Origin of the sequence: Klebsiella sp. CN_Kp088, from assembly GCF_040064335.1 — a bacterium.
Taxonomy (GTDB): Bacteria; Pseudomonadota; Gammaproteobacteria; order Enterobacterales; family Enterobacteriaceae; genus Klebsiella; species Klebsiella aerogenes.
Genome location: NZ_JBEAIQ010000031.1, coordinates 1 through 57,671 on the forward strand (window position 1 = coordinate 1; position 57,671 = coordinate 57,671).

48 protein-coding genes (1 of these 48 running past the window's edge) are annotated in these 57,671 nt (G+C 56.2%); 22 read left to right on the plus strand and 26 right to left on the minus strand.

Annotated elements, in window-relative coordinates; genetic code table 11:
* From aceF to ABLV08_RS19900, 3 genes are all read left to right on the plus strand, one after another.
* A partial coding sequence (aceF, locus tag ABLV08_RS19890; protein WP_348796423.1) for a dihydrolipoyllysine-residue acetyltransferase occupies positions 1-1,161 on the plus strand: 1,161 nt, incomplete at its 5' end.
* 206 nt (positions 1,162-1,367) lie between these two features.
* A complete protein-coding gene (gene lpdA / locus ABLV08_RS19895) occupies positions 1,368-2,792 on the plus strand; it encodes a dihydrolipoyl dehydrogenase (RefSeq protein ID WP_015368220.1) in 1,425 nt (474 codons plus the stop codon).
* Positions 2,793-2,956: 164 nt separating this feature from the next.
* A complete protein-coding gene (locus tag ABLV08_RS19900) occupies positions 2,957-3,241 on the plus strand; it encodes a hypothetical protein (protein ID WP_015704416.1) in 285 nt (94 codons plus the stop codon).
* 44 nt (positions 3,242-3,285) lie between these two features.
* On the opposite strand, the gene ABLV08_RS19905 is transcribed toward ABLV08_RS19900, so the two are convergent.
* Positions 3,286-4,092 (minus strand): DUF2950 family protein, encoded by an 807-nt coding sequence (locus tag ABLV08_RS19905; protein WP_015368218.1) that lies wholly within the window; start codon positions 4,090-4,092, stop codon positions 3,286-3,288.
* A gap of 10 nt (positions 4,093-4,102) precedes the next feature.
* Complete coding sequence (locus ABLV08_RS19910; RefSeq protein ID WP_063421008.1) at positions 4,103-5,737, minus strand: DUF3300 domain-containing protein; 1,635 nt, start codon at positions 5,735-5,737, stop codon at positions 4,103-4,105.
* A gap of 355 nt (positions 5,738-6,092) precedes the next feature.
* Here ABLV08_RS19910 and acnB point away from each other — a divergent pair, with 355 nt between their 5' ends.
* Together acnB and yacL are read left to right on the plus strand one after the other, a co-directional pair.
* Positions 6,093-8,690, plus strand: coding sequence for a bifunctional aconitate hydratase 2/2-methylisocitrate dehydratase (acnB, locus tag ABLV08_RS19915; RefSeq protein WP_015704419.1), 2,598 nt, complete (start codon positions 6,093-6,095; stop codon positions 8,688-8,690).
* A gap of 186 nt (positions 8,691-8,876) precedes the next feature.
* Positions 8,877-9,239 carry a protein YacL gene (yacL, locus tag ABLV08_RS19920; RefSeq protein WP_336186361.1) on the plus strand — a complete coding sequence of 121 codons (363 nt, stop codon included), beginning with the start codon at positions 8,877-8,879 and terminating at the stop codon, positions 9,237-9,239.
* A gap of 74 nt (positions 9,240-9,313) precedes the next feature.
* On the opposite strand, the gene speD is transcribed toward yacL, so the two are convergent.
* The 5 genes from speD to ABLV08_RS19945 all read right to left on the minus strand — a co-directional run bounded on the left by speD (position 9,314) and on the right by ABLV08_RS19945 (position 13,438).
* Entirely contained in the window at positions 9,314-10,108 is a 795-nt protein-coding gene (gene speD, locus ABLV08_RS19925; protein WP_015368213.1) for an adenosylmethionine decarboxylase, read from the minus strand.
* Between the two features lie 24 nt (positions 10,109-10,132).
* Positions 10,133-10,993, minus strand: a complete 861-nt coding sequence (speE, locus tag ABLV08_RS19930; protein ID WP_015704420.1) for a polyamine aminopropyltransferase — start codon at positions 10,991-10,993, stop codon at positions 10,133-10,135.
* Between the two features lie 121 nt (positions 10,994-11,114).
* A complete protein-coding gene (locus ABLV08_RS19935; RefSeq protein WP_348856199.1) occupies positions 11,115-12,404 on the minus strand; it encodes an FKBP-type peptidyl-prolyl cis-trans isomerase N-terminal domain-containing protein in 1,290 nt (429 codons plus the stop codon).
* An 8-nt stretch (positions 12,405-12,412) separates the two neighbouring features.
* A complete protein-coding gene (locus ABLV08_RS19940) occupies positions 12,413-12,826 on the minus strand; it encodes a hypothetical protein (RefSeq protein WP_020079597.1) in 414 nt (137 codons plus the stop codon).
* A gap of 264 nt (positions 12,827-13,090) precedes the next feature.
* Positions 13,091-13,438, minus strand: coding sequence for a YacC family pilotin-like protein (locus ABLV08_RS19945; protein ID WP_015704423.1), 348 nt, complete (start codon positions 13,436-13,438; stop codon positions 13,091-13,093).
* Between the two features lie 145 nt (positions 13,439-13,583).
* Between ABLV08_RS19945 and cueO the strand changes: the two genes are divergently transcribed.
* Positions 13,584-15,179, plus strand: a complete 1,596-nt coding sequence (gene cueO / locus ABLV08_RS19950; RefSeq protein ID WP_348856200.1) for a multicopper oxidase CueO — start codon at positions 13,584-13,586, stop codon at positions 15,177-15,179.
* A gap of 77 nt (positions 15,180-15,256) precedes the next feature.
* On the opposite strand, the gene ABLV08_RS19955 is transcribed toward cueO, so the two are convergent.
* Entirely contained in the window at positions 15,257-17,647 is a 2,391-nt protein-coding gene (locus tag ABLV08_RS19955; protein WP_348856201.1) for a glucose/quinate/shikimate family membrane-bound PQQ-dependent dehydrogenase, read from the minus strand.
* A gap of 202 nt (positions 17,648-17,849) precedes the next feature.
* Here ABLV08_RS19955 and hpt point away from each other — a divergent pair, with 202 nt between their 5' ends.
* Positions 17,850-18,386 (plus strand): hypoxanthine phosphoribosyltransferase, encoded by a 537-nt coding sequence (gene hpt / locus ABLV08_RS19960; RefSeq protein WP_015368206.1) that lies wholly within the window; start codon positions 17,850-17,852, stop codon positions 18,384-18,386.
* A 57-nt stretch (positions 18,387-18,443) separates the two neighbouring features.
* Here hpt and can read toward each other — a convergent pair whose 3' ends face one another.
* Positions 18,444-19,106: a carbonate dehydratase gene (gene can / locus ABLV08_RS19965; RefSeq protein WP_015368205.1), complete on the minus strand. Its 663-nt coding sequence runs from the start codon at positions 19,104-19,106 to the stop codon at positions 18,444-18,446.
* A 106-nt stretch (positions 19,107-19,212) separates the two neighbouring features.
* On the opposite strand from can, the gene ABLV08_RS19970 reads away from it, so the two are divergent.
* The 4 genes from ABLV08_RS19970 (at position 19,213) to ABLV08_RS19985 (ending at position 22,779) form a co-directional block, all read left to right on the plus strand.
* Positions 19,213-20,139, plus strand: a complete 927-nt coding sequence (locus tag ABLV08_RS19970; RefSeq protein WP_015368204.1) for an ABC transporter ATP-binding protein — start codon at positions 19,213-19,215, stop codon at positions 20,137-20,139.
* Entirely contained in the window at positions 20,136-20,906 is a 771-nt protein-coding gene (locus ABLV08_RS19975) for an ABC transporter permease (protein WP_015368203.1), read from the plus strand. The genes ABLV08_RS19970 and ABLV08_RS19975 overlap by 4 nt, the downstream gene beginning before the upstream one ends.
* Before the next feature lie 122 nt (positions 20,907-21,028).
* A complete protein-coding gene (locus tag ABLV08_RS19980; protein ID WP_015368202.1) occupies positions 21,029-21,469 on the plus strand; it encodes a PTS sugar transporter subunit IIA in 441 nt (146 codons plus the stop codon).
* Positions 21,470-21,525: 56 nt separating this feature from the next.
* Complete coding sequence (locus tag ABLV08_RS19985; protein ID WP_015368201.1) at positions 21,526-22,779, plus strand: polysaccharide deacetylase family protein; 1,254 nt, start codon at positions 21,526-21,528, stop codon at positions 22,777-22,779.
* A 34-nt stretch (positions 22,780-22,813) separates the two neighbouring features.
* Here ABLV08_RS19985 and panD read toward each other — a convergent pair whose 3' ends face one another.
* The 9 genes from panD to thpR all read right to left on the minus strand — a co-directional run bounded on the left by panD (position 22,814) and on the right by thpR (position 29,859).
* Entirely contained in the window at positions 22,814-23,194 is a 381-nt protein-coding gene (gene panD, locus ABLV08_RS19990) for an aspartate 1-decarboxylase (protein ID WP_015368200.1), read from the minus strand.
* Positions 23,195-23,274: 80 nt separating this feature from the next.
* Entirely contained in the window at positions 23,275-24,129 is an 855-nt protein-coding gene (panC, locus tag ABLV08_RS19995; protein ID WP_015368199.1) for a pantoate--beta-alanine ligase, read from the minus strand.
* A gap of 11 nt (positions 24,130-24,140) precedes the next feature.
* A complete protein-coding gene (gene panB / locus ABLV08_RS20000; protein ID WP_015368198.1) occupies positions 24,141-24,932 on the minus strand; it encodes a 3-methyl-2-oxobutanoate hydroxymethyltransferase in 792 nt (263 codons plus the stop codon).
* Positions 24,933-25,052: 120 nt separating this feature from the next.
* Positions 25,053-25,532 carry a 2-amino-4-hydroxy-6-hydroxymethyldihydropteridine diphosphokinase gene (folK, locus tag ABLV08_RS20005; RefSeq protein WP_015704426.1) on the minus strand — a complete coding sequence of 160 codons (480 nt, stop codon included), beginning with the start codon at positions 25,530-25,532 and terminating at the stop codon, positions 25,053-25,055.
* Positions 25,529-26,926: a polynucleotide adenylyltransferase PcnB gene (pcnB, locus tag ABLV08_RS20010; protein ID WP_026612395.1), complete on the minus strand. Its 1,398-nt coding sequence runs from the start codon at positions 26,924-26,926 to the stop codon at positions 25,529-25,531. Before pcnB ends, folK begins: the two co-directional genes overlap by 4 nt.
* A 119-nt stretch (positions 26,927-27,045) precedes the next feature.
* Entirely contained in the window at positions 27,046-27,927 is an 882-nt protein-coding gene (gluQRS, locus tag ABLV08_RS20015) for a tRNA glutamyl-Q(34) synthetase GluQRS (protein WP_348856202.1), read from the minus strand.
* Between the two features lie 60 nt (positions 27,928-27,987).
* Positions 27,988-28,443: an RNA polymerase-binding protein DksA gene (gene dksA / locus ABLV08_RS20020; protein WP_007373199.1), complete on the minus strand. Its 456-nt coding sequence runs from the start codon at positions 28,441-28,443 to the stop codon at positions 27,988-27,990.
* Between the two features lie 163 nt (positions 28,444-28,606).
* Positions 28,607-29,323 carry a DNA/RNA nuclease SfsA gene (sfsA, locus tag ABLV08_RS20025; protein ID WP_032713377.1) on the minus strand — a complete coding sequence of 239 codons (717 nt, stop codon included), beginning with the start codon at positions 29,321-29,323 and terminating at the stop codon, positions 28,607-28,609.
* The gene (gene thpR / locus ABLV08_RS20030; protein WP_045386052.1) at positions 29,323-29,859 is read right to left on the minus strand and encodes an RNA 2',3'-cyclic phosphodiesterase; all 537 of its coding nucleotides are present in this window, start codon (positions 29,857-29,859) and stop codon (positions 29,323-29,325) included. The genes sfsA and thpR overlap by 1 nt, the downstream gene beginning before the upstream one ends.
* A 72-nt stretch (positions 29,860-29,931) precedes the next feature.
* Here thpR and hrpB point away from each other — a divergent pair, with 72 nt between their 5' ends.
* From hrpB to fhuB, 6 genes are all read left to right on the plus strand, one after another.
* Positions 29,932-32,361 carry an ATP-dependent helicase HrpB gene (hrpB, locus tag ABLV08_RS20035; RefSeq protein ID WP_234276307.1) on the plus strand — a complete coding sequence of 810 codons (2,430 nt, stop codon included), beginning with the start codon at positions 29,932-29,934 and terminating at the stop codon, positions 32,359-32,361.
* A gap of 370 nt (positions 32,362-32,731) precedes the next feature.
* Complete coding sequence (gene mrcB, locus ABLV08_RS20040) at positions 32,732-35,284, plus strand: bifunctional glycosyl transferase/transpeptidase (RefSeq protein ID WP_015368189.1); 2,553 nt, start codon at positions 32,732-32,734, stop codon at positions 35,282-35,284.
* A gap of 242 nt (positions 35,285-35,526) precedes the next feature.
* Positions 35,527-37,737, plus strand: coding sequence for a ferrichrome porin FhuA (gene fhuA / locus ABLV08_RS20045; protein ID WP_032713384.1), 2,211 nt, complete (start codon positions 35,527-35,529; stop codon positions 37,735-37,737).
* A gap of 45 nt (positions 37,738-37,782) precedes the next feature.
* Positions 37,783-38,580: a Fe3+-hydroxamate ABC transporter ATP-binding protein FhuC gene (gene fhuC / locus ABLV08_RS20050; protein ID WP_020079587.1), complete on the plus strand. Its 798-nt coding sequence runs from the start codon at positions 37,783-37,785 to the stop codon at positions 38,578-38,580.
* A complete protein-coding gene (fhuD, locus tag ABLV08_RS20055; protein ID WP_348856203.1) occupies positions 38,580-39,470 on the plus strand; it encodes a Fe(3+)-hydroxamate ABC transporter substrate-binding protein FhuD in 891 nt (296 codons plus the stop codon). Before fhuC ends, fhuD begins: the two co-directional genes overlap by 1 nt.
* Entirely contained in the window at positions 39,467-41,449 is a 1,983-nt protein-coding gene (fhuB, locus tag ABLV08_RS20060) for a Fe(3+)-hydroxamate ABC transporter permease FhuB (protein WP_048230148.1), read from the plus strand. Before fhuD ends, fhuB begins: the two co-directional genes overlap by 4 nt.
* A gap of 222 nt (positions 41,450-41,671) precedes the next feature.
* On the opposite strand, the gene hemL is transcribed toward fhuB, so the two are convergent.
* Positions 41,672-42,952 (minus strand): glutamate-1-semialdehyde 2,1-aminomutase, encoded by a 1,281-nt coding sequence (gene hemL / locus ABLV08_RS20065; protein ID WP_045376565.1) that lies wholly within the window; start codon positions 42,950-42,952, stop codon positions 41,672-41,674.
* 179 nt (positions 42,953-43,131) lie between these two features.
* On the opposite strand from hemL, the gene clcA reads away from it, so the two are divergent.
* Together clcA and erpA are read left to right on the plus strand one after the other, a co-directional pair.
* On the plus strand, positions 43,132-44,550 hold the full coding sequence (gene clcA / locus ABLV08_RS20070) for a H(+)/Cl(-) exchange transporter ClcA (RefSeq protein ID WP_348856204.1): 1,419 nt from the start codon (positions 43,132-43,134) through the stop codon (positions 44,548-44,550).
* Between the two features lie 81 nt (positions 44,551-44,631).
* On the plus strand, positions 44,632-44,976 hold the full coding sequence (erpA, locus tag ABLV08_RS20075; protein WP_015368181.1) for an iron-sulfur cluster insertion protein ErpA: 345 nt from the start codon (positions 44,632-44,634) through the stop codon (positions 44,974-44,976).
* Positions 44,977-45,054: 78 nt separating this feature from the next.
* Here the strand turns inward: erpA and ABLV08_RS20080 are convergent, their stop codons facing one another.
* The 3 genes from ABLV08_RS20080 to mtnN are packed head-to-tail and all read right to left on the minus strand — an operon-like array spanning position 45,055 to position 47,207.
* Positions 45,055-45,681 carry a TRIC cation channel family protein gene (locus tag ABLV08_RS20080; RefSeq protein ID WP_348856205.1) on the minus strand — a complete coding sequence of 209 codons (627 nt, stop codon included), beginning with the start codon at positions 45,679-45,681 and terminating at the stop codon, positions 45,055-45,057.
* A 34-nt stretch (positions 45,682-45,715) separates the two neighbouring features.
* A complete protein-coding gene (gene btuF / locus ABLV08_RS20085) occupies positions 45,716-46,516 on the minus strand; it encodes a vitamin B12 ABC transporter substrate-binding protein BtuF (protein WP_015704438.1) in 801 nt (266 codons plus the stop codon).
* Positions 46,509-47,207 carry a 5'-methylthioadenosine/S-adenosylhomocysteine nucleosidase gene (mtnN, locus tag ABLV08_RS20090; protein WP_015704439.1) on the minus strand — a complete coding sequence of 233 codons (699 nt, stop codon included), beginning with the start codon at positions 47,205-47,207 and terminating at the stop codon, positions 46,509-46,511. Before mtnN ends, btuF begins: the two co-directional genes overlap by 8 nt.
* A gap of 83 nt (positions 47,208-47,290) precedes the next feature.
* On the opposite strand from mtnN, the gene dgt reads away from it, so the two are divergent.
* The 3 genes from dgt to ABLV08_RS20105 all read left to right on the plus strand — a co-directional run bounded on the left by dgt (position 47,291) and on the right by ABLV08_RS20105 (position 51,714).
* Complete coding sequence (dgt, locus tag ABLV08_RS20095) at positions 47,291-48,805, plus strand: dGTPase (RefSeq protein ID WP_047057284.1); 1,515 nt, start codon at positions 47,291-47,293, stop codon at positions 48,803-48,805.
* A 141-nt stretch (positions 48,806-48,946) separates the two neighbouring features.
* Entirely contained in the window at positions 48,947-50,380 is a 1,434-nt protein-coding gene (gene degP, locus ABLV08_RS20100) for a serine endoprotease DegP (RefSeq protein ID WP_348856207.1), read from the plus strand.
* A gap of 176 nt (positions 50,381-50,556) precedes the next feature.
* Positions 50,557-51,714 carry a CdaR family transcriptional regulator gene (locus ABLV08_RS20105; RefSeq protein ID WP_015368175.1) on the plus strand — a complete coding sequence of 386 codons (1,158 nt, stop codon included), beginning with the start codon at positions 50,557-50,559 and terminating at the stop codon, positions 51,712-51,714.
* A 36-nt stretch (positions 51,715-51,750) separates the two neighbouring features.
* Here the strand turns inward: ABLV08_RS20105 and ABLV08_RS20110 are convergent, their stop codons facing one another.
* From ABLV08_RS20110 to glnD, 4 genes are all read right to left on the minus strand, one after another.
* The gene (locus ABLV08_RS20110; RefSeq protein ID WP_063411255.1) at positions 51,751-54,738 is read right to left on the minus strand and encodes a putative mucin/carbohydrate-binding domain-containing protein; all 2,988 of its coding nucleotides are present in this window, start codon (positions 54,736-54,738) and stop codon (positions 51,751-51,753) included.
* Positions 54,739-54,935: 197 nt separating this feature from the next.
* The gene (locus tag ABLV08_RS20115) at positions 54,936-55,322 is read right to left on the minus strand and encodes a DUF3461 family protein (RefSeq protein WP_015368173.1); all 387 of its coding nucleotides are present in this window, start codon (positions 55,320-55,322) and stop codon (positions 54,936-54,938) included.
* 107 nt (positions 55,323-55,429) lie between these two features.
* On the minus strand, positions 55,430-56,254 hold the full coding sequence (gene dapD, locus ABLV08_RS20120) for a 2,3,4,5-tetrahydropyridine-2,6-dicarboxylate N-succinyltransferase (protein WP_015368172.1): 825 nt from the start codon (positions 56,252-56,254) through the stop codon (positions 55,430-55,432).
* A gap of 31 nt (positions 56,255-56,285) precedes the next feature.
* On the minus strand, positions 56,286-57,671 hold the 3' portion of the coding sequence (gene glnD, locus ABLV08_RS20125; protein WP_020079581.1) for a bifunctional uridylyltransferase/uridylyl-removing protein GlnD. It continues 1,278 nt past the right edge of the window; only the last 1,386 of its 2,664 coding nucleotides appear in the window; its start codon lies off the right edge, out of view; the stop codon is at positions 56,286-56,288.

Here is a 57,671-nt window from a genome sequence, read left to right on the forward strand (position 1 = left end):
GCTTCTATGGAAGTTCCGGCGCCGTTCGCGGGTACCGTTAAAGAGATCAAAATCAGCACCGGCGACAAAGTATCCACCGGCTCTCTGATCATGGTCTTCGAAGTGGAAGGCGCCGCGCCTGCTGCTGCTCCGGCTCAGGCCGCGGCACCGGCACCGGCTGCTGCACCTGCACCGGCTCAGAAAGCTGCCGCGCCGGCTGCGAAAGCAGAAGGTAAAACCGAATTCGCTGAAAACGAAGCTTACGTTCACGCGACTCCGCTGATTCGCCGCCTGGCGCGCGAGTTCGGCGTAAACCTGGCGAAAGTGAAAGGGACCGGCCGTAAAGGTCGTATCCTGCGCGAAGACGTTCAGGCTTACGTGAAAGAAGCGGTTAAACGCGCTGAATCCGCACCGGCTGCTGCCGCAGGCGGCGGTCTGCCGGGCATGCTGCCATGGCCGAAAGTTGACTTCAGCAAGTTTGGCGAAATCGAAGAAGTGGAACTGGGTCGTATCCAGAAAATCTCTGGCGCTAACCTGAGCCGTAACTGGGTGATGATCCCGCACGTTACGCACTTCGACAAAACCGATATCACCGATCTGGAAGCGTTCCGCAAGCAGCAGAATGCCGAAGCTGAGAAGCGCAAACTGGACGTGAAATTCACCCCAGTGGTCTTCATCATGAAAGCCGTTGCCGCTGCGCTTGAGCAGATGCCGCGCTTCAACAGCTCGCTGTCCGAAGACGGTCAGCGCCTGACGCTGAAGAAATACATCAACATCGGTGTGGCGGTTGATACTCCGAACGGTCTGGTGGTTCCGGTCTTTAAAGACGTGAACAAGAAGAGCATCACCGAGCTGTCTCGCGAGCTGACCACCATCTCGAAGAAAGCGCGCGATGGCAAGCTGACTGCTGGCGAAATGCAGGGCGGTTGCTTCACCATCTCCAGCATCGGCGGCCTGGGTACTACCCACTTCGCGCCGATTGTTAACGCGCCGGAAGTGGCCATCCTGGGCGTGTCTAAGTCCGCGATGGAGCCGGTATGGAATGGTAAAGAGTTCGTTCCGCGTCTGATGCTGCCGATCTCTCTGTCCTTCGACCACCGCGTCATCGACGGTGCTGATGGTGCCCGCTTCATTACCATCATTAACAACACCTTGAGCGACATTCGCCGCCTGGTGATGTAAGCGAAAAAGCCGGCCTGACGGCCGGCTTTTTTCTGATAACCTCAGGCTGTTGAGGATTATCAGCAACAAAGGACAAAATCGTTTGCCGTTTGTTGTTTAAAAATTGTTAACAATTTTGTAAAATACACGCGGATAGAACGTCCCGGTGGACTTGGGCGTAATAATAAAAGCGTCAGACCCGCCGGATATAAATTACAGAGGTCATGATGAGTACTGAAATCAAAACTCAGGTCGTGGTACTTGGGGCAGGTCCTGCAGGCTACTCTGCAGCCTTCCGTTGCGCTGATTTAGGTCTGGAAACCGTCATCGTAGAACGTTACAGCTCCCTGGGCGGTGTTTGCCTGAACGTGGGTTGTATCCCTTCTAAAGCACTGCTGCACGTTGCTAAAGTTATCGAAGAAGCGAAAGCGCTGGCCGAACACGGCATCGTTTTCGGCGAACCGAAAACCGACATTGACAAGATCCGCACCTGGAAAGAAAAAGTTATCACTCAGCTGACCGGTGGTCTGGCTGGCATGGCCAAAGGTCGTAAAGTGAAGGTGGTTAACGGTCTGGGTAAATTCACCGGCGCTAACACCCTGGAAGTTGAAGGCGAAAACGGCAAAACCGTGATTAACTTCGACAACGCGATCATCGCGGCGGGCTCCCGTCCGATTCAACTGCCGTTTATCCCGCATGAAGATCCGCGCGTTTGGGATTCCACCGACGCTCTGGAACTGAAATCTGTACCGAAACGCATGCTGGTTATGGGCGGCGGTATCATCGGTCTGGAAATGGGTACCGTATACCATGCGCTGGGTTCAGAGATTGACGTGGTTGAAATGTTCGACCAGGTTATCCCGGCTGCCGACAAAGACGTGGTTAAAGTCTTCACCAAGCGTATCAGCAAGAAATTCAACCTGATGCTGGAAACCAAAGTGACTGCCGTTGAAGCAAAAGAAGACGGTATTTACGTTTCCATGGAAGGCAAAAAAGCCCCGGCGGAAGCGCAGCGTTACGACGCGGTGCTGGTAGCTATCGGCCGCGTGCCGAATGGTAAAAACCTCGACGCAGGCAAAGCCGGCGTGGAAGTTGACGATCGCGGCTTCATTCGCGTTGACAAACAAATGCGCACCAACGTGCCGCACATCTTTGCTATCGGCGATATCGTCGGTCAGCCGATGCTGGCGCACAAAGGCGTACACGAAGGTCACGTTGCCGCAGAAGTTATCTCCGGCCTGAAACACTACTTCGATCCGAAAGTGATCCCGTCCATCGCCTACACCGAGCCAGAAGTGGCATGGGTTGGCCTGACTGAGAAAGAAGCGAAAGAGAAAGGCATCAGCTACGAAACTGCCACCTTCCCGTGGGCTGCTTCCGGCCGTGCTATCGCTTCCGACTGCGCAGACGGTATGACCAAACTGATCTTCGACAAAGAGACCCACCGTGTTATCGGCGGCGCGATTGTCGGCACCAACGGCGGCGAGCTGCTGGGTGAAATCGGTCTGGCTATCGAAATGGGCTGCGACGCTGAAGACATCGCGCTGACTATCCACGCTCACCCGACTCTGCATGAGTCCGTTGGCCTGGCGGCAGAAGTCTTCGAAGGTAGCATTACCGACCTGCCAAACGCGAAAGCGAAGAAAAAGTAACTTTTTCTTTCAGCTAAAATGCATAAGCGGCTCTAAGAGCCGCTTTTTTTATCGCTAATGTTTAGAACTATGTCCCTGTTCACAAACCGCTACACCTCATACATACTTTGAAAATAGTCACCCAGTAAACTAATAGGTAGTTAATTATGTATCTGAGGTGTGAGATGAAACGCTTATTGACCACGGCACTGTTAGCCACGATGTTCGTATCCGGTATGGCCTGCGCGGCTGATGCAACCATTCCATGGGCGGCGAACAGCGGCGGTACCGAAAGTACCCATATTGCGGCGATGGGCCAGGATCTGAATGCGCAGCATCAGTTGGTGACGAAGACGAATGAAGGGGTGTGGGCGGCAAATTCCGGGAGCATCAGCTCGGATGAAGCGGCGCTGACCAGTCAGAAACCTGCTTTTGCCGGTTATCCGGAGCTGATGCCGCACCAGGGCTAAACATAAGAGAGTGCCCGGTTGCTATCGCGCAACCGGGCATTTTTTTATTGATTGATCGGCTGCCATCCCGCTGCTGAATCGGGGGCAAAATGCGTAATTGCCTGCGCTTTCGTCGCGCTCTCTTCGCCCAGGTTCGCCTGCCAGACTTGATCATTCTGATCGATCATGAAGCTCATCACCCCGGTTTCTCCCCATTCCACCGGCCAGGCCAGTAAGGCGACGCCTTGGTTATCGTTATCGGCGATAATGCGGAAGCGGTAGCCATGATAACCGGCGCCGGGCTCAGCCGGGCTAAAGGCCGGCCCCAGCGGGCTGGGCGTTTCGCCCGGTGAGGTTGGCCAGTACAGGCCATCTTTTTTGCCTTCGCTGCTGATGATTTTTTGCGCCCAGCGATGATTCATTTGATAGTAATCCTGCTGGGCATCAACGTAGGCGTGCATGGCGGCAATTGCCGACAATTCATTGCGGCCGATGGCGCGTGTGAGAATTTCATCTTCTCCGGCCGCCATATCAAAACGCCAGCCCTGTTCATCTTTGACAATGGGAATCGGCAACCGCCACGCTTCACTACCGACATCAAGCCAGGCGCTATTACCCTGCTGGACAATGACGTGTTTCACCTGCCAGTCGCGCTGAAAGCGGTCGACGGCATTGGGATCAATACCATCGGTGGGTAAAAACTGCTGCCAGTTATCGCCGAGCAGATTATTGAGCGCGGCTTTATCACGATGATTGAGCGCATCGGCCAGCGCGCTTGCGGCTTTCTCCGGCGTGGGGAACGGTTGCTGGGCGAAGGCGGCGAGCGGCGACAGCATTAGCGATAATAGGGCGATCTGTAATGGTTTTCTCATCTGCTCATCCTCAGCGACGACGCAATTCATGATGTTCGGAAAGACGCTCTCTGGCGGCGCCGCGCTGTTCGCTGCTCAAGCCGGAAATATTACGGCTTTGCAGCCCGCGCGCCTGCTGTGATTGCCAGGAGGGGGAGCGACTTTCGTTGCCGCTTAAGGCATTGGCGCGTACCGTGCTCACAGCTTGCTGACGTTGGGCCGGCGTCGCGGAGTGAATCTGCTGACGGCGCTGTTGTTGCTGAGGCGTTGGATTCTGCACGTGGCTCTTCACGGCCTCGCGATGCTGTTGCTGCTGTGGCGTTGGTTGTTGCAGCTGCGTTTTCGCCGCTTCGCGACGCTGCTGTTTGGCAGGCGTCGGCGTGCTGTCGTAGCCACGGTAGCTGCTGCGCTGGGTGGCCTGCTTCAATTGCTGAGAGGCTGCCTGACGCTGCGCATCGCGCGAGGCGCTAGTGGCCGCCAGTTTGCCTGCGCTGGCGGCAGGGGCGTTGGGATGCTGGAGCTGCGTCATCGCCGCTTGCCGTTGAGCATTGCGATCGACCGGCGCATGCTGGGTTGCGCTGAGTCCGCCGGGCACATTGGTCTGATGATAGCGCTGGGCGACATTATTATTCGGATAAGGCACGTTGCCGCGATAGGCGGGGTTGTGCTGCCAGTTAACATGGTTACCCGGCAGATTCTGCCCGGTAATGCGGTTGAAATTATTCACATTAATATTGATGTTATCGCCATTGTGCTGGTAACCGCCGTGATGGTAATCGTCGTCATGATGATGGTAATCATCGTCATCATCCCAGTCGATGCTGCTGAAGAGCGCCCAGGTGGTGGCGACGCCAAGGCTGTAACCAAAACCTTTGACGAAGCTATCGGTGAACTGCTCTCCTGGAGGTGGCGGCAGATAGACCGGGGGATAGGCGCTATTCGGCCAACTGCCGTAGACGGTCGAAGGATTATAGCTTGGAACGTATACCACCTGCGGATTGGTCGGTTCAATTTTGATGATCTGCGAAGGCGATGGCGTTGAGGTTGTTGAGGTTGATACCGTGCTGCTATTCGATGACCTCGAAGAGGCCGGCGCGGCGGCCGTGACGGTCACCTTTTGTTGCGGTGTGGATTTTAATGTTCCGGTTTGTTGGGCAATAGCGCGCAGGCGCTGTACGGAATCCATCACGTCGTGCGGCTGGGCTAAAAATGCATCGCCAAGGTTTTCTACCCACGGCGGGTTTTCGCCCATCATTGCCAGCAGGGCGGGAAAAGCGACGAGGGATTTGACGCTCGGATCCCACGGCTGGTTGGCAACGGCCTGCACGGCCGCGTCGCCTTTCATCGACGGGTTATCCTGCGACCACTGCACCGCCTGCATGACGTTGTCCGGATAGGTGGAGGCCATCAGTACCTGCGAGAGTAAACTGTCCGGGTAGAGCGCGATTGGCGCGACCCATTGGTCGATTTGCGCCTGGGTATAGGTGGCGGCGACAGGTTGCGCTGGCGCAGTCGCTGGTGCTGACGTTGGCACAGGCTGCGCCGTCACCGGCGCTTCAGCGATAGTCTCTGGGGTACGACTTTTAACATATAGCGTTCCCGCCGCCGCGAGTAAGCCGGCGCTGCAGAGCAGGGCGATAATATGGGGTTTGAACGGTAGTGACATGGAAGCTCCTGACACAGAAATGTTACCCATCTCGCTCAAGTATCGGCGAAAACGGTACGTTACGGGAGTATATGAAGACGATATTGTTTTTTTTGATTTTTGTTGGGATCCTGACATTAAATCTGTAACAGAAATAAATTTATCTACCAGCATTTGAACAGAAAGCCTGCAATATCCTGCCCTTAACGATTCAGCTAAATTTTAATGTTGCTTTTTTGTAAACAGATTAACACCCTTCAAAAATCCTGCTATGCTGCCCTCGCGGTATCGGGCATTTACCCTACAAACTGCTGTCTCACAGGAGCGTGAAGAAAATCGCCTACCGCATTTTACAATGAGAGCGAGGAGAACCGTCGTGCTAGAAGAATACCGTAAGCACGTAGCTGAGCGTGCCGCCATGGGGATTGTTGCCAAACCCTTAGACGCAACCCAAATGGCCGCGCTGGTAGAACTGCTGAAAAACCCGCCAGCGGGTGAAGATGAATTCCTGTTAGATCTGCTTACCAACCGTGTACCGCCGGGCGTCGATGAAGCCGCCTATGTTAAAGCCGGATTCCTTGCCGCTATCGCTAAAGGCGAAGCGACCTCCCCACTGGTTACCCCTGAAAAAGCCGTTGAACTGCTGGGCACCATGCAGGGCGGTTACAATATTCATCCCCTGATTGAAGCGCTGGAAGATGCCAAACTGGCACCGATTGCGGCGAAAGCGCTGTCCCATACCCTGCTGATGTTCGATAACTTCTATGACGTAGAAGAGAAAGCCAAAGCGGGTAATGAATACGCTAAACAGGTTATGCAATCCTGGGCTGACGCCGAGTGGTTCCTGAACCGTCCGCAACTGGCGGAAAAAATTACCGTTACCGTCTTCAAAGTTACCGGCGAAACCAATACCGATGACTTGTCTCCGGCGCCTGATGCCTGGTCCCGTCCGGATATCCCACTGCACGCTCTGGCGATGCTGAAAAACGCTCGTGAAGGTATTGAGCCGGATCAGCCGGGCGCAGTCGGTCCGATTAAACAAATTGAAGCGCTGCAGCAGAAAGGCTTCCCGCTGGCCTACGTTGGCGACGTTGTCGGTACCGGTTCTTCGCGTAAATCCGCCACCAACTCGGTGCTGTGGTTCATGGGCGACGATATCCCGAACGTACCGAACAAGCGCGGCGGCGGCCTGTGCCTGGGCGGCAAAATTGCGCCTATCTTCTTCAATACCATGGAAGATGCGGGAGCGCTGCCTATTGAAGTGGACGTGAGCAACCTGAACATGGGCGACGTCATTGACGTTTACCCGTTCAAAGGCGAAGTGCGTAACCACGAAACCAACGAGCTGTTGGCAAGCTTCGAACTGAAAACCGATGTACTGATCGACGAAGTGCGCGCCGGTGGCCGTATTCCGCTGATCATTGGTCGCGGCCTGACGACCAAAGCGCGCGAAGCGCTGGGTCTGCCGCATAGCGACGTCTTCCGTCATGCGAAAGATGTGGCGGAAAGCAACCGCGGCTTCTCTCTGGCGCAGAAAATGGTTGGCCGCGCCTGCGGCGTTGCCGGTATCCGTCCGGGCGCTTATTGCGAGCCGAAAATGACCTCCGTCGGTTCTCAGGACACCACCGGTCCAATGACCCGCGATGAGCTGAAAGACCTGGCGTGCCTGGGCTTCTCCGCTGACCTGGTGATGCAGTCCTTCTGTCACACTGCAGCCTATCCGAAGCCGGTTGACGTCACCACGCACCACACTCTGCCGGACTTCATCATGAACCGCGGCGGTGTTTCACTGCGTCCGGGCGATGGCGTTATCCACTCCTGGCTGAACCGTATGCTGCTGCCTGATACCGTAGGTACCGGCGGCGACTCCCATACCCGTTTCCCGATTGGTATCTCCTTCCCGGCGGGCTCAGGTCTGGTGGCCTTCGCCGCCGCGACCGGCGTGATGCCGCTGGATATGCCGGAATCAGTACTGGTGCGCTTCAAAGGTAAAATGCAGCCGGGCATTACCCTGCGCGACCTGGTTCACGCCATCCCGCTGTATGCTATCAAGCAGGGCCTGCTGACCGTTGAGAAGAAAGGGAAGAAAAACATCTTCTCTGGCCGCATCCTTGAAATCGAAGGTCTGCCGGATCTGAAAGTCGAGCAGGCATTTGAACTGACCGATGCTTCTGCCGAGCGTTCTGCTGCTGGTTGTACCATTAAGCTGAACAAAGAGCCGATCGTCGAGTATCTGAACTCCAACATCGTCCTGCTGAAGTGGATGATCGCGGAAGGTTACGGCGATCGTCGTACGCTGGAGCGCCGTATCCAGGGCATGGAAAAATGGCTGGCGGATCCGCAGCTGCTGGAAGCCGACGCTGATGCGGAATACGCGGCAGTGATCGACATCGATCTGGCGGATATCAAAGAGCCAATCCTGTGCGCACCGAACGATCCGGACGATGCGCGTCTGCTGTCAGATGTGCAGGGCGAGAAGATCGACGAAGTGTTTATCGGTTCCTGCATGACCAACATTGGCCACTTCCGTGCTGCCGGTAAACTGCTGGACAGCCACAAAGGCCAACTGCCGACTCGCCTGTGGGTGGCGCCGCCAACCCGTATGGATGCCGCGCAGTTGACAGAAGAAGGCTACTACAGCGTGTTTGGTAAGAGCGGCGCGCGTATCGAAATCCCTGGCTGTTCCCTGTGTATGGGCAACCAGGCGCGCGTGGCTGACGGCGCGACGGTCGTGTCGACCTCTACCCGTAACTTCCCGAACCGTTTAGGTACCGGCGCCAACGTCTATCTGGCCTCTGCCGAACTGGCGGCGGTCGCTTCTCTGCTGGGCAAACTGCCGACGCCGGAAGAGTATCAGACCTTCGTCGCTCAGGTTGATAAGACGGCGGAAGATACCTATCGCTACCTGAACTTTAACCAGCTGGATCAGTACACTGAAAAAGCTGACGGCGTGATCTTCCAGACCGCCGTGTAATCCGTTCGGTCAGCCCGGCTGACCGTTTGGCTACAAACTCTCCAATGCCCGCTGAACATTGCATCAGCGGGCATTTTTATTTTTAAACCTCCCACCCGTTGCGCTTTTTTTCTTCCTGTCTGCTGCGATAATTAGGTTATGGGTACAGTGCAGCGGTGACGCATTGCCCTTGCAGAGGAAAAGATTATGGATTACGAATTTCTGCGCGATATTACCGGTGTGGTAAAGGTGCGAATGTCGATGGACCACGAGGCGATTGGTCACTGGTTCAACGAAGAGGTGAAAGATAACCTGGCCCTTCTGGATGAAGTGGAACAGGCAGCGCGCACCGTGAAAGGCAGTGAACGTTCCTGGCAGCGGGCCGGCCATGAATATACGTTGTGGCTGGATGGCGAAGAAGTGATGATCCGCGCCAACCAACTGGAATTTTCCGGCGATGAAATGGAAGAGGGGATGAATTACTACGACGAAGAGAGCCTCTCTCTTTGCGGCGTGGAGGATTTCCTGAAGGTGGTTGCCGCATACCGTGAATTTATGCAGCAGCGTTAATCATTCGTTCGGTGCCGGGCGGCGCGGAACCCCGTAGGCCCGGCAAGCAAAAGCGCCGCCGGGCATTTCAGTCATTACACCGCAGGGATATTGCGGGCGTAATAAATTTCCCGCATCTCTTTCCACAGCAGGTCGGTAATCACCTTGCGCTCTTGTTCGCTTAACTCTTCCGGTTTGGTGTGGAACATGTAGTGTTTCAGATCGAACTCTTTCAGCATCATTTTGGTATGGAACATATTTTCCTGATAGACGTTCACGTCCACCATGTCATAGAGCGACTTCATATCTTCTGACATGAAGTTCTGAATAGAGTTGATTTCATGATCGATAAAATGCTTCATGCCGTTGATATCACGGGTGAAACCACGCACGCGATAATCAATGGTTACGATATCGGATTCCAGCTGGTGAATCAGGTAGTTCAGCGCCTTCAGCGGTGAAATCACTCCACAGGTGGAGACTTCAATATCGGCGCGGAAGGTGCACAGACCGCCTTCCGGATGGCTTTCCGGATAGGTATGCACGCAGATGTGGCTTTTATCGAGATGTGCGACCACGGTCTCAGGCAGCGGGCCCGGATGCTCGCTCTGATCGATAAGCTGCGGATCGATAGGCTCTTCGCTAACCAAAATGGTGACGCTTGCGCCCTGCGGTTCATAATCCTGGCGTGCGATGTTGAGTATGTTGGCGCCAATGATTGAACAGGTCTCGGAGAGGATTTCCGTCAGGCGGTTGGCATTATAGAGTTCATCGATATAGGCGATATAGCCATCGCGCTCTTCGGCGGTTTTAGCGTAGCAGATATCGTAAATACAAAAACTCAGGCTTTTAGTCAGGTTGTTGAAGCCGTGCAGCTTAAGCTTTTTCAATTTGGTTCACCTCCTCGTTTCAGGTTAGCTGGCGGTCAGCGCATCCAGCAGGTATTGCGGTAGCGCGAAAGCCGCGGTATGAATTGCCGGATTGTAATAACGGCATTGCAGCCCGGCGCTATGGAAGCGGGCCTGAATAATTTCCGTCGACAAATGACGCAGGGCTTCATTATCGGTCGCCCAGGCAAAGGTCATGATACCGCCATAGTAGGTCGGGATCGCCGCCTGGTAGAAGCTGACATCGGTGAAATAGTGGCTGAGTTTGCGATGGCTGCCTACCGCTTCATCCTGCTGCAGGAAGCTTACGCCGTTCTGGGCAACGAAAATTCCGCCGGGGTTCAGGCAACGTTTACAGCCAGCATAAAACGCCGAGGTAAAGAGGCTCTCACCGGGGCCGATCGGGTCAGTACAGTCGGAGATAATGACATCAAAAGTTTGTGACGTTTGGTTGACGAAGTTCACGCCGTCATCAATCACCAGCGTAAAGCGCGGGTCGTCATAGGCGCCGGCGTTATGGTTTGGAAGGTACTGACGGCAGAACGATACCACTCCGGCGTCGATTTCCACCATGGTAATGGTTTCGATATGTTGGTGGCGGGAGACTTCACGCAGCATCGCGCCATCGCCGCCGCCGATGATCAGCACGTGCTTTGCGTGACCATGGGCCAGCAGCGGAACGTGGGTCATCATTTCATGGTAAATAAACTCATCGCGCTCGGTGGTTTGCACCACGCCATCAAGCGCCATCACGCGGCCAAATGCCGCATTTTCGAAGATGATTAAATCCTGATGATCGGTCTTCTCATGGTACAGCACGTTATCAACGGTAAAATATTGACCAAAATGGTCGTGCAGCGTCTCATGCCACTGATTACTCTCGGCCATGGCTTACTCCTCCTTTGTTAACTTCTGTGGTGCCCACAAAGCGGGCACCCCATCATAGCCAACTATAGATAGAGATTGATATGGCGAATAGTGAACCTTCTACTGTTTGGCTGAACTCTCGCTAGCGTGAGGTTTTCGGCGCAGGTGTTTTGGGTTGTTGATCGCTATTGGGCCTGACGTCAACAATTCGGACGGTATACACCATCGTCGCGCCCGGCGGAATTTTTCCAGGGATCCCTTTGCTGCCGTAAGCCCGCTCCGGTGGAACCACGATAGTGATGGCGCCATGGTTATTCAGGCGTTTAAGCGGTTCACGGAAGGTCGGGGGATACTGACTTAGCGCCTGTGACCAGACCTTATCTTCGGCTTCCATATCGTTTATCACGGTACCGTCGATCAAGCTTTCTTTGATAACGACGGTGACGATATCGTTTTCACCGACCTTACCTTTGCCGGGGTAATCTATGCGGCTGTAAATACCCTCTTTAAGCGCTACGCCTTTCTGCGCGGCAAATTTCTGCTGATACGTTTTGCCTTCGCGGCGAGTTTGTTGCTCAAGCTTATCAATGTTTTTGTATAACCGCTGTGAGAGGTCGAAAAGCGCCTTATTGCGCGCTTGTTCATCCAGCGCCGGCTTACCGGCAAAAACATCGTTAATGCCCTTAATAACGGTCTCCTGTTGCAGATTTAACCCTTTCGCTGCCTGGCTGGACAGCGTTTTAAGCGCATCTTGCCCTATTGATACACCGACGGAGTATGCCTGCTGCTGTGGGGCATTACTGAGGTTTAGCGCGGATGATTTGGTTGCCGCGGTGGTGGTTTTTACTGCGGCGAGTTCGGCGCTCAGTTTCTGTTTCTCCGCCATTGCCGCAGCCAGCTTGTCGCTCAGGGCCTGCTTGTCTCTCTCCAGCGCGTTGAGCTTTACCGTTTGCGCCTGCAGAGAGGCGGCAGAGCGTTTGAGATTATCTGCGCCCTCGGCTTTTTCCTGCTGGAAGGTGCGGGCTTGCTGGACAAGCCGCTTGTTTTCCGTGTCCAGCGCGGTTATCCGGCCCTGAAGCTGTGCGATGGTTTTATTCAACGCTGAATTATCTACCGGCGCTGGCGTGACGGCGGGAGGTTGTGATTTTAGCTGTGCCTGCAGCTGGCGGATGGTCTTATCTTTGTCGGCGATGAGACTTTTTTGCGCGGCCAGTTTTTTTTGCAGTGCTGCCGTATTGTTCTCGCGGGCCCTGGCGGGTTTACTGACCTCCGATGCCGGAGGTATCTCTTTCTTCTCTTTGTTCTCTTTTTTCTCCTGCTGCTGGACATAGTTGAGAAACGCAGGCGCGCCGTCATCCGCTTGCGCATGACCAATAAAAAAGGACGCCAGCAAAATGAAGGCCAGCGTCAATATATTAAGGCGAATTATCATAGCGCCTGTCACTTCACCGCATTATCGCCGCGCATGACCAGACTATCGATCAGCGACTTTTCAATATCGGCGCAAAGCTTAATGGATTTAAATTGATACATGGAATCGATGCCCTGACGGGTGGGATCGGCGACTTTCGTTCGCACTGAATTATATTGCGACGCCGCACCTATCAGGGCGGTGAATTCACTACCCAGTCTTGAGGCTTCTTTCGGATTAACTTCTTTTAACGAATCCAACGCCTGGCGGCAGGCATTAAGCCGCTCCTGCTCAGCGGCCAGTCGCAGCTTTTCATTCTGTTGCGCATCGGTGGCGATGACGATTGGCGGCGTTATGGGAGCGTTAGCCTGACGATGTGCCTGGCAACCCGCTAACATGATAATAGCGAAGGGAAATAAGCGAAAAATAGGTGAGATATTCAAAATGTCATTCCATGGCAATAAGAGAGGTTGCCAGCGATTTTAATTGTCCTGTTGGTCTTTGCAATAAATGAGGAGTTGAATTATTTACTCTCGAATGTGATTTTTACGGATAAATTAAACTTTTGGTTAGTTAATAAAAATAAAGAAAAATAGGGGCGTGAAATAAAAAATATCGGTTAATGAATTCATATTTCGTCAATGCTGGTGGAGAGGGTGAGGCGTGAATACACAGATGCAGCCGCATCGCCGCGGCTGCAGATAGGCTTACTTCACATAGGCCAGCAGGCTGAGGGAGTCTCGGGCCAGAGCTTTGCATTTTTTGGCTGTTGGGATTTTGATACCGCTGAGATCGCGATAGCTGTCCTCACCTAATGCTTTCATATTAAAGCTGTCGTAGTTGCTGAGGTCCCATTGGTTTTGCTGGGCAAAAAAGACCAACGCGCGGCGAATTTGCGTATTTGGCAAATTTTGATAGCCGCAATCGTTTTTCAGGAATACAAATACCGCCGTTAAATCAGCCATATCTTCCGCTTCGGATTCACTTAATGCATAGCTATTGGCGGAGAGGGCGAGCAGGCTGCCAAACAGCATTGTTCTGAAAAACGTCTTCATTTTTTCTACCATTGAAACACGGACAATCAAAGTTAGCATACTTCTTTACACCACGCAGAGCTTTATTCACAAGCTTCTGCTTGACCTTCCCGTTGCGGGAGGGTTTAAGCTTAAATATTCACCAGCAGAATAAAAGGATGTGAAAATGCAACGTCGTGAGTTTATCAAATTAAGCGCCGCGCTTGGCGCGGTCAGCGCCTTACCGCTCTGGAGCCGTTCGGTATTCGCTGCTGGCCGTCCGGCTTTGCCGGTCCCGGATTTATTGACCGCCGATGCGCGCAATCGCATTACGCTGACGATTCAAGCCGGAAAGACGCAGTTTGGCCCGCATCTTGCGACGACCTGGGGTTATAACGGCAACCTCCTCGGGCCTGCGTTGAAGCTGAAGCAAGGTGAAGCGGTGACGGTAGATATTCATAACCGCCTGGCGGAGGAGACCACGGTCCACTGGCATGGGCTGGAAGTGCCTGGCGAAGTCGATGGCGGCCCGCAGGGCGTCATCGCCGCAGGAGCCTCAAGGACGGTGAGTTTTACGCCGACGCAGCGAGCGGCGACCTGCTGGTTCCATCCCCATCAGCATGGTAAAACCGGCCGTCAGGTCGCGATGGGGCTGGCGGGTTTGGTGCTGATTGAAGATGTCGAGAGCGGGCAATTACTGCTGCCGAAGCAGTGGGGAATTGATGATGTTCCGGTGATCGTGCAGGACAAAAGATTCAATGCCAATGGAGAAATAGATTACCAGCTCGATATCATGAGCGCCGCCGTTGGCTGGTTTGGCGATACCCTGTTGACTAACGGCGCGCTGTATCCCGAACACGCTCCGCCGCGCGGTTGGCTGCGCCTGCGTCTGCTTAATGGTTGTAATGCCCGCTCGCTGAATTTCGCTACCAGCGATCGCCGCCCAATGTATGTAGTAGCAAGCGACGGCGGCCTGTTGGCGGAACCGGTCAAAGTGAGCGAACTGCCGGTACTGATGGGCGAGCGCTTTGAGGTATTGATTGATACCCGCGACGGAAAGGCATTTGATCTCCTGACGCTGCCGGTGAGCCAGATGGGGATGGCGATTGCGCCATTTGATAAGCCGCAGCCGGTGCTTCGTATACAGCCGCTATTGATCCCGGCATCCGGTAAGCTACCCGATACTTTGGCGGCGATGCCCGCGCTGCCGTCACTGGAGGGAATGACGCAGCGCACGCTGCAACTGTCGATGGATCCTATGCTCGACATGATGGGAATGCAGGCGCTGATGAAGAAATATGGCGACCAGGCGATGTCCGGTATGAACCATGGGATGATGATGGATCATGGCGATATGGGCAATATGAATCACGGTCAGATGAAGAATATGAACCATGGCGGCGGAATGGGACATGGCGCTTCATCTGATAAGGGATTCGATTTCCATAACGCCAACCGTATCAACGGTAAAGCCTTTGATATGAATGTGCCGATGTTCGCCGCGGCCAGGGGGCAGTACGAGCGCTGGCTGATCTCCGGCAAGGGCGACATGATGCTGCATCCTTTCCATATTCATGGCACGCAATTCCGCATTCTGAGTGAAAATGGCCAGGCGCCAGCGGCGCATCGTCGCGGCTGGAAGGATACGGTAAGAGTGGAGGGCGGGGTGAGTGAAGTGCTGGTGAAGTTCGATCATCAGGCGCCCAGGGAGTTTGCCTATATGGCGCACTGTCATCTACTGGAGCATGAAGACACCGGGATGATGTTGGGGTTCACCGTTTAGGAGTGTGCGGCCTGCCGCCTTCTCCCTAGGGAAGGGTGCAAACAAAAAAACGGCAACTTTCGTTGCCGTTTTGCGTTTTATTTCGCGTCATCCGGTAACGCATAGGCAACGATGTAGTCGCCCATTTTAGTACCGAACGAGCCATGACCGCCGGCAGAGATGACAACGTACTGCTTGCCATTCACTTCATAGGTCATCGGCGTCGCCTGGCCACCTGCAGGCAGACGCGCCTGCCACAGTTTTTCACCATTACTCATGTTGTAAGCGCGCAGGTAGTTATCGGCGGTGGCGGCGATAAACAGCACGTTACCGGCGGTTGAGATCGGTCCGCCCAGCATCGGCATACCCATATTGAATGGCAGCGGGACAGGCAGCGGGAACGGCAGACTATCCTGCGGCGTACCTATGCGTTTTTTCCACACTACTTCGTTGGTCTTCAGATCCAGCGCCGAGATATAACCCCATGCCGGTTGTTTACACGGCAGGCCAAACGGCGACAGGAACGGGTTCAGCGTGACGCCGAACGGGACGCCATACTGCGGCTGAACGCCGGACTCGGTACCAGAGCCTTTCGCGTCTTTTGGCGGTTCCATCGGGTTGCCCGGGCCGCGTGGGATCAATTTAGAGACGAACGGCAGCGCCATCGGGTTGGCGATAGCCACCTGACGGTTTGGATCGACGGAGATACCGCCCCATTCAAACATCCCCAGGTTCCCCGGGAAGACCAGCGTGCCCTGTTCAGACGGTGGAGTGAAGATACCTTCATAGCGCATCTGATGGAAGATAACGCGGCACACCAGTTGGTCAAACATGGTGGCGCCCCACATATCTGCGCCGGTCAGGTCTTTCTTCGGACGGAAGCTCAGCTCGGAGAACGGCTGAGTTTTAGCAACATAATCGCCTTTCGCCGCACCTTGCGGAACCGGTTTTTCCGGCGCCGGGACCACCAGTTCGCCATTACGGCGATCCAGCACGAAGATGTTGCCGGTTTTGGCCGGAGCGTAAATCACCGGCACGGTTTTACCGTTCACATCAATGTCGGCCAGCGTCGGCTGCGACGGCATATCCATATCCCACAGATCGTGGTGTACGGTTTGGTAGCTCCATGCCAGTTTCCCGGTGGTTGCGTTCAGCGCTACGATAGAGCTGGCGTAACGTTCCTGTTCCGGCGTGCGATTGCCGCCCCAGATATCCGGCGTGGTAACGCCCATCGGCAGATAGACTAAATCTAGCTTCGCGTCATAGGCGGCAGGCGCCCAGGAGTTAGGTGAATTGAGTGTGAAGTGATGCTCATCGCTCGGGATCGCATTAGGGTCTTTCGCACCCGGGTCGAAGGCCCACAGCAGTTTACCGGTATTCACATCAAAGCCGCGGATTACGCCTGATGGCTCGCGGGTTGAGAAGTTATCGGTTACCGCGCCGGCAATGACGATAGTCTTATCGGTGATAATCGGCGGCGACGTCGGTTCATACATACCCGGCGTGGTTACCGGCATATTGGTTTGCAGGTTGAGAATGCCTTTGTTGGCAAAGGTTTCGCACAGCTTACCGTTGTCGGCGTTCACCGCGAACAGACGGCCATCGTTGACCGGCAGAATAATACGGCGCGGGCAGTCGGCGACGACGTCGGCAGGCGCGTTATCTGCTTTGGCTTCATGATAGGAGACGCCACGGCAGGTCACGTGCTGGAACGACGGATCGGCGTTCAGCTGCGGGTCAAAATGCCACTTCTCTTTACCGGTGGCCGCGTCAAGCGCGAACAGACGCTGGTGCGCGGTACACAGATACAGCATGTCGCCAACTTTAATCGGCGTCACTTCGTTAGTGATTTCACCCGGATCGTTCGGCTGCTTCAGGTCGCCGGTGCGGAATACCCAGGTTTCCTTCAGGTTCTTCACGTTATCGGTATTAATTTGCTTCAGCGGTGAATAACGCTGGCCTTCCTGGTTGCGGCCATAGGCCGGCCAGTCGCTATCGGCGACTGTAGAAATCGGCGCGGCCGGCGTCGCGTCAGCGCTCAGCGTACCGTTCACTTCCTGCGGGTCGTTAAAACCTGCCCAGGTCAGGATCCCGCCGCTAATCAGCAGGGCGATAACCAGACCGCCAACGGCGCCGGCGGAAGGGACCGGCAGACGACGCCAGACAAATGGCAGAATCAGCCAGATGCCGAAGAAGACCAGGATGTCGCTACGCGGCGTCAGCGCCCAGAAGTCGAAACCGACTTCCCATACCCCCCAAATCATGGTTGCCAGCAGCAGGGCGGCGTACAGCCACAGCGCAGCGCGCTTGCCGCGGAACAGCATAACGGTGACGGCCAGCATCACCAGGCCTGCGATAGGGTAGTACCAGGAACCGCCAATAGCGGCCAGCCATACCCCACCGATTAACAGATACAGGCCACAGAAGGCGGCAAACAGCGCCGTCAGCGTGACAAGTAACCGTGATTGTTGAGATTTTGTTTCTGCCATAGAAAGACACTCTTCAGTTGTTAATTTTTTAACTGCAATTAATTATAGGATTTAACAACTGTGATCGGAATCACAAATATGGCTTTATTATTCACTGCACCGAAGATTTCGTTTTGCTGGTATACTGTATCGCTTGCCGGTCAACGTCGATGTGAAAGCAACGGCTTTGAAGATTTATCCTAAGAATCAAATGGTTAGTTTAATGAAACATACTGTAGAAGTGATGATCCCGGAAGCCGAGATCAAAGCGCGTATCGCCGAACTGGGTCGTCAAATTAATGAACGCTACAAAGACAGCGGCAGTGAAATGGTGCTGGTGGGTCTGCTGCGCGGTTCATTTATGTTTATGGCTGACCTGTGCCGTGAGGTTCAGGTGCCGCATGAAGTCGACTTTATGACCGCCTCCAGCTATGGCAGCGGCATGTCCACCACCCGCGATGTCAAAATCCTTAAAGACCTGGATGAAGATATTCGCGGTAAAGACGTATTGATCGTCGAAGACATCATCGATTCCGGCAACACCCTGTCTAAAGTGCGCGAAATCCTCAGCCTGCGCGAGCCGAAATCACTGGCTATCTGTACGCTGCTGGATAAACCAAGCCGTCGTGAAGTGAACGTCCCGGTGGAGTTTGTCGGTTTTGCCATTCCGGATGAGTTCGTAGTGGGCTACGGTATCGACTACGCTCAGCGCTATCGTCATCTGCCGTATGTCGGCAAAGTGATCCTGCTGGACGAGTAATTATTGTTGCGGTCCCGGATAGGGCGAGCGCCTTATCCGGGGCGGTGAGGGCGGCGGCTATTTATGGTTGGCGTGCTTGCTCTTGAGATTGGAAATCCCGTGGCGATAGCGCTGCTCGAGGGTTTCCCGGCTGACGGCGGTGACATCAAGATCGCGCAGTAGTCCGTCGTGAATACCATAAGCCCAACCGTGGATCGTCACTTTTTGTCCACGTTTCCACGCCGACTGCATGATCGTCGAGTGTCCCAGGTTGTATACCTGCTCCATCACGTTCAGTTCGCAAAGTGTATCCAGACGCCGCTCTTCCGGCATCTCACCGAGCAGCGAACTGTGTTTAAACCAGATATCGCGAATGTGTAGCAGCCAGTTATCAATAAGCCCCAATTCCGGGTTTTCGACCGCCGCCTGTACACCGCCGCAGCCGTAGTGGCCGCAGATAATAATGTGTTCGACTTCCAGCACGTCAACGGCGTATTGCACCACCGACAGACAGTTCAGGTCGGTGTGGATCACCAGATTGGCAACGTTACGGTGCACGAACAACTCACCGGGTTCCAGGCCGGTTAAGCGCTCTGCGGGGACGCGGCTATCGGAACAGCCAATCCACAGAAAACGCGGTTTCTGCGCCTGCGACAATTTCGCAAAGAAGCCGGGGTCCTCTTCCACCAGCATTTTTGACCATAGTGCATTATTGCTGATGAGTGTATCTATATCATTCATGGACGTTTACGGCCTGTAACCAAGTAAGTGCGTTGCGCTAATATAGGGTAAGCTCACCTTTTTGAAAACATTACATCACGTGTGATGACACGAGAAGAGATATTTAATGACCATTGCTCTGGAATTAAAACAGCTCAAGAAAACCTATCCCGGCGGGGTTCAGGCGCTGAAAGGCATTGACCTGCAGGTTGAAGCCGGCGACTTTTATGCGCTGCTGGGCCCGAACGGCGCGGGGAAATCCACGACTATCGGCATCATTAGTTCGCTGGTCAATAAAACCTCCGGTCAGGTTAACGTATTTGGTTACGACCTGGAAAAAGATGTGGTGAACGCCAAACGCCAGCTCGGGCTGGTGCCGCAGGAGTTCAACTTCAACCCGTTCGAAACCGTACAGCAAATCGTGGTTAACCAGGCGGGTTACTATGGCGTTGAGCGTAAAGAAGCGATCTTGCGTAGCGAAAAGTATCTGAAACAGCTCGATCTGTGGGAAAAGCGCAATGAACGCGCGCGTATGCTCTCCGGTGGGATGAAGCGCCGCCTGATGATTGCCCGCGCGCTGATGCATGAGCCGAAGCTGCTCATCCTTGATGAACCCACCGCCGGGGTTGATATCGAACTACGTCGCTCGATGTGGGGGTTCCTCAAAGATCTCAACGATAAAGGCACCACCATTATCCTCACGACCCACTATCTGGAAGAAGCGGAAATGTTGTGCCGCAATATCGGCATTATCCAGAGCGGCGAGCTGGTGGAAAACACCTCAATGAAGGCGCTGCTGGCAAAGCTGAAATCGGAAACCTTTATCCTCGATCTGGCGCCGAAAAGCCCGCTGCCGACCCTCGATGGATATCAATACCGGCTGGTTGATACCTCGACGCTGGAAGTTGAAGTCCTGCGCGAGCAGGGGATTAACAGCGTTTTCGCCCAGCTAAGCGCCCAGGGCGTGCAGGTATTAAGTATGCGTAACAAGGCCAACCGTCTGGAAGAGCTGTTTGTCACGCTGGTGCACGACAAAAAAGGAGAATCAGCATGATGCAGCTTTACTGGGTCGCGCTGAAAAGCATCTGGACCAAAGAGATCCACCGGTTTATGCGTATCTGGGTTCAGACGCTGGTGCCGCCGGTGATCACCATGACCCTCTATTTCGTCATCTTTGGCAATCTGATCGGCTCGCGGATCGGCGAGATGCACGGTTTTACCTACATGCAGTTTATCGTGCCGGGGCTGATTATGATGGCGGTGATCACCAACGCCTACGCCAACGTCGCCTCGTCGTTCTTTAGCGCCAAGTTCCAGCGCAACATTGAGGAACTGCTGGTGGCGCCGGTGCCAACCCACGTGGTGATCGCCGGTTACGTCGGCGGCGGGGTGGCGCGCGGGCTGTGCGTCGGGATTCTGGTTACGGCTATCTCGCTGTTCTTCGTCCCGTTCCAGGTTCATTCCTGGTTGTTCGTCGCCCTGACGCTGATTTTGACGGCAATCCTGTTCTCGCTGGCAGGCCTGCTCAATGCGGTATTTGCGAAAACCTTCGACGACATCAGCCTGATCCCGACTTTCGTGCTGACACCGCTGACCTATCTTGGCGGGGTGTTCTATTCGCTGACGCTGTTGCCGCCGTTCTGGCAGGCGCTGTCGCATTTGAACCCGATCGTCTACATGATTAGCGGCTTCCGTTTTGGCTTCCTCGGCATTCATGACGTTCCGCTGGCGACCACCTTTGGCGTGCTGGTAGTGTTTATCGTGGCCTTCTATATTCTGTGCTGGTATCTGATCCAGCGCGGGCGCGGCCTGCGTAGCTAATCCTCTCTGCTAGCGCCCCGCTAATTTCACTGTGGCGGGGCGCTAAGCGGTAATTTTTGATACCCATCACCCCATCTCAACGCTTGCCCTGCTAAATTGTTTGCCTGCTAAGGAGGTAGGCGATGTTAGGTTGGGTAATTACCTGTCATGATGAGCTGGCGCAGGAGATGCTGGATCGTCTGGAGAAAAAGTTTGGCCCGCTGGCGCAATGTCGGGCGGTGAATTACTGGCGAAATCTGAGCGTCAATATGCTGAGCCGCATGATGTGCGACGCGCTGCATGCCACAGACTGCGGCGATGGGGTGATTTTTCTCACCGATAAAACCGGCGCTGCGCCGTATCGCGCCGCTGCGCTGATGAGTCACAAACACACCCACTGTGAAGTCATTTCCGGCATTCGCTATCCATTGCTGGAGGAAATGTATTTACAGCGCTATACCCTCAGCAGTGACGCCTTCCGTAATGCTATCGTTAGCGCCGGAGGCCCCACGGTGAGCAGCCTGTGGCATCAGCAGCAAAAGAACCCGCCTTTTCGTCTCCTGCATGATACGTTCGGAAATTAGGCATTAGCATTGATGCCGCTTTTGTTACAATGGCGGCATTCAGGTTTACCGGTTCGATGCGCATGTTTGCCCGAGTCATTACATTGTTCCTTTTTCTGGCATCTGCCAGCGTTTCCGCCAGTCTGCTCAGCCAGCAGGGCGTTCCCGCACGCTATATGCAAGTCACGGAAGATGCCGATATCTGGGCGCAGGTCGGCAACCATGTGGTGAGCGTCGGCAATGTTCGCGCCGGGCAGATCCTTGCCGTGGTGCCGACCACGGCAGACTATTATGAATTCAATTTCGGCTTCGGTACCGGTTTTATTGATAAAGGACATCTGGGGGCGGTGCAGGGCGCAAAACGGGTTGAGGATAGCCTGGGCGATTTACGCCAGCCATTGAGCAACCAGAACCTGCTGACCTGGAAAGATACGCCGGTATACGATGCGCCATCAGTGGGCAGCCCGCCGTTTGGTACATTAGCGAATAACCTGCGCTATCCCATTATCAGCAAGCTGAAAGATCGCCTTAATCAGACCTGGTATCAGATTCGAATCGGCAACCGGCTGGCGTGGGTGAGTAGTCTGGATGCGCAGGAGGATAACGGCATTCCGCTACTGACTTATCACCATATTCTGCGTGATGAAGAAAATAGCCGTTTTCGCCATACCTCCACCACCACTTCGGTGCGCGCTTTCAGTAACCAGATGACCTGGTTGCGTGACCAGGGTTATACCACCCTGACGATGTATCAACTGGAAGGGTATCTGCGTAACAAGGTGAATCTGCCTGCGCGCTCGGTGGTGATTACCTTTGATGATGGCCTCAAGTCGGTGAATCGCTACGCTTATCCGATCCTCAAGCAGTACGGCTTCCACGCGACGGCGTTTATTATCTCGTCGCGGATCAAACGTCATCCGCAAAAGTGGGATCCGAAATCACTGCAGTTTATGAGTATCTCTGAGCTCCGGCAGATTCAGGACGTGTTTGATGTACAGTCGCATACCCATTTTCTGCACCGGGTCGATGCCGCCCGTCACCCGATATTGCTCAGCCGGAATTATCACAACATTCTCTTTGATTTCGAGCGTTCCCGGCGGGCGCTGAGTCAGTTTAATCCGCACGTGCTGTATCTTTCGTATCCGTTCGGCGGCTATAACGCCACGGCGGTCAAGGCGGCGAACGATGCCGGCTTTCATCTGGCGGTAACGACGGTGAGAGGGAAGGTGAAACCGGGGGATAATCCGTTCCTGCTGAAGCGGTTGTATATCTTACGTACCGATTCGCTGGAGACGATGTCGCGGCTTATCAGCAATCAGCCGCAAGGGTAAACCGGCGCTGCGGCTGAGCGCAGCGCCGTAAGAATCAGGCGACCTGCACCGGAATAGCTTTCGCCTGGCGCTTCATTTCGTTATCGCCTTCGAAATAGGCGACTTTCGGCTGCCAGGTGCGGGCTTCTTCGTCAGACATGGTCACGAAGCTGGCGATAATGAGGATATCGCCGACGCTTGCGCAGTGCGCCGCAGCGCCGTTGACGGAGATAATCTTCGAACCACGCTCGGCGGCGATCGCATAAGTTGAGAAACGGTTACCGTTGGTCACGTTCCACAGATGAATGGCTTCATTTTCCAGAATACCGGCCGCTTCGAGGAAATCCTGGTCAATGGCGCAGGAACCTTCGTAATGCAGGTCAGCCTGCGTGACTTTAACGCGATGGAGCTTGCCCTGCAGCATATTACGCATCATAACTTCTACCTTCCAACCTTTATGTAGCAAAGCGGACACGGCATCCGCTTTGAGAAAATAACCCGATTTTTCGTTCCAGGCTACTGGCCCAGCTCGACGATTTTGTTATCAATCAGGCGCGCCTGGCCCAGCCATGCCGCCATCAGGATCACCGCGCGTTTGCTGGCTTCCGTTAGCTCCAGCAGAGTGTCGGCATCGCGGATCTGGATATCGTCGGCACGAAAACCTGATTCATTGAGCTCCTGCTCGGCGATGGCAATGATTTCCTCAAGGTTACGCTCGCCTGCGGCAAGTTTGCCCGCTACCGTACTCAGCACTTTGTACAGACCGGGGGCGATTTTACGCTGCTCGGCGGTCAGATAACCGTTACGTGAGCTCAGCGCCAGGCCGTCTTTCGCGCGGATAATCGGCACGCCGACGATCTCAATGTCGTAGCCCATATCGGCGACCATTTTGCGGATCAGCGCCAGCTGCTGGAAATCTTTCTCGCCGAAGCAGGCGACATCCGGCTGCACCAGGTTGAATAGTTTGCTGACAATGGTCGAGACGCCGCGGAAGTGGCCAGGGCGGCTGGCGCCTTCCAGCATGGTAGACAGGCCAGGAACGTCAACGAAAGTCTGTCCTTCAGTACCCTGCGGATAAATTTCCGCCGGCGCCGGAGCAAAGACAAAGTCGACCTTGCGCTTGTTCAGCTTTTCGCAATCCTCCTGCAGGGTGCGCGGATAGCGCGCCAGATCGTCCGGGCGGTCAAATTGCATCGGATTCACGAAGATACTGACCACCACGACATCCGCGCAGGCTTTGGCTTCATCGACCAGCTTCATATGGCCATCGTGCAGGTTGCCCATGGTGGGAACCAGCGCAATGCGCTTGCCTTCCTGGCGTAAACGACGGATATGCTGGCGCAGCAGCGGCAGGGTTTCAATTATCAGCACAACAAGACTCCTTAATGGAAACTATGTTCTTCGCCCGGATAGGCCCCGGATTCAACTTCGGCAATATACTGCCGTACCGCGGCGCGGATGTCGCCCGCTTCTGCGAGGAAATTCTTGGCGAATTTAGGAATATGGCCGCCGGTGATCCCGAAAGCGTCATGCATCACCAGAATTTGCCCGTCGGTCACGTTGCCTGCGCCGATGCCGATAACCGGGATCGTCAGCGCTTCGGTGATGCGTTTTGCCAGCTCTACCGGCACGCACTCCAGCACCAGCAGCTGCGCGCCGGCCGCTTCCAGGGCTAATGCGTCATCAAACAGCGCCTGCGCCGCATCGCCGCGGCCCTGAACTTTATAGCCGCCGAACACGTTGACCGACTGCGGCGTCAGGCCGAGGTGGCCGCAAACCGGTACCGCGCGCTCCGCCAGCATCCTGACGGTATCAGCCAGCCAGGCGCCGCCTTCAAGTTTGACCATATTGGCGCCGGCACGCATCACGACGGCGGCATTTTCGAAGGTTTGCTCCGGCGTGGCGTAGGCCATGAACGGCAGGTCGGCGAGCAGCAGGCTGTTCGGCGCGCCGCGGCGCACAGCACGGGTATGGTAAGCGATATCGTCAACGGTCACCGGCAGCGTGGAATCGTGTCCCTGTACCGTCATCCCCAGCGAATCGCCCACCAGCAGGACGTTAATGCCTTCGTCGGCAAAAAGCTTAGCGAAACTGTAGTCGTAGGCGGTGATAGTGGCGAAGCGCTTTTTCTCCTGTTTGCATTTCTGCAGCAGGGCAATGGTGGTCGGTTTCATAACGTTTCCTGATGATGAAAGTCATATTAACCGGCATTCTAACAGCAGCATTCAGGGGGGCAATGATTTTGGGCAACCGATTACCACTATCGCCGTAAATGCTAAAAAAGGGAGTAGGGGTTACCAGATGGCAGGCTTTTCGGCGCCCAGATTTTCCAGCGCGGTGCGAAGGGCGAGGCCATCGGGGAAGTGGAGCAGCGGGGCGATTTCAAACAGTGGCCAGAGCATAAAACCGCGATTTTTCATATCGTAGTGCGGCACCGTCAGGCGCTCGCTGTTAATGATTGCGTCGCCAAACAGCATGATGTCGAGGTCCAGCGTACGCGGCCCCCAGCGTTCGGCTTTGCGCACCCGCCCCTGCTGCAGTTCGATGCGCTGAGTGTGATCGAGCAGCGCTTCTGGCGCTAGCGAGGTTTCAAGCGCGACGGCGGCATTGAGATAGTCAGGCTGATCCTGCGGCCCCAGCGGTGGCGTACGGTACAGTGAAGATACGCTCACCACGCGGCTGTCCGGAATGTCGGCCAGCGCGCGGATAGCCGCATTCACTTGTTCGAGCGGCGAGGCGAGATTACTGCCAATGGCGATATAGACCAGGGTCATGCGTTACCCTGACGCGGCGCGCGTTTACGCGGGCGGCGATGGCGGCGGCGCGGAGCCGGATCGTCGCCGAGGTCGTTGAGCATATCTTTCTGTTCCGGCGGCGCGGCCACCTGGAACTCGCCCCACCATTTGGCCAGGCGCTGCAGTTCGTGGTTGTTCTCGGCGCCTGCGCGCAGTTCAAGCAGGTCATAGGCGGCGCGGAACTTCGGATGCTCCATGAGTTTCCACGCGCGTTTGCCCTGACGGCGGGACATACGAAGCTGCAACTGCCAGATGTCGCGCACCAGGGTGGTGATGCGTTTAGGGATCGCCAGCGTCCGGCAGGCTTCATCCAGCACGTCATTCATTGCCAGCGCGAAGGCGTCGTAATAGGCCAGCCCGCTCTCCTGCGCGATTTTCTGCGCCATTTCCAGCAGCGGATACCAGAACATGACCGCGAACAGGAATGCCGGGTTAACGCGCATATCGTTATGCAGGCGGTTATCGGTGTTCTTCAGCACCTGAATGATGATGCGTTCCATCGGGCTATCGCCGCGCTCGGTGAAGTAGCGGGTGATCGTCGGGAACAGCGGCTGGAACAGGCTGTATTCGCGCAGCAGCTGGTAGGTTTCATAACCATAACCCGCCTGCAGCAGTTTCAGCACTTCTTCAAACAGACGCGCCGGCGGTACGTCGTGCAGCAGGGTAGCCAGACGTGGGATTGGCTCGGCGCTTTCGGCGCTGATGCGCATATGCAGTTTGGCGGCGAAACGAACCGCGCGCAGCATGCGCACCGGATCCTCACGGTAACGGGTTTCCGGGTCGCCAATCAGGCGTATCACCCCTTCCTGCAGATCGCGCATTCCACCAACGTAGTCGCGTACGGTGAAGTCCGCCACGCTGTAATAAAGGCTATTGATGGTGAAGTCGCGGCGCTGGGCATCCTCTTCGATAGAGCCGAAGATGTTATCGCGCAGCAGCATGCCGTTCTGGCCGCGCTGGGAGGTGACGCGGTCGTTGGTGTGGCCTTCGTGATGGCCGCGGAAGGTGGCGACCTCAATGATTTCCGGCCCGAACATCACGTGCGCCAGGCGGAAGCGACGGCCCACCAGGCGGCAGTTGCGGAACAGTTTACGTACCTGGTCCGGGGTCGCGCTGGTGGTGACGTCAAAATCTTTTGGTTTCTTGCCCAGCAGCAGGTCGCGAACGCCGCCGCCGACCAGGTAAGCTTCGTAGCCCGCCTTGTTCAGTCGATAGAGCACCTTGAGCGCGTTTTCACTGATATCTTTGCGGGAAATTGCATGCTGTTCACGCGGGATCACCGTCATATGCGTTTGTTCGACGGCGGCAGCCTCTGCCTCGCGCTCTTCACGGCTTAGCACCTTGCGGCAAAAATTAGCGACTCGGGTAAAAATGGTGCACCTCGTAGTGTCAGACGAACTTCGGATAAAACATTACTCTATGGGCTTCAGGTTGCATTTAAACGGCAAATTCAGGGGCAACCTGAAGGGCGACGAGCAAAAATAGCGGCTAATCATAGCTCAGCGGGAGCCATTTGAGAATGCTGGATTTTTGCTGGCTGCCAGTTGGCTATCGCTTGTTTGAGTAAATCGTCAATACTCAGGGCTTGCCAATCCTCAACGACATCCTGATTCAAAAATGTTAATGCCCGCACAATTTCCGGGCGCGGATCGCCCTCCGGCAAGGCCGGGGCGTGGTTCTGTTTTGAGAGCTTATTACCTTCGGCATTCAGCGCCAGCGGCAGGTGTACGTAATCTGGTACAGGCCAGCCAAAGTGTTGATACAGCGAAATTTGTCGTACCGTTGGCTCGATGAGATCGGCGCCGCGGACGATTTCGCTGACCCCCTGAAAATGGTCGTCAACCACTACCGCCAGGTTATAGGCGAACAGCCCATCGCGACGATGGATGATGAAATCTTCCCGCGCCAGCGGTTCGTCGGCGACGAGGGTCCCGCGCAACTGGTCATAAAATTCCAGTACCGGACGGGTCTGGCGCAGGCGCAGCGCGGCGTTTTCGGCGCCAAGGCGCAAATCGCGACAGTGACCGTCGTAGATCCCGCCGACGCTGTGAATGCGCGCGCGGGTGCAGGTGCAGTAGTAGCAGAGATCCCGATCGCGCAGCCAGGCGAGGCGCTCACGATAGGCATCGTGCCGCTGGGACTGCCACAGTACCTCGCCGTCCCAGTGCAGACCGTAGTGATCGAGCTGTCGCAAAATGGTGTCGGCGGCGCCGGGAACTTCCCGCGGCGGGTCAATATCTTCAATGCGTACGCGCCAGATACCGCCTTTCGCCCGCGCCTGTAGATAGCTGCCAAGGGCGGCGATTAATGAGCCGAAGTGGAGTTCGCCGGAAGGTGAGGGAGCAAAGCGCCCTATATAGTCTGAATCGGTCATGTTAAACACAAGGGGAATCAGGCGGGAGAAACTCCCGCCAGAGAGTGAGGTAGCTGGGAATTAACCCGCCATCTGTTTTTCGCGAATTTCCGCCAGCGTCTTGCAGTCGATGCACAGGTCAGCTGTTGGACGCGCTTCCAGACGGCGAATGCCAATCTCCACGCCACAGGATTCGCAGAAGCCGAAGTCTTCGTCTTCGACTTTTTTCAGTGTTTTCTCAATCTTCTTGATGAGTTTACGTTCGCGGTCGCGGTTACGCAGCTCCAGGCTGAACTCTTCTTCCTGCGCGGCACGATCGACCGGGTCCGGGAAGTTAGCAGCTTCATCCTGCATATGCGTTACGGTGCGATCCACTTCATCCCTGAGTTGATTACGCCATGCTTCAAGAATGCGCTTGAAGTGCGCCAGCTGGGCTTCGTTCATATACTCTTCGCCCGGCTTCTCTTGGTACGGCTCCACCCCAGCGATGGCGAGAATACTCAGGGACGATGTTTTACGGTTTTGCCCTTCTTGCATGTTGCTTCTCCTTAACACGCACTATCGATCCCCATGTGGGGGAAAAATCAGGCCGCTATAAATAGCAGATGCTTTTCCGGATAGCAATTATCTAAACGTTACACTTGACAACGCTGTGAAGAAAAGCGTATTTGCGCTCGCGAACCGGACACAATTTAGCCTTTTAATTACCGGGGGTTAACGCCACGGCGATCGGCTTATTCAGAGTCATCATTTTGGTAGAAAGTTCCGCTTTCCAGGCGAGAATTTCTACCCCCTTTTCCTGCGCCTCTATCAACAGCTGTGCGTATTTGGCATCAATATGATGCGCGGGTGAGAAACGGTCTATCGCCGAATGCAGCACGGCGAATAAAATCACGGCCCGATGGCCCGCGGCAGCGACGCTCATGAGTTCCCGCAGGTGCTTCTGACCGCGTGCGGTAACGGCATCGGGAAAATAACCGTACTCTTTTTCCGCCAACGTAACCGATTTCACTTCAATATAGCAGTTACGGCGGTCTTCTGCCTGTAACATAAGGTCGATTCGGCTATTTTCTTCACCATATTTTACTTCGCTTTTCAGAATGTTATACCCGGCAAGCTCAGGGATATTTCCGGCGAGTACCGCTTCCTTCGCCAGGGTATTTGCCCGCAAGGTGTTAACGCATATGACGGCTCCCTGCCGGGTTTCAGTTAATTCCCAGGTATGCGCATATTTACGTTTAGGATTATCGGAAGTGGAATACCAGACGGTATCTCCCGGCGCGGCGCAGCCGGTCATGGCGCCGGTATTCGGGCAGTGCAGCGTCAGCGCCTGGCCCTCCGGCGTGATGACATCGGCCAGAAACCGTTTGTAACGTTTAAGCAAAGTGGCGGACTGCAAAGGCGGAGTGAACAGCATCAGAGTTCCCTGGTAAATGGATAACGTTCCAGCGCGTTGTAGCGGGTGCGCCCGCGGATAAAGCTGGACTCATAAAGCACGAATTCGTTGACCGGCACCTGCCAGCAAAAACCCGGCGGCGGGATCGGCACCGCGTGGCGGGCGTCGCGCAGGAGGGTGATATGCGGATGAAACGGCTGCGGGCTTTGATAGCAGCCGCTCCGCGCCGCCTGAGCGCGCAGCATATTTGCCAGTTGCAGCATGCCGCGCGGCGGCTGGCGGGTACCGAGCCAGACTACGCGCGAACGCAGCCACTGGCCGGCGTCGTCGAGCGTCAGGGTAAAGGGCGGTTGCTGAATGCGTCCGGCCATCGCCGACAGCGCGCGCTGTTTTTCAGCGCTGACGTCGCCGAGAAACGCCAGCGTCAGATGCAGGTTATCGGCGGCGACCGGCCTTCCGGCATCGTCGGCAAAATGGGTGGCGCGCCAGTGAATAATCTGTTTCTGTATCGCTTTCGGCAGTTCAAGAGCGAAAAACAGCCGTTTCGGCTCGGACATGATAGAGACTCGGTAATGAATTACGGGGATGCTACAATGCTTGCCCTCGAATGTTAACCTCCGGAGCCCTTCGTGTCCTCATTGCCGGTTGCCGCAATTCTTCCCGAACTTCTTTCCGCCCTGCAGCAGGCGCCGCAGGTGTTGCTTAATGCGCCTACCGGCGCGGGTAAATCAACCTGGCTGCCGTTACAGATCCTCGCCGACGGCAACATTGATGGCCGGATTATTCTGCTGGAGCCGCGGCGGCTGGCGGCACGTAACGTCGCTCAGCGCCTGGCGGAGCTACTGGGAGAAAAACCGGGAGAAACGATAGGCTACCGGATGCGCGCTGAAAGCTGCGTAGGGCCAAATACCCGCCTGGAAGTGGTCACCGAAGGGATCTTAACCCGCACTTTGCAGCACGATCCGGAACTTTCCGGCGTGGGGCTAGTGATCCTCGATGAATTTCATGAACGTAGCCTGCAGGCGGATTTGGCGCTGGCGTTGTTGCTGGACGTCCAGCAGGGGCTGCGTGACGATCTCAAGTTGCTGATCATGTCGGCGACGTTGGATAACGATCGTCTGCAGCGCCTGTTGCCGGAGGCGCCGGTGGTGGTTTCCGAAGGGCGCGCGTTCCCGGTTGAACGTCGCTTTGCGCCGCTGGCGAGCCATCAGCGTTTTGCCGAAGCGGTAGCGATCGCCGCCGCGGATCTGCTGCGTGAGGAGCAGGGCTCGATGCTGTTATTCCTGCCCGGCGTTGGCGAAATTCAGCGCGTACAGGAACAATTGAGCGAGCGTGTAGCCAGCGATGTGCTGTTATGTCCGTTATACGGTGCGCTGCCGCTGAGCGAACAGCGCAAAGCGATTCTCCCGGCGCCTGCCGGGATGCGCAAAGTGGTGCTGGCGACTAATATCGCTGAAACCAGTTTGACGATCGAAGGCATTCGCCTGGTGGTCGACAGCGCTCAGGAACGGGTCGCGCGCTTCGATCCGCGCACCGGCCTGACCCGGCTAATCACCCAGCGGATAAGCCAGGCGTCAATGACCCAGCGCGCCGGTCGAGCCGGGCGTCTGGAGCCGGGGATCTGCCTGCATCTGCTGGCGAAAGAGCAGGCGGAGCGCGCGGCGGCGCAGAGCGATCCGGAAATTCTGCAAAGCGATCTGTCGGGGCTGCTGCTGGAGTTGCTGCAGTGGGGCTGCCGCGATCCGGCCGAGCTTCGCTGGCTGGATCTACCGCCGGCGATCAATCTGGCGGCGGCGCGGCGTCTGTTGACGGCGTTATCGGCGCTGGAGGGCGAACGCCTTTCGGCTCACGGGCGCCAAATGGCGATGCTGGGTAATGACCCGCGTCTGGCGGCCATGCTGACAGCGGCCGATTCCGCGGATGATGCGGCGACGGCGGCGAAACTCGCCGCTATTCTTGAGGAGCCGCCGCGCGGCGGCAATAGTGACTTAGGCGCCGCGTTTGCGCGCCAGCAGGGCAACTGGCAGCAGCGGACGCAGCAGTTATTGAAGCGGCTGGCCAGCCGCGGCGGTCAGCCAGACGCTGCGCGGATGGCGGCGTTGCTGGCCCCAGCCTTTGCCGACCGGATTGCCCGTCGACGCGGCCAGGAAGGGCGCTATCAGTTGGCTAACGGCATGGGGGCGATGCTGGATGCCGATGACGCGCTCGGTCGTCACGAATGGCTAATTGCGCCGCTGCTACTACAGGGCAGTTCGGCGCCCGATGCGCGAATTTTGCTGGCGCTGCCGCTGGATATTGACCAACTGGTGGCGCAGCGTCCTGAGCTGATACAGTGCTCCGATACCGTGGAGTGGGATGAAGCGCAGGGGACGCTAAAAGCCTGGCGGCGTAGCTGCATTGGCCAGCTGGTGATAAAAACTCAGCCGTTGGCGAAACCGTCGGAAGCGGAGCTGCACCAGGCGATGCTCAACGGTATTCGCGATAAGGGGCTCGGGGTATTGAACTGGACGCCGGAGGCTGAACAACTGCGCCTGCGGCTGCACTGCGCCGCGCAGTGGCTGCCGGAAGCGGACTGGCCCGCCGTTGATGACGCATCGCTGTTAGCTTCGCTGGAGGCGTGGCTGTTGCCGCAGATGACCGGGGTGCATTCGCTTCGGGCGCTCAAGGCGGTAGACCTGCGGCAGGCGCTGCAAAACTGGCTGCCGTGGACGTTACGCCAGAAGCTGGATAGCGAGCTGCCGACCCATTACACGGTGCCGACCGGCAGCCGTATCGCTATTCGCTATCATGAAGATAACCCGCCGGCGCTGGCGGTACGGATGCAGGAGATGTTCGGCGAGGCGGCGACGCCGCGCATTGCCGAAGGACGGGTTCCCCTGGTGCTGGAGTTACTCTCGCCGGCGCAGCGACCATTACAAATTACCCGGGATTTAAGCGCCTTCTGGCAGGGGGCATACCGCGAGGTGCAAAAAGAGATGAAAGGGCGCTATCCGAAACATGTCTGGCCGGATGACCCGGCGAACACCGCCCCCACCCGGCGGACGAAAAAATACTCCTGAGGCGCCGCGCCCTTGCTGTGGGCGTGGTTCCGAAAATCGCTGGCCACAGTCACGCGGCGCAACATTTATGTTATTAAAAAACATCATATTTTACCGTTTATCGCGTTTTACGGTTGTAAAATGCTGGTTAAGAATGGCGCGGATTAGTGCTATTCTCTGTGGCCTGGACAATTCGTGCTATGTCCGGAGATATTCTTCAGCTTAAACAGATAATTATATGATTTGTTTAATGAATTATTCTTCGAAGATGATATGAAAGACGTCGGCCGCGGCAGCGCGGCGGGTGTGAAATTGAGAGATATCTTCTTCCTCCTGCAGGGGGAAGTATTGAGAATCAGGCCTTTACGCCTGAAAGTTGCGGAGAAAAAGCATGGCGGGAGATGACCGCGAGCCTATCGGACGTAAAGGGAGACCTTCACGCCCGGCAAAACAAAAAGTCACCCGTCGCCGGGTCCGGGAAGAGGACTACGACGATGATTACGATGACGATTATGAGGATGAACGACCAATGCCGAAGAAAGGAAAGGGCAAAGGCAACAAGCCTCGTCGTAAGCGCAGCTGGCTGTGGCTGCTGGTTAAGCTGGGGATTGTCTTTGCGGTAATTATTGCCGCCTATGGCGTCTACCTCGACCAGAAAATTCGCAGCCGTATTGACGGTAAAGTCTGGGAACTGCCGGCGGCAGTGTATGGCCGGATGGTCAACCTTGAGCCGGATATGCAGATCAGCAAAAACGAGATGGTGCGCCTGCTTAATGCGACCCAGTACCGTCAGGTCAGCGCAATGACGCGTCCTGGCGAATACACCGTACAGGCTAACAGTATCGAGATGATCCGCCGTCCGTTCGATTTCCCGGATAGCAAAGAGGGGCAGGTGCGCGCGCGTCTGACCTTCGATGGCGATCATCTGGATACCATCGAGAATATGGATAACAACCGTCAGTTCGGTTTCTTCCGTCTCGACCCGCGCCTGATCACTATGCTGCAGTCGGCGAACGGCGAGCAGCGCCTGTTCGTGAAGCGCAGCGGTTTCCCGGATCTGCTGGTGGATACGCTGCTGGCGACCGAAGACCGCCACTTCTATGAGCATGACGGCATCAGCCTGTACTCAATGGGCCGCGCGGTGCTGGCGAACCTGACGGCGGGGCGTACGGTGCAGGGGGCGAGTACCCTGACCCAACAGCTGGTGAAGAACCTGTTCCTGTCCAGCGAGCGCTCCTACTGGCGTAAGGCCAACGAAGCCTATATGGCGCTGATTGTTGACGCCCGTTACAGCAAGGATCGTATCCTTGAGCTGTATATGAACGAGGTGTACCTCGGTCAGAGCGGCGATAATGAAATACGCGGCTTCCCGCTGGCGAGCCTGTACTACTTTGGCCGCCCGGTAGAAGAGCTGAGCCTCGATCAGCAGGCGCTGCTGGTCGGGATGGTCAAAGGGGCGTCAATCTATAATCCGTGGCGTAACCCGAAACTGGCGCTGGAGCGGCGTAACCTGGTGCTGCGTCTGCTGCAGCAGCAGAATATTATCGACCAGGAGCTGTACGATATGCTGAGCGCGCGTCCGCTGGGCGTGCAGCCGCGCGGCGGAGTGATTTCACCGCAGCCGGCGTTCATGCAGATGGTGCGCCAGGAACTGCAGGCGAAACTGGGCGATAAAGTGAAAGATCTCTCCGGCGTGAAGATCTTTACCACCTTTGACCCGGTGGCTCAGGATGCGGCGGAAAAAGCGGCCATTGAAGGGATCCCGGTGCTGAAGAAACAGCGTAAGCTGCCGGATCTGGAAACCGCCATGGTGGTGGTCGATCGCTTTACCGGTGAAGTCCGGGCGATGGTCGGCGGCGCGGAGCCGCAATTTGCCGGCTACAACCGCGCGATGCAGGCGCGTCGTTCGATTGGTTCGTTGGCAAAACCGGCCACTTATCTGACCGCGCTGAGCCAGCCGAACCAGTATCGCCTGAATACGTGGATTGCCGATGCGCCGGTGACGATTCGCTTGTCGAACGGCCAGACCTGGTCGCCGCAGAACGACGATCGCCGCTTTAGCGGTCAGGTGATGCTGGTGGATGCCCTGACCCGTTCGATGAACGTGCCGACGGTTAACCTCGGGATGTCGCTGGGGCTGCCGGCGATCACCGATACCTGGCAGAAGCTGGGCGTGCCGAAAGACCAGTTGAATGCGGTTCCCGCGATGATCCTCGGCGCCCTTAACCTGACGCCAATCGAAGTGGCGCAGGCATTCCAGACCATCGCCAGCGGCGGTAACCGCGCGACGCTTTCGGCGCTGCGTTCCGTGATTGCTGAAGATGGTACGGTGCTGTACCAGAGCTACCCGCAGGCGGAACGCGCCGTTCCGGCGCAGGCGGCCTATATGACCCTGTGGACCATGCAGCAGGTGGTGCAGCGCGGTACCGGCCGTCAGCTTGGCGCCAAATATCCTGGCCTGCATCTGGCGGGTAAAACCGGGACCACCAACAACAACGTGGATACCTGGTTTGCCGGTATCGATGGCAGCCAGGTGACGATTACCTGGGTTGGCCGCGATAACAACCAGCCGACCAAGCTGTACGGGGCCAGCGGCGCGATGTCGATTTATCAGCGCTACCTGGCTAACCAGACCCCGACGCCGCTGGCGCTGACGCCGCCGGAAGACGTGGTGGATATGGGCGTGGACAGCAATGGTTACTTCCAGTGCAGCGGCGGTATGCGTACGCTGCCGGTGTGGACCACCTCGCCGGATGCGCTGTGCCGTCAGGGCGAAGCCCTGCAGCAACAGCAGCAGCAACAACAGGAAGCCAATAACCCGTTCAACCAGTCCGGGCAGCAGCAGCCTGCTAACCAACCGCAGCAGCAACAGCAGCAACCTGCGAAGCAGGAGAAGAGCGATGGCGTTGCCGGTTGGATTAAAGATATGTTTGGCGGCAACTAAAACCGTTTAAGCCGAACGTCTGAACAGCCCCTTAATACGAAGGTATTAGGGGGCTTTTTTATTGCAGGCATCTGCGTAACACCGTGATAACTCCTTAATAACCGTCTGGTTATTTATTAATCCCTTGGCGCTTCCTGCCCGGCATAGCGCTTGCCTTAGATTCCGCGTTTCGCCTATTATGTCACCCGTCATAATAATAATTCTCGTTTACGTTATCATTCACTTTCATCAGAGATATACCAATGGCGCGTCTTAAAACTGCTCAGCCAAATCACTCGCTGCGTAAAATCGCAGTCGTAGTAGCCACGGCGGTTAGCGGCATGTCTGTTTATGCACAGGCTGCGGAACAACCGAAAGAAGAAACCCTCGTCGTTACCGCGGCGCCCGCCAGCCAGGAAAGCGCCTGGGGGCCGGCCCCGACTATCGCGGCGAAGCGTTCCGCCACGGCGACCAAAACCGATACTCCCATTGAAAAAACGCCGCAGTCTATCTCCGTGGTGACCCGCGAAGAGATGGACATGAAGCAGCCGGCAACAGTTAAAGAGGCGCTCTCTTACACGCCGAGCGTTTTCTCCACTCGCGGTAGCTCGACCACCTATGATGTGGTCACCATTCGTGGATTCACCACCTCGAGCACGGTGAACACCAACCAGTATCTGGATGGCATGAAGCTGCAGGGTAACAACTACTCTGAAGTCTCGATGGACCCGTATTTCCTGGAACGCGTAGAAGTGATGCGCGGGCCAACCTCGGTGCTGTACGGCAACAGCAACCCGGGCGGTATCGTTAGCATGGTCAGCAAGCGTCCGACCACCGAGCCGCTGAAAGAAGTCCAGTTTAAGATGGGCACCGATAACCTGTGGCAAACCGGTTTCGACTTCAGCGACGCCATTGATGATGACGGCGTGTGGTCATACCGCCTGACCGGATTAGGCCGCAGCCAGGATGCGCAGCAGCAGATGGCGAAATCGACCCGTTACGCCATCGCTCCGTCCTTCAGCTGGCGTCCGGATGATAAAACCGATTTCACCTTCCTGAGCAACTTCCAGAATGACCCGGATGCGGGTTACTACGGCTGGCTGCCGCGCGAAGGCACCGTGGTGCCGTATTACGATGCCAACGGTAAGGCCCACAAGCTGCCGACCGACTTCAACGAAGGCGAATCCGATAACAAGATGGCGCGCCGTCAGCAAATGGTTGGCTATAGCTTCTCCCACCAGTTCGATGACACCTTTACCGTGCGTCAGAACCTACGCTATGCCGACGTGCATACGCTGTATCGTTCGGTCTACGGCAATGGTTACCAGGAGCCGGGGAAAATCAATCGTGCCTACGTGCGTTCCGATGAGCACCTGAATACCTTTACCGTTGATACGCAACTGCAGTCTGATTTCGCCACCGGCGCGGTGAACCACACGCTGCTGACCGGCGTCGACTACTCGCGGATGCGTAACGACGTTGATGCAGACTACGGTACGGCCGATGCCATTAGCATGACCAATCCGCAGTACGGCAATCCGAACGTGAACGTCAACTTCCCGTATGCGGTCCTTAACCGTATGGAGCAGACGGGCCTGTACGCGCAGGATCAGATGGAGTGGGACAAATGGGTGATGACCTTAGGCGGCCGCTACGATTACGCCACCACATCTACCTTCACCCGTTCCACCAGCAGCATGGCGGAAAATCACGACCAGCAGTTCAGCTGGCGCGGCGGGATCAACTATCTGTTCGATAACGGCATCTCCCCGTACTTCAGCTACAGCGAATCGTTCGAACCGGTATCGGGTTCCAATAGCACCGGCAAGCCGTTCGATCCGTCGCGCGGTAAGCAGTATGAAGCCGGAGTGAAGTATGTGCCGAAAGATATGCCGGTGGTGGTGACCGCGGCGGTCTATCAGCTGACTAAAGATAAGAACCTGACGGCAGACCCGAACGATCCGACCGGACTGTTCAGCGTGCAAACCGGCGAAATCCGCTCCCGCGGCTTTGAGCTGGAGGCGAAGGCGGCGGTCAATGCCAATATCAACCTGACCGCGGCATACAGCTATACCGACGCCGAATACACTCACGACACCGTCTTCGAAGGCAAGCGTCCGGCGGAAGTGCCGCGTAACATGGCGTCACTGTGGGCGGATTACACCTTCCACGAAACCGCGCTTAGCGGGCTGACGATTGGCGCGGGCGCGCGTTATATCGGTTCGACGGTCAGCTACTACAAAAATGACACCAGCACCGGTAAGAAAAATGATTCCTTCAATGTGGCCGGTTATGCGCTGATGGATGCGACGGTGAAATACGATCTGGCGCGCTTTGGTCTGCCGGGGTCTTCGGTCGGCGTCAACGTCAACAACCTGTTTGACCGCGAATATGTCTCCAGCTGCTATAGCGAGTACGCATGCTACTGGGGAGCGGAACGTCAGGTTGTTGCTACCGCAACCTTCCGCTTCTAACTACTCACGGGCGCGGTTCGCCGCGCCCAATATCAGGTTGTTGCTATGCAGGAACAGACTCCGCACTCTGAAACGACGTTTGCGTTAAATCGCGTGACCTTTCGCGTGCCTGGCCGCACGCTGCTTCATCCCCTTTCGTTGACCTTCCCGGCAGGAAAAGTCACTGGCCTGATAGGCCATAACGGTTCCGGCAAATCCACGTTACTGAAAATGCTTGGCCGCCATCAGCCGCCTTCCGAGGGCGATGTGCTGCTGGACGGCCAGCCGCTGGACAGCTGGAGCAGTAAGGCGTTTGCCCGCAAAGTGGCCTATCTGCCGCAGCAGCTGCCGGCGGCGGAAGGGATGACGGTGCGCGAACTGGTGGCGATTGGCCGCTATCCGTGGCACGGCGCGCTGGGGCGCTTCGGCGCGGCGGATCGCGAAAAAGTAGAAGAGGCCATTGCGCTGGTGGGGCTGAAACCGCTGGCGCATCGGCTGGTGGACAGTCTTTCCGGCGGCGAACGCCAGCGCGCGTGGATCGCCATGCTGGTGGCGCAGGATAGCCGCTGTTTGCTGCTCGATGAACCGACGTCGGCGCTGGATATCGCCCATCAGGTCGATGTGCTGGCGCTGGTGCATCGTCTCAGCCAGCAGCGTGGCCTGACAGTGATCGCGGTCCTGCACGATATTAATATGGCCGCCCGCTATTGCGATTATCTGGTCGCGCTGCGCGGCGGCGAAATGATCGCCCAGGGGACGCCCGCGGAGCTGATGCGCAGCGAAACGCTGGAGCAAATCTACGGCATCCCGATGGGGATCCTGCCGCACCCGGCGGGCGCAGCGCCGGTAAGTTTTGTCTATTGATGGAAAATTCGAACTTTTTCTCACGTCGACGCCTGTTGACGGCAATGGCGCTGTCGCCGCTGCTGTGGCAGATGCGCGACGCGCAGGCGGCAAACGTTGATCCGCAGCGCGTCGTCGCGCTGGAGTGGCTGCCGGCCGAACTGCTGCTGGCGCTCGGCGTTACGCCCTACGGCGTGGCCGACATTCCCAACTATAACCTGTGGGTGAATGAACCGGCGTTGCCCGCCTCGGTGATTGATGTCGGCCTGCGCACTGAACCCAATCTTGAGTTGCTGACACAGATGAAACCGTCGTTTATCGTCTGGTCAGCAGGCTATGGCCCGTCGCCGGAAAAGCTGGCGCGTATCGCGCCCGGTCGCGGTTTCACCTTCAGCGACGGCAAACGGCCGCTGGCGATGGCCCAGCGTTCTCTGCGGGAAATGGCCGACCTGCTGGGTAAGCAACAGCAGGCGAAGCACCATCTGGCGGAGTTCGACGCGTTGATGGAAAGCCTGCGTCCACGATTTGTCGACCGTGACGATCGTCCGCTGCTGATGATTTCGCTACTTGATGCTCGCCATGTACTGGTATTCGGCGAGAACTGCCTGTTCCAGGAAGTGCTCGATCGCTTTGGCATCAAAAACGCCTGGCACGGCGAAGCGGCATTCTGGGGCAGTATCACCGTAGGCATCGATCGGCTGGCGGAATTTAAAGAGGCCGATGTTATCTGTTTCGATCATGGCAACGATCGGGAGATGGCCCAACTGATGGCGACCCCGCTGTGGCAGGCGATGCCTTTCGTGCGTGCGGGGCGTTTCCAGCGTCTTCCGGCGGTGTGGTTCTATGGCGCGACGCTGTCGGCGACGCATTTCGCCCGCGTACTGGCCGATGCGCAGGGGAGGGCAGTATGAACGCGCGTTTCTCGCCGTTAGCTATGATCCTGCTGGCTGTACTGCTGGTTGCCGCTTTCGCGCTGAGCATCGTCAACCTTCAGGTGGCTTTACCTTACGCGCAGTGGCATCAGGCGCTGTGGCAGCCGGATAGCGATAATATCGCCCAGATGCTGTTCCATTACAGCCTGCTGCCGAGGCTGGCTGTATCGCTGCTGGTCGGCGCCGGACTGGGGCTCGTTGGCGTACTGTTCCAGCAGGTACTGCGTAACCCGCTGGCGGAGCCGACCACGCTCGGCGTCGCCACCGGCGCGCAGCTCGGAATGACGGTGACGACGCTATGGGCGATCCCCGGTGTGCTGGCGTCGCAGTTTGCCGCGCTGGCTGGCGCTTGCCTGGTCGGCGCGCTGGTGTTCGGCGTCTCGTGGGGCAAACGTCTATCGCCGGTGACGCTGATTCTGGCCGGTCTGGTGGTGAGTCTCTATTGCGGCGCGGTCAATCAACTGATGGTGATTTTCCATCACGACCAGCTGCAAAGCATGTTCCTGTGGAGTACCGGTACGCTGACGCAGACCGACTGGAGCGTGGCGCAGCGCCTGTGGCCGCAGCTGCTTGGCGGCGCGATGTTGACGCTGCTGTTGTTACGCCCGTTAACGTTGATGGGGCTGGATGATGGCGTGGCGCGGAATCTCGGGCTGGCGCTCTCTCTGGCGCGCCTTGGCGTCTTGACCCTGGCGATAGTAATAAGCGCGCTGCTGGTCAACGCGGTCGGTATTATCGGCTTTATCGGTCTGTTCGCGCCGCTACTGGCGAAAATGCTCGGCGCCCGCCGCCTGCTATCGCGGCTGGTGCTGGCGGCGCTGCTTGGCGCGCTGATCCTGTGGCTTTCCGACCAAATTATTCTCTGGCTCAGCCGGATATGGCGGGAAGTGTCTACCGGGTCAGTCACCGCGCTGATTGGCGCGCCTTTATTACTGTGGCTGCTGCCGCGGCTGCGTAGCATCAGCGCGCCGGTGATGAATGGCGGCGATAAAGCGCTGATTGAGCGCCGCAACGTGCAGTGGTTCGCGCTGGGCGGACTGGCGCTGATGTTGTTGGCGGTAACCGCCGCGCTGACCTTTGGCCGTGATGCGCAGGGGTGGCAATGGGCCAGCGGCGATCTGCTGGAGCAATTGATGCCCTGGCGCTGGCCGCGGGTATTCTCGGCGCTGTTTGCCGGGGTGATGCTGGCCGTTGCGGGTTGTATTATTCAACGCCTGACCGGTAACCCGATGGCCAGCCCGGAAGTGCTGGGTATCAGCTCTGGCGCGGCGTTCGGCGTGGTGTTGATGCTGTTCTTCGTGCCGGGCAACGCTTTTATCTGGCTGCTGCCAGCCGGCAGTCTTGGCGCGGCGGCGACGCTGCTGGTCATCCTGGTCGCCGCCGGGCGCGGCGGATTCTCGCCGCACCGGATGCTGCTGGCGGGGATGGCGCTAAGTACCGCCTTCACCATGCTATTGATGATGCTACAGGCCAGCGGCGATCCGCGAATGGCGCAGATCCTGACGTGGATGTCCGGTTCGACTTATAGTGCGACGCCTGAGATGGTGCTGCGTAGCGGCGTGGTAATGCTGGCGCTATTGGCGCTGGCGCCGCTCTGTCGCCGCTGGCTGACCATCCTGCCGCTCGGCGGCGAGGCGGCGCGAGCGGTAGGGATGGCATTGACGCCATCGCGTATTGGGTTGCTGCTGCTGGCGGCGAGCCTGACGGCAACGGCGACGCTAACCATTGGGCCGTTAAGTTTTGTTGGCCTGATGGCGCCGCACATTGCGAGGATGATGGGCTTTCGCCGGACGATGCCGCATATGGTCATTTCCGGGCTGATTGGCGGGATGCTGCTGGTGTTCGCCGACTGGTGCGGGCGAATGATCATGTTCCCCTACCAAATCCCGGCAGGGCTGTTATCGACGTTTATCGGCGCGCCGTATTTTATCTATTTATTAAGAAAGCAGAGCCGCTAACGATCCCGATGGCCTCAACATCCCCGGTGGCGCTAGCGCTTACCGGGGCTACAGCGCTGTGCAATTTGGTAGCCCGGATAAGGCGCAATGCGCCGCCTCCGGGAAAATCCCCGGTGGCGCTAGTGCTTACCGGGGCTACAGCGCTGTGCGATTTGGTAGCCCGGATAAGGCGCAATGCGCCGCCTCCGGGAAAATCCCTGCGCCACCAGGCATTCAAGTACCTTACAGTTTGGCAAACACCCGACGCGCGGCATCGATAGTGTTGTTGATATCCTCCTCGCTATGGGCGACGGACATAAAGCCAGCTTCAAACGCCGACGGGGCGAGGTAAACCCCTTCTTCCAGCATCAGGTGGAAGAAACGCTTGAAACGTTCAACATCGCACTTCACCACGTCCTGATAGCAGGTGACGGTTTCGGCATCGGTAAAGAAGATGCCGAACATGCCGCCAACATTATTCACCACCAGCGGGATCCCGGTTTCGCGCGCCGCGTTAAGCAGGCCGTCCGCCAGTTGATTAGTCAGCTCGGTCAGGGTTTCATGCACGCCCGGCTGCGCCACTTCGCTTAAGCAGGCGAAGCCTGCGGCCATGGCGATAGGGTTGCCTGACAGCGTACCGGCCTGGTATACCGGACCGGTCGGCGCCAGCGCGTCCATGACCTCGCGGCGACCGCCGAAAGCGCCCACCGGCATACCGCCGCCGATGATTTTACCCAGACAGGTCAGATCCGGCTCCACGCCGTAATAAGACTGGGCGCCCGCCAGCGCGACGCGGAAGCCGGTCATCACTTCGTCAATAATCAGCAGTGCGCCAAACTCGTCGCACAGCGCGCGCAGGCCCGGCAGGAACTCCGGCTGCGGCGGAATGCAGTTCATATTGCCGGCCACCGGTTCGACGATGATACAGGCGATATCCTGCGGATACTGTTCAAACGCCGCGCGTACCGAGGCAAGATCGTTATAGGTACAGGTCAGAGTATGCTTAGCGAAATCCGCCGGTACCCCCGGCGAGTTCGGCTGGCCGAGAGTCAGCGCGCCGGAGCCGGCTTTCACCAGCAGGCAGTCGGCGTGACCGTGGTAGCATCCTTCGAACTTGATGATTTTGTCGCGGCCGGTGAAGCCGCGCGCCAGGCGAATGGCGCTCATGGTGGCTTCGGTGCCGGAGTTTACCATGCGCACCATATCCATGGTCGGCACCAGTTCAGTAACCAGTTCCGCCATTTTGACTTCCATTTCGGTTGGCGCGCCGAAGCTTAACCCGCGCTCTGCCGCTTCAATCACCGCATTACGAATGGCCGGATGGTTGTGACCCAGCACCATTGGGCCCCAGGAACCAACATAATCGATATAAGCTTTACCATCGACATCGTACAGGTAGGCGCCATCCGCACGTTCAATAAACAGCGGGGTGCCGCCGACGCCAGTAAAGGCGCGGACCGGCGAGTTGACGCCGCCGGGGATAAGTTCGCGGGCGGCGTTATACAGATTTTCAGATTTGCTCATGGCCAGGATCCTGGTTCGTGAATAAAGTTATCGGGCTATTCTAAGTTATTCCATGAAGGTTATGAAAGTTTTGCCCAATTGAAACATTAAGCGGACGAAACAATTTTTTGGCGACGCGCGGCGCGGAGGCGGCTAGAATGCCTCTCTTCTCATTTGTATTACCAATAAATGATAATGGCATGAAAGCAGAAACTCCCTCTTTTGAAGCACATCAGTTTGTTCGCGTGCGCCGTAGCGATGCGGTCCGCCGTTTGATTCAACGCGACAAAACGCCGCTGGCGGTATTGTTGATGGCGGCGGTGGTCGGCACGCTGGCCGGGCTGGTGGGCGTGGCGTTTGAAAAGAGCGTGAACTGGGTACAGAACCAGCGAATTGGCGCCCTGGTGCAGGTGGCGGACCACTGGTACCTCGTCTGGCCGCTGGCCTTCATTCTGTCGGGGCTGCTGGCGATGGTTGGCTATTTTCTGGTGCGCCGCTTTGCGCCGGAGGCCGGCGGTTCCGGGATCCCGGAAATCGAAGGCGCGCTGGAAGAGTTGCGCCCGGTACGCTGGTGGCGCGTGCTACCGGTAAAATTCATCGGTGGTATGGGGACGCTGGGCGCCGGGATGGTGCTGGGGCGCGAAGGGCCGATGGTGCAGCTTGGCGGCAATATCGGGCGCATGGTGGTGGATGTGTTTCGTCTGCGCAGCCCGGAAGCGCGGCACACGCTGTTGGCCACCGGCGCGGCATCAGGCCTCTCCGCGGCCTTCAACGCGCCGCTGGCGGGCATCCTTTTTATCATCGAAGAGATGCGCCCGCAGTTCCGCTACAATCTGATTTCGATTAAAGCCGTGTTTACCGGCGTGATCATGTCGAGCATCGTGTTTCGTATTTTTAACGGCGAAGGGGCGATTATCGAAGTCGGCAAGTTAAGCAATGCGCCGGTGAATACCCTGTGGCTGTATCTGGTGCTGGGCATGATCTTTGGCTGTATCGGGCCATTGTTTAATGCTCTGGTGCTGCGGACGCAGGATATGTTCCAGCGCTTCCACGGCGGCAATATCAAAAAATGGGTGTTGATTGGCGGGCTTATCGGCGGCCTTTGCGGCCTGCTGGGCCTGATGCAGCCAACGGCGGTAGGCGGCGGTTTTAACCTTATCCCGATCGCTGCTGCCGGTAACTTCTCGGTTGGGCTGCTGCTGTTCATCTTTATTGCTCGCGTCATTACCACGCTGCTGTGCTTCTCTTCCGGCGCGCCGGGGGGGATTTTCGCCCCGATGCTGGCGCTGGGGACGCTGCTGGGAACGGCATTCGGCATGGCTGCCATCCCGCTGTTTCCCTCCTATCATCTGGATGCTGGTACCTTCGCTATCGCCGGGATGGGGGCGTTGCTGGCGGCTTCGGTACGCGCGCCGCTCACCGGAATTGTGCTGGTGCTGGAGATGACCGATAACTATCAGCTCATTTTGCCAATGATTATTACCTGCCTTGGGGCAACACTATTGGCGCAGTTCCTCGGAGGTAAGCCTTTGTATTCGACCATTCTGCAGCGTACCCTGGCGAAACAGAAGGCCGAAGAGGCGGCGAAAGCGCAGCAGGTACCCCGGGAGAATACTTGAACGATTTACCAGGGTATTAGATAATGGCTCAAAAGGCCCGGTTATTCTTTAATCGGCCGGAAGTATCAATGGGAGCAAAAAATGAGTGATGACGTAGCGTTGCCGCTGGAGTTCACCGAAGCCGCAGCGAACAAAGTAAAACATCTGATTGCGGATGAAGATAATCCGAACCTGAAACTGCGCGTGTACATCACCGGCGGCGGTTGCAGCGGTTTCCAGTATGGCTTCACCTTTGACGATCAGATCAACGAAGGCGATATGACCATCGAGAAACAGGGCGTCGGCCTGGTGGTTGACCCGATGAGCCTGCAGTATCTGGTTGGCGGCGCCGTCGACTATACCGAAGGCCTGGAAGGTTCACGTTTCATCGTGACTAACCCGAACGCGAAAAGCACCTGCGGCTGCGGCTCCTCGTTCAGCGTTTAACGCAAGCGAATCCAGCTCTCTCCCACAAAGAGAGCGGCAAACACGAAAAACGGTAACCTCAAGGTTACCGTTTTGTTTTTATGAACGTCCGTTATCATCCAACGCAAAGGTCGGTAGCTTCAGGTGCCAGCGAATCGCCGCCAGGCGTATCCCCAGCGTCACCACCATGCCTAACATCGCCGAGTTTTCCAGCGACAGTTGAAAGGTATAGTGTGCCGTCGCGTGCACGATACCGCCGACAATGCAGGCGGTGGCATAGATTTCGGTGCGCAGAATCATCGGAACTTCTCGCGCCAGCACGTCGCGGATAATCCCGCCGCCGACGCCGGTGACCACGCCCATGCAGATAGCTACCAGCGGGCCGGTATGGGCAATAAAGGCTTTATTCACGCCGATGCCCACAAACACCGCCAGGCCGACGGCATCCAGCACCGGCAGTACCCATTTCGGCTTGCGCCGCGGCTGGCGGACCAGTAGAATCGTTAACATACTGGTGACCATCGCTACCACCAGATCGGTCGGATCCTTAACCCAGAACACCGGGCCATTGGCCAGCGCCATATCGCGGATGGTTCCGCCGCCCACGGCGGTAACCACGCCTAATACCAGCACGCCGAAAGGGTCCATGCGTAATTTTCCTGCCAGCAATACGCCGGAGATAGCAAATACGGCTGTGCCAATAATATCCAGCCAATAGACAAGCATCGTCAGTTCCCGCTAAAAGCCTGCTGCCAGGCGGTTATTTTACCTGCTCAAGCGCAGTACAGAGTTGTTTTGCGGCAAGGATAATACGTGGGCCCGCGCGTTCAAACCAGTCGCTATGTAAGGCGATGAGCGAAATTGTGAGCTGATTTTGCCAATAGCGGTCCACGGCGGGAATTTTATCAGGATCGCCGGTGATGACGATCGCCTGCGGATGCCGTGACAGCACCTGTTCGCGGCTGACCTGCGGCCAGGGAACGCGGCTGGCGGCAAAAATATTTTCCCCACCGCACAGGCTCAATACTTGATTCTGGATCGAGGCGCTGTTGCTGGTGAACAGCGGGTTGGCGCCAAACTGCAGAAATACGCGTTTTTTCGGCGCGTTGGCATAGCGGGCTTTTAGCGCAAGGTAATCGTCTTGCATCTTCTGGGCAGCCTGACGAGCTGTTTCCGGCTGTGGGCTCCACGGCGCTAGCATCTGCAGAGCATGGATGATTTGCTCAATCGAACCGGTTTCAACCCAGATAACTTTGATTCCCAGCGAACTGAGCTGATTCACCTGACGTTCGGCATTGCCGCCGCGCCACGCCAGTACCAGATCGGGCTTCAGAGCGACAATACGTTCAAGGTTCATTCCCTGCCAACTGGCGACTTGTTCGATTTTCGCCGCGGCGGGAGGGTAGTCGGAATAACTGCTGACGCCGACCGGCGTAATGCCGGCAGCAAAGGCCAATTCGGTGTTGGCCGGGGAGAGCGTCACCACCCGCGGCGCGGCGAAAAGCCACGCCGGGGCGAGTAACAGCAGGGCGGTTAACGCCTTCTGTAGCGACTTAGCCACGCGCCAGGTTCTGCACCAGGTTTTCCACCATCAGGGTGGACTGCTTGGCGGCGACGGCGAGGAACTCGTCGAAGCTAAGATGCGACTGCTGGTCAGCGACGTCAGAGATTGCGCGCACCACCACAAAGGGAATGCTGAAGTTATGGCAGACGTGGGCGATGGCGGTCGCTTCCATTTCTACGGCAACGGCCTGCGGGAAGTTGTGGCGGATTTTCGCCAGCCCTACCGAGCCGTTGATGAATGCGTCGCCGCTGACGATCAGCCCACGAACGGCGTTGAGATTCAGCGCCTTAATGCAGGTTTCCGCGGCGGCAATCAGTTTGTCATCAGCTTTGAAACCCGCCGGACAGCCAGGCAGTTGGCCGTATTCGTAGCCGAACGCGGTGACGTCGGCATCATGATAACGCGCTTCGTCAGAGACCACGATGTCGCCGACTTTCAGCGTCGGCGCTAACCCGCCCGCGGAACCGGTATTGATAATCACATCCGGCTTGCAGCGCTCCAGCAACAGGGTGGCGCCCATGGCGGCTGCCACTTTACCGATGCCGGATTTCAGCAGAGCAACCTCGGTACCGTGAAGTTGGCCGGTATAGATTTCGCTACCACCGATAGAGATAGTCTGGCGGTTCTCGATTTTGTCGCGCAGAAGGGTAACTTCTTCTTCCATGGCGCCAATAATGCCAATTTTCATAGATTTACTCGCGATGTGTCAGGATTAGCTGCATAGTCTATCATGCGCTTAAGGGGAAGCGTATTGCTCGCGCGGGAGAGGCTATGGCAAATATTGATTTTCGCAACAAGATTCACTGGCGTCGGCGCTACCGTTCGCCGCAGGGTGTAGAGACGGAACGCGAGATCCTGCGGGTGTTTGAAAGCGATCGCGGGCGCATTATCAATTCACCGGCCATCCGGCGCCTGCAGCAAAAAACCCAGGTCTTTCCACTTGAGCGTAACGCGGCGGTTCGCACCCGGCTCACCCATTCGCTCGAAGTCCAGCAGGTCGGGCGCTACATTGCCAAAGAGGTGCTAAGCCGCCTGAAAGAGCAAAAGCTGCTGGAATGCTACGGTCTGGATGAACTGAGCGGCCCGTTTGAAAGCGTGGTGGAGATGGCCTGCCTGATGCACGATATCGGCAATCCGCCATTTGGCCATTTTGGCGAGGCGGCAATTAACGATTGGTTCAGCAAACGGCTGGCGCCGAAAGATGCCGCCAGCCAGCCGTTAAGCCAGGATCGCTGCCAGGTTGACGCGCTGCGTCTGCACGATGGCGAAGGGATGCTCAACGAACTACGGCGTAAGGTGCGTCAGGATTTGTGCTGCTTTGAAGGCAACGCTCAGGGCATCCGTCTGGTGCACACGCTGATGCGTATGAACCTGACCTGGACCCAGGTCGGCTGCATTCTGAAATATACGCGGCCGGCGTGGTGGCGGGGAGAGACGCTTGCCAGCCATAGCTACTTAATGAAAAAACCTGGTTATTATTTAGCCGAAGAAGAGTATATCGCGCGGCTGCGTAAAGAATTGGATCTGGCGCCTTACAATCGTTTTCCATTAACGTGGATTATGGAAGCTGCCGATGATATCTCATATTGCGTTGCTGACCTCGAAGATGCGGTAGAAAAACGAATATTCAGCGCGGAGCAATTGTATCAGCATCTGTATGACGCGTGGGGCACTCATGAAAAAGGATCGTTGTTCGCCCAGGTTGTAGAAAACGCGTGGGAGAAATCGCGCGCAAATTCACTGAGCCGCAGCACTGAAGATCAGTTCTTTATGTATTTACGGGTTAATACGTTGAATAAACTGGTGCCTTATGCGGCGCATCGGTTTATCGAAAACTTACCGGCTATTTTTAGCGGCGATTTTAATCATGCGCTGTTAGAGGACGACAGCGATTGTAGTCAGCTACTTGAACTTTATAAAAACGTCGCCATAAAACAGGTGTTTAGTCATCCTGATGTTGAACAGCTGGAATTACAGGGCTATCGGGTTATCAGCGGTCTGCTGGATATCTACGAGCCGCTACTGAAATTATCGCTGGAGGAGTTCAGCCAATTGGTGGAACAAGATCGGGTACGCAGTTTGCCTATTGCTTCGAGGTTGTTCCAGAAACTTTCGACCCGACATCGGTTGGCTTATGTGGAGGCGGTAAATAAGCTTTCGCGTGATGCCGAAGAATATCCCGTGCTGGAGTATTATTACCGCTGTCGATTGATTCAGGACTATATCAGCGGAATGACGGATTTGTATGCGTGGGATGAATATCGCCGTCTGATGGCGGTGGAATAAGTCTGAGTTTTGTAAAGACGGACAATAAATTTTTACTTTTACCGAAACTTAACTCTGGAACTTCGCGCTATAAAATGACTCTGAGAGTGCGTACACAGCAACTTTTTCGTTATCCGAAATTTGAAATTGAGATTGAAACCTATGAAAAAAACCACGTTAGCAATGAGTGCTCTGGCTCTGAGTTTAGGTCTGGCGTTGTCCCCGCTCTCTGCGAGCGCGGCTGAAACGGCTTCCTCGGCGACCACTGCGCAGCAGATGCCGAGCCTGGCGCCGATGCTGGAAAAAGTGATGCCGTCTGTGGTGAGCATCAACGTCGAGGGCAGCACGACTGTTAACACGCCGCGGATGCCGCGTAACTTCCAGCAATTCTTCGGTGACAACTCGCCGTTTTGCCAGGATGGTTCGCCATTCCAGAGCTCTCCATTCTGCCAGGGCGGCGGTCAGGGCGCGCCTGGCGATAACGCGCAGCAGCAGAAATTTATGGCGCTCGGTTCCGGGGTAATTATTGATGCGGCCAAAGGCTACGTGGTGACCAATAACCACGTGGTCGATAATGCCACCACGATTAAAGTTCAGCTGAGCGATGGCCGTAAGTTCGATGCGAAAGTCGTCGGTAAAGATCCGCGCTCCGACATCGCGCTGATTCAAATTCAGGATCCGAAAAAACTGACGGCGATTAAGCTTGCCGACTCTGACGCGCTGCGCGTCGGCGACTACACCGTGGCGATCGGTAACCCGTTCGGCCTCGGCGAAACCGTGACTTCCGGTATCGTCTCCGCATTGGGCCGCAGCGGCCTGAACGTGGAAAACTATGAAAACTTTATCCAGACCGATGCGGCTATTAACCGCGGTAACTCCGGCGGCGCGCTGGTGAATCTCAACGGTGAACTGATCGGTATCAACACCGCAATCCTTGCTCCGGACGGCGGCAACATCGGTATCGGCTTTGCTATTCCGAGCAACATGGTGAAAAACCTGACCGAGCAGATGGTCAAGTTTGGCCAGGTGAAACGCGGCGAACTGGGGATCATGGGTACCGAGCTGAACTCCGAGCTGGCGAAGGCAATGAAAGTTGATGCCCAGCGCGGCGCGTTTGTAAGCCAGGTGATGCCGGGCTCTGCGGCGGCGAAAGCGGGTATTAAAGCTGGCGACGTGATTACCACCCTGAACGGCAAGCCGATCAGCAGTTTCGCGGCGCTGCGTGCGCAGGTCGGTACGATGCCTATCGGCAGCAAAGTCGAGCTTGGCCTGCTGCGCGACGGCAAGCCGGTCAACGTTACCGTTGAACTGCAGCAGAGCAATCAGAACCAGGTTGACTCCAGCAGCATCTTTAACGGAATTCAAGGCGCGGAAATGAGCAACAAGGGCCAGGACAAAGGTGTGGTGGTGAGCAACGTGAAAGCGGGCACGCCAGCGGCGCAGATTGGTCTGAAGAAAGGCGACATCATTGTCGGCGCTAACCAGCAGCCGGTGAAAAACATCGCTGACCTGCGCAAAATCTTCGATGCAAAACCGTCCGTACTGGCGCTGAATATTAAGCGTGGTGATACCTCTATCTACCTGCTGATGCAATAATCTATCAGCGCGCATAAGCCCCTTTCCCGTGCCGGGAAAGGGGCTTTTTTTATTCTGCCCGCAAGTTCTGTGATTCCCCCCACAACTCCATACTTCTCTGTCACGCTTTGTGCATATGCACAGTGCGTAGTTTCAGACACTCTTTTATGCTGATGCCCTGCTCAGGGGAGGGTTACATGGCTGGCTGGCATCTTGATACCAAAATGGCGCAGGATATCGTGGCGCGAACGATGCGCATCATTGATACCAATATTAACGTAATGGATGCCCGCGGGCGCATTATTGGCAGCGGCGATCGTGAGCGTATTGGTGAATTGCACGAAGGCGCGCTGCTGGTGTTGTCGCAGGGGCGGGTGGTTGATATCGATGATGCGGTCGCTCGCCATCTGCACGGCGTGCGTCAGGGGATTAACCTGCCGCTGCGTCTTGAAGGGGAAATCGTCGGCGTTATCGGATTAACCGGCGAGCCCGAATCGCTGCGTAAGTATGGTGAGCTGGTGTGTATGACCGCGGAGATGATGCTCGAACAGTCGCGGCTGATGCATCTGCTGGCGCAGGACAGCCGCCTGCGTGAAGAACTGGTCATGAACCTGATTCAGGCGGAAGAAAATACCCCGGCGCTTAACGAATGGGCGCAGAGACTGGGCATCGACCTCAATCAACCACGGGTGGTGGCGATGATTGAAGTTGATAGCGGCCAGCTTGGCGTCGATAGCGCGATGGCGGAACTACAGCAGTTGCAGACAGCGCTGACCACGCCGGATCGCAACAACCTGGTGGCGATTGTCTCGTTGACCGAGATGGTGGTATTGAAACCCGCGTTAAATGCCTTTGGCCGCTGGGACGCCGACGACCACTGCAAGCGCGTTGAGCAACTGATTGCCCGTATGAAAGAGAACGGCCAGCTACAGTTCCGCGTTGCGTTAGGTAATTTCTTTACTGGTCCGGGCAGTATCGCACGCTCTTATCGGACCGCGCGTACGACGATGATGGTAGGGAAGCAGCGGATGCCGGAAAGCCGCAGCTACTTTTATCAGGATCTGATGCTGCCGGTGCTACTGGATAGCCTGCGCGGCGGCTGGCAGGCCAATGAGCTGGCGCGCCCGCTGACGCGGCTGAAGGCGATGGATAACAACGGCCTGTTGCGCCGCACCTTGCAGGCATGGTTTCGTCATAACGTGCAGCCGTTGGCCACCTCAAAGGCGCTGTTTATTCATCGTAATACCCTGGAGTATCGGCTCAATCGCATTTCGGAACTAACCGGATTGGACCTGGGAAGTTTTGACGACCGTCTGCTACTGTACATTGCATTGCAGCTGGATGAGCAACGCTGACACACTCCCGCCTCAGGCGGGAGTGGAAATGACGGATTACAAGCGCTGCAGCCCGCGGGTTGTCACTTGCCAGGTGACGGTATTGGGTTGTTGCCAGCTATTGCCATTGAGTGGATTAATAATAACGGAACGATTTCCCGCTTCGGCATGGAAGACTTCAATGGTATAGCCCTCATCCAGGATGGCGGTATCAACATAGTCGCCAAGCTGCGACGATCCTTTAATCGACTGGCGATACACCACCGAACCACGCGTATTGTAGACATTGACCGTGGCGTAAGTGGTCGTAAAGTGCTTATTCGGTACCACCGCATTGGCGCTAAAGGTCAACGCGCCGCTGCCAATATCCATCTCCATCCCGGCAAAGCAAACATCATCATCGCCAAGCAGTTGCCAACTGAAGCGATCGCCATACAGTGCGGTGGCCTCCTGAGTTTCCTCTTCTGTATCAGTGGCTTCCTCATCCGGCTTATCAGGAGTGAGCGTATAGACTTCGAGGCCCGCTTTCACCACGCGCCAGCGATTATGCTGTGTCAGCGTGACGGCGTTCTGCGTCGTGCCATTAGTGGCGCTGGAGCGGAATGGTTCATCATGGAAAATATCGATGATCATTCCTTCCGCGAGGGCGATGGTTTCACTGCTTGCCAGATTGTTGGTAGCGCCAGCGTAGCTACGTTGATAGACGACCGCATCGTCCTCGGCGGTAACCGTAATGCTGGCATAGGTATGGGTGGTGTAATACGAGTGCGGTGTGCCGGCCCGTGTCGCGACCGTCATTGCGCGTTGTTTATTATCGATAACGACCTGGCAAAACTCGTTATTGCCCTGGCCGCGGAGATTGAGCGTCACGCTTTTGCCCGTTAGCTCGCCCGGATCGTTATTATCCTGAGGCAGGACATCGGCATACGCTTTAAGCAGTTCACTGCGCCGGGGCTCTTCAATATGGGGGAGCATCAGCCAAAGATCGTTTTTACAGACGCACTCTTCCTGCGCTACCAGCGAGGGCTGAGTACGGATAGCCTGAGCGTTATGCTCGAAAATCGCCTCTAAGTCATCCGCCGGACTATTGCCGAGAATAAAGTTATACAGACCATTATCATCAATGCGTATCAGTTGGTATTTCTCACGCGCAACCAGCGTTAAATATCCCGGTGAGGTTTTCAGCCGTCCCGGCTCCATGTGGGTGATATATAAGTGATAGTGAGGGCTGAATGGAATAATCACTTTACCCGTCGCGCAGTTGGTGCCGGTCATCTTACGCTCAAACACTTTTTCACCGTTGGCGGAGAGTACACTGACTGCGGCATACAATGTCTCGGGGTAGTAGCTGTGCGGGGTGGCACTGGTCACATTGAGAATAAGCTGCTGGTTTTCGTAATCAACATCCAGGTGGGCAAAAGGCGCATCGCTATAACCTAAAAAGGAGATCGTCACGTTACGTTCGCTGGTATCGTTTTGCTGAACGTAGTTGACGGTGACCGTATTGGCGCCTTCTTTTACGGTGATATAGCTGATATCCGGGCGATATTTTTGCGAGCGGCCTTTAGGCAGTTCGACCTGATACACGCCGATTGGCATGTCCTTCAGGGTCAGGACGTCACTATTAATCACCAGTGAATAATGGTTGCCGCAATTATCCTTGATAGCCAGCGTCTGACCGTAAATTTGCTCCGGGCGATCGATATTCAGCGTCAGGGTCAGCGCCCCCGTTTTGCCTAATATTGCCAGCTCGCTGTTATCCACCAGCCAGAAGAAGGAATCCAGCCCTAACTGTTGGCGCGCGCTATCCCATTCGCTTTGCGGCAGAAAACGATACAGCGGATAGAGCGGTTTTGTCGCCAGCGAGACGATATTTTCCCGGGTGGCGTTTTTCAGCGTTAAACCGCAGAGCTCGATAAACGGCGTCACATCATATCCCGCGGAGGTAGCGATGGCGGTTGCCAGCATATCGGCAAGCTGATGATCCGACGGCTGGAAGCTCTCGCTATTGGCAAGTTGGCGATAGTTCTGATTAAAGGTGCGGAAGGATGCGATACCGGCTTTGAATAACATCAGCATCAGGAATTGCAGGCGAGAACGCAAACCCCAACTGGTGACCGGCGTCTTGTCGGTAATATAGTTTATCAGCTGTGCTTCCTGCGCGGCCAGTTGCCCATAGTTGTATAACCAGCCATCGGTATACAGATGATTATCCTGACTCAGCGTGAGCTGTTGATAGAAGGAGGCGTAAATATTGTTCCACACTTCGCTGACGGAAAGCGTGGGATCCTGCATAAATTTACCCTGATAGCCGTGGCCGATTTCATGCAGGATAACCCACTGCGTGGCGACGTTATCCAGCCAGCCTTCGCCAACCGTTGAGGCGGTCTGCGCGCACCAGTTGGTATTATAATAAGCCGAACCGACGCCATGTTTATCCGCCCGCAAAAAGTAGCGGTTGGCAACGTTCTGATTCCATTGCGAATCGGGATTTTCGCTTAGTCCGGCCCAATCGTTATAGCTGGTGAAAAGGTGGTTATAAAAACGGTGTAACGACGCTAATCCCGCTTTCATCGCGTTGTCGCGGTCGGCGTAGGGCAACAGCAGATTGATAACATCCAGATCCACCAGCGCGAAAGACGATTTATTATTCTCCCAATCCAGGAAAAACGTCTCTTCAGACTGTCCTGATTTCCAGCTGGGGAGCGGTTTCGTCGCCGCGGGTTGTTGGTAAATCACGGAGAACTCGCAGGGGCTGTCGGTAAACAACGTATCGACAAACGGCACAGAATCGACGGTGGTGCTAATCGTTGTCCAGTTGGTGGTCAGAGCGCTGGATTTTTCCACTGCGCTATCATCACACATCAGGCGCAGGGTCGAGATGCCGTTGCTGAGATCGGTTTGCCGAATTTTCAGCACCGTATTGGCGGGCAGAATAAAGCCCAGCGCCTGACGATCGTGTTTTCGTCCTTTCTCAAAACCCGCCTTATCCAGCCAGGTGGCGGATTGTAGGGTGTAACATTTTTGTTCAATTTCCTGTGTCATAGCTTGACCTCCTTTTAGGTGGAAATTGAACATAAATGAATTTAAAAAATAAGTAATTCATATAGATACGTTGATGATGGGAAATGATGTTAGTGAGGGATAACTGAGTTTTGCTGTTAGCGAAGATGATCTACGGGTGACAAAATTGAGGATGGAGTCGGGGAAGAGGGCCAGTAGCTGGCCCGTAGCAGGCGGATTTATTTGCGCGTCAGTTTTTCCAGATCGGCTTCAATTTCACTGATCTTATTGGTGACGACGCTTTCCAGATGGCGTAAATCGTCAAGGATCTTACGCTTGAGGTCGATTTCAGTACGATCGCGCTGGCAGAGCTGATCCAGTTCGTCGATGACATAACGCAGGTTCGGACTAATCTCCTGCACTTCTTTGTAGCCCTGACCGACGCCGTCGGCGACCACGGTTTTACGCTGGCGTGGGTATTTAAACTTCACGCTTTTAGCGAAGAATTCGCCTTTATCTTTCTGGAAATAGATCTTCAGGATGTCGTTGTTAGCTTCCTGGCGCAGGCTATAGCGATCGATTTCATCAGGATTGGTAATGCCAAGACTTTTCAGATTATCGTACATAACGGTACCTTTGATATCATCATAACCATTGAATAATTAACGAAAAAATTCATCTTCGCCAGCGTCAGATATAAAAAAAGCGGGATATCTCCCGCTTTTTGTTCTGCTTAGTCGATGGTACGCAGCAGTTCGTTGATACCGACCTTACCGCGGGTCTTCGCATCAACCTTTTTCACGATCACCGCACAGTACAGGCTGTATTTGCCATCTTTCGACGGCAGGTTGCCGGAAACGACAACCGAGCCCGCCGGCACGCGGCCGTAATGGACTTCGCCGGTTTCGCGATCGTAAATTTTGGTGCTCTGGCCGATGTACACGCCCATGGAGATCACCGCGCCTTCTTCAACGATAACGCCTTCAACGATTTCAGAGCGCGCGCCGATGAAGCAGTTATCTTCGATGATGGTCGGGTTAGCCTGCAGCGGCTCGAGAACGCCGCCGATACCGACGCCACCGGACAGGTGAACGTTTTTACCGATCTGCGCGCAAGAGCCGACGGTGGCCCAGGTATCAACCATGGTGCCTTCATCAACATAAGCGCCGATGTTGACGTAGGACGGCATCAGCACGGTATTACGCGCGATGAACGCGCCCTGGCGGACTGCCGCCGGCGGCACTACGCGGAAGCCTTCTTTCTGGAAGCGTGCTTCATCGTAGTCGGCGAATTTCATTGGAACTTTATCGAAGTAGCGGCTTTCCGCACCATCGATAACCTGGTTATCGTTAATACGGAAAGAGAGCAGTACCGCTTTCTTCAGCCATTGATGCGTCACCCACTGACCGTCGATCTTCTCAGCGACGCGCAGCGCACCGGAATCCAGCAGGGCAATAACCTGGTTAACCGCTTCGCGGGTGACGGTATCCACATTTGCCGGCGTGATGTCGGCGCGACGCTCAAAGGCGGACTCAATAACGTTCTGTAACTGCTGCATTGTTTCTTTCCATTCACTTAAAAAAAATACGTTACCCTTTATCGTTTGGATTGAGGGCCTCTGTCAACCGTTGTTGCACTTCTTGTTGCAGCTCATTATTAAGGGCACGCCGGTCGGCGGTGGCGATTATAAATAAATCTTCTACTCGCTCGCCAATTGTCGTAATTCGGGCTCCGTGAAGCGAAATCCCGAGGTCGGCGAACACCTGACCGACGCGGGCGAGCAGCCCTGGCTGATCGAGCGCAATGAGCTCAAGAAATGATTTCCGGTCGGTATGGGTCGGCAGAAAATTCACCTCAGTGGCGACGGAAAAATGACGTAGTTTAGCCGCCTGGCGACGCGGGGCCGGCGGCTCCCAACTGCGTTGAGTTATTGTCTGCTCAAGACCGTGGCGAATCGCCTCGTGGCGATCGGCGGAAAGCGGGCTGCCGTCGGGTTCAAGGACGATAAAGGTATCCATCGCCATGCCGTCGCGGGTGGTGAAGATCTGCGCATCGTGAACGCTGAGGTTGCGCCGATCCAGTTCGCCGCAGACGGCGGCGAACAGGTAAGGGCGGTCCGGGCTCCAGATGAAGATCTCGGTGCCGCCGCGGGTGGCCCGCGAACTCAGCAGGATCATCGGTTTACTGAGATCGTGCTTCAGCAGGTTGCGGGCGTGCCAGGCGAGCTGATTCGGCGTATGCCGCACAAAGTAGTTCGCCCGGCAGCGGTTCCAAATCTGGTGCAGCGCCTCTTCATTGATATTGTCCATGCGCAACAGCGCCAGCGCCTGCAACTGATGGTGGCGTACCCGTTCACGCATATCCGGCGTGCTCTGCATACCGCGGCGCAGCTGTTTTTCGGTGGCGAAATAGAGCTCGCGTAGCAGGCTTTGCTTCCAGCTGTTCCACAGCGTTTCGTTGGTGGCGCAGATATCGGCGACGGTCAGGCATACCAGATAGCGCAGGCGATTTTCCGTCTGTACCTCTTCGGCGAACTGTTTAATCACCTCCGGGTCCTGAATGTCGCGGCGCTGGGCGGTTACCGACATCAATAGATGCTGGCGTACCAGCCAGGCGACCAGCTGCGTCTCCCGCGAATTGAGCCCGTGGAGCTCGGCGAATTTCAGCACGTCTTCGGCGCCGAGAATCGAGTGATCGCCGCCGCGGCCTTTAGCGATATCGTGAAACAGGGCGGCGATGAGGATAAGTTCAGGATGGGCCAGCCGCGGCCACAGCTCAACGCACAGCGGATGGCGGCTGCGGGTCTCTTCTTTCGCGAAGCTTTCCAGCTTTAACAAGACGCGTATGGTGTGTTCGTCGACGGTATAGGCGTGAAACAGGTCGAACTGCATCTGACCGACAATATGCGACCACTGCGGCATATAGGCCCACAGCACGCTGTGGCGATGCATCGGCAGCAGGCCGCGGCTCACCGC

What these genes read in the sequence shown, in the direction of transcription:
- fhuA (WP_032713384.1), top strand. Translation starts at nt 35,527, where the DNA reads ATGGCGCGTCTTAAAACTGCTCAGCCAAATCACTCGCTGCGTAAAATC.
- lpdA (WP_015368220.1), top strand. Translation starts at nt 1,368, where the DNA reads ATGAGTACTGAAATCAAAACTCAGGTCGTGGTACTTGGGGCAGGTCCT.
- hpt (WP_015368206.1), top strand. Translation starts at nt 17,850, where the DNA reads ATGAAACATACTGTAGAAGTGATGATCCCGGAAGCCGAGATCAAAGCG.
- fhuD (WP_348856203.1), top strand. Translation starts at nt 38,580, where the DNA reads ATGGAAAATTCGAACTTTTTCTCACGTCGACGCCTGTTGACGGCAATG.
- panD (WP_015368200.1), bottom strand. Translation starts at nt 23,194, where the DNA reads ATGATGCGTAATATGCTGCAGGGCAAGCTCCATCGCGTTAAAGTCACG.
- gluQRS (WP_348856202.1), bottom strand. Translation starts at nt 27,927, where the DNA reads ATGACCGATTCAGACTATATAGGGCGCTTTGCTCCCTCACCTTCCGGC.
- mtnN (WP_015704439.1), bottom strand. Translation starts at nt 47,207, where the DNA reads ATGAAAATTGGCATTATTGGCGCCATGGAAGAAGAAGTTACCCTTCTG.
- ABLV08_RS19975 (WP_015368203.1), top strand. Translation starts at nt 20,136, where the DNA reads ATGATGCAGCTTTACTGGGTCGCGCTGAAAAGCATCTGGACCAAAGAG.
- erpA (WP_015368181.1), top strand. Translation starts at nt 44,632, where the DNA reads ATGAGTGATGACGTAGCGTTGCCGCTGGAGTTCACCGAAGCCGCAGCG.
- fhuB (WP_048230148.1), top strand. Translation starts at nt 39,467, where the DNA reads ATGAACGCGCGTTTCTCGCCGTTAGCTATGATCCTGCTGGCTGTACTG.
- fhuC (WP_020079587.1), top strand. Translation starts at nt 37,783, where the DNA reads ATGCAGGAACAGACTCCGCACTCTGAAACGACGTTTGCGTTAAATCGC.
- ABLV08_RS19980 (WP_015368202.1), top strand. Translation starts at nt 21,029, where the DNA reads ATGTTAGGTTGGGTAATTACCTGTCATGATGAGCTGGCGCAGGAGATG.
- ABLV08_RS19900 (WP_015704416.1), top strand. Translation starts at nt 2,957, where the DNA reads ATGAAACGCTTATTGACCACGGCACTGTTAGCCACGATGTTCGTATCC.
- clcA (WP_348856204.1), top strand. Translation starts at nt 43,132, where the DNA reads ATGAAAGCAGAAACTCCCTCTTTTGAAGCACATCAGTTTGTTCGCGTG.
- folK (WP_015704426.1), bottom strand. Translation starts at nt 25,532, where the DNA reads ATGACCCTGGTCTATATCGCCATTGGCAGTAATCTCGCCTCGCCGCTC.
- speE (WP_015704420.1), bottom strand. Translation starts at nt 10,993, where the DNA reads ATGGCCGAGAGTAATCAGTGGCATGAGACGCTGCACGACCATTTTGGT.
- ABLV08_RS19985 (WP_015368201.1), top strand. Translation starts at nt 21,526, where the DNA reads ATGCGCATGTTTGCCCGAGTCATTACATTGTTCCTTTTTCTGGCATCT.
- cueO (WP_348856200.1), top strand. Translation starts at nt 13,584, where the DNA reads ATGCAACGTCGTGAGTTTATCAAATTAAGCGCCGCGCTTGGCGCGGTC.
- thpR (WP_045386052.1), bottom strand. Translation starts at nt 29,859, where the DNA reads ATGTCCGAGCCGAAACGGCTGTTTTTCGCTCTTGAACTGCCGAAAGCG.
- can (WP_015368205.1), bottom strand. Translation starts at nt 19,106, where the DNA reads ATGAATGATATAGATACACTCATCAGCAATAATGCACTATGGTCAAAA.
- ABLV08_RS19905 (WP_015368218.1), bottom strand. Translation starts at nt 4,092, where the DNA reads ATGAGAAAACCATTACAGATCGCCCTATTATCGCTAATGCTGTCGCCG.
- dksA (WP_007373199.1), bottom strand. Translation starts at nt 28,443, where the DNA reads ATGCAAGAAGGGCAAAACCGTAAAACATCGTCCCTGAGTATTCTCGCC.
- ABLV08_RS19955 (WP_348856201.1), bottom strand. Translation starts at nt 17,647, where the DNA reads ATGGCAGAAACAAAATCTCAACAATCACGGTTACTTGTCACGCTGACG.
- panB (WP_015368198.1), bottom strand. Translation starts at nt 24,932, where the DNA reads ATGAAACCGACCACCATTGCCCTGCTGCAGAAATGCAAACAGGAGAAA.
- dgt (WP_047057284.1), top strand. Translation starts at nt 47,291, where the DNA reads ATGGCAAATATTGATTTTCGCAACAAGATTCACTGGCGTCGGCGCTAC.
- ABLV08_RS20115 (WP_015368173.1), bottom strand. Translation starts at nt 55,322, where the DNA reads ATGTACGATAATCTGAAAAGTCTTGGCATTACCAATCCTGATGAAATC.
- dapD (WP_015368172.1), bottom strand. Translation starts at nt 56,254, where the DNA reads ATGCAGCAGTTACAGAACGTTATTGAGTCCGCCTTTGAGCGTCGCGCC.
- ABLV08_RS19935 (WP_348856199.1), bottom strand. Translation starts at nt 12,404, where the DNA reads ATGATAATTCGCCTTAATATATTGACGCTGGCCTTCATTTTGCTGGCG.
- yacL (WP_336186361.1), top strand. Translation starts at nt 8,877, where the DNA reads ATGGATTACGAATTTCTGCGCGATATTACCGGTGTGGTAAAGGTGCGA.
- ABLV08_RS19910 (WP_063421008.1), bottom strand. Translation starts at nt 5,737, where the DNA reads ATGTCACTACCGTTCAAACCCCATATTATCGCCCTGCTCTGCAGCGCC.
- ABLV08_RS20105 (WP_015368175.1), top strand. Translation starts at nt 50,557, where the DNA reads ATGGCTGGCTGGCATCTTGATACCAAAATGGCGCAGGATATCGTGGCG.
- sfsA (WP_032713377.1), bottom strand. Translation starts at nt 29,323, where the DNA reads ATGCTGTTCACTCCGCCTTTGCAGTCCGCCACTTTGCTTAAACGTTAC.
- ABLV08_RS19970 (WP_015368204.1), top strand. Translation starts at nt 19,213, where the DNA reads ATGACCATTGCTCTGGAATTAAAACAGCTCAAGAAAACCTATCCCGGC.
- ABLV08_RS20110 (WP_063411255.1), bottom strand. Translation starts at nt 54,738, where the DNA reads ATGACACAGGAAATTGAACAAAAATGTTACACCCTACAATCCGCCACC.
- hemL (WP_045376565.1), bottom strand. Translation starts at nt 42,952, where the DNA reads ATGAGCAAATCTGAAAATCTGTATAACGCCGCCCGCGAACTTATCCCC.
- ABLV08_RS19945 (WP_015704423.1), bottom strand. Translation starts at nt 13,438, where the DNA reads ATGAAGACGTTTTTCAGAACAATGCTGTTTGGCAGCCTGCTCGCCCTC.
- ABLV08_RS20080 (WP_348856205.1), bottom strand. Translation starts at nt 45,681, where the DNA reads ATGCTTGTCTATTGGCTGGATATTATTGGCACAGCCGTATTTGCTATC.
- degP (WP_348856207.1), top strand. Translation starts at nt 48,947, where the DNA reads ATGAAAAAAACCACGTTAGCAATGAGTGCTCTGGCTCTGAGTTTAGGT.
- mrcB (WP_015368189.1), top strand. Translation starts at nt 32,732, where the DNA reads ATGGCGGGAGATGACCGCGAGCCTATCGGACGTAAAGGGAGACCTTCA.